The organism is Streptomyces sp. NPDC028928, assembly GCF_055564915.1.
Genome location: NZ_JBVHVI010000009.1, coordinates 173,093 through 229,802, shown reverse-complemented (window position 1 = coordinate 229,802; position 56,710 = coordinate 173,093). Strand labels below are relative to the sequence as shown.

Below are 56,710 nucleotides of genomic sequence, written 5' to 3'. Positions count from 1 at the left end.
ACAGCGTTCACGTTCGGCCCAGGCGCACGGCACTCTTCCCGCTCGGGCCGCTCCCTGATGGTCCGTCCCATCCCAGCGCGCCAGTCACGGCCCGCTCGTCAGATTACCGGGCGCGCCGGACGGCGCAGGTCCCGCGTCCACCATGCGAGCGAGGATATGAAGGGGTTCACCGTCGTTTCCGGTCGTACTCGGGAGAGGCCGTGACCGCTGCAGAAGACCTCATCGCCGCCGCCGACGCGCACTGCGCGCCCACCTACGACCCGCTTCCGGTGGTGATCGCCACGGGTGAGGGGGCGTGGCTGACGGACGTGGCGGGACGGCGGTACCTGGACATGCTGGCCGGTTACTCCGCGCTGAACTTCGGACACGGCAACCGGCGGCTGGCCGAGGCGGCCCGGCGCCAGCTGGACCGGGTCACGCTGACCTCCCGCGCCTTCTACCACGACCGGTTCGCCGCGTTCTGCACCGAGCTGGCCCAGCTGTGCGGGATGGAGATGGTGCTGCCCATGAACACGGGCGCGGAGGCGGTGGAGAGCGCGGTGAAGACGGCCCGGAAGTGGGGGTACCGGGTGAAGGGGGTGCCCGCGGAGATGGCGAAGGTCGTCGTGGCGACCGGCAACTTCCACGGCCGTACGACCACGGTGATCAGCTTCTCGACGGATCCGGAGGCGCGGGCGGACTTCGGTCCGTACACGCCGGGCTTCGAGATCGTGCCGTACGGCGATCTGACGGCGATGCGGTCGGCGCTGACGGAGAACACGGTGGCGGTGCTGCTGGAGCCGATCCAGGGCGAGTCCGGGGTGATCGTGCCGCCCGCCGGTTATCTGGCCGGGGTGCGCGAGCTGACCCGCGAGCGGAACGTCCTCTTCATCGCCGACGAGATCCAGTCGGGGCTGGGCCGCACCGGGCGGACCTTCGCGTGCGAGCACGAGGGGGTCGTACCGGACGTGTACGTGCTGGGCAAGGCGCTGGGCGGCGGGATCGTGCCGGTGTCGGCGGTGGTGTCGAGCGCGGCGGTGCTCGGCGTGTTCCGGCCGGGTGAGCACGGCTCGACGTTCGGCGGGAATCCGCTGGCCTGCGCGGTGGCGCTGGAGGTGATCGCGATGCTGCGGACCGGGGAGTACCAGGAGCGGGCGGCGCGGCTGGGCGAACGGCTGCACGGGGTGCTGGGCGAGCTGCCGGGTACGGGCCGGGTGACGGCGGTACGGGGGCGCGGGCTGTGGGCCGGGGTGGACGTCTCCCGGGCGGTCGGCACCGGGCGGGAGGTCTCCGAGCGGCTGCTGGCCCGCGGGGTCCTGGTCAAGGACACCCACGGGCCGACGATCCGGATCGCGCCGCCGCTGGTGATCGCCGAGGAGGACCTGGACTGGGGGCTGGAGCAGCTGCGGGCGGTGCTGTCCGGGGCATGATCAGCGGAGCGGGATGTCGGTGCCGTGCTGGTCCGCGGGCCGGGGTCCGAAGATGCGCCGGTCGCTCTCGTCGATGGCGACGTCGTTGATGCTCGCCTCCCGGCGGCGCATCAGGCCGTGCTCGTCGAACTCCCACAGTTCGTTGCCGTAGGAGCGCCACCACTGGCCGTCGGTGTCACGGCACTCGTACTGGAAGCGGACGGCGATGCGGTGGTCGTGGAAGCTCCAGAGGCTCTTGCGCAGCGCGTAGTCCCGTTCGCGCTGCCACTTCTCGGTCAGGAAGGCGACGATCTCGTCCCGGCCGGTGACGAACCGGTCCCTGTTCCGCCAGACGGAGTCCGGGGTGTAGGCGAGGGCCACCCGGTGGGGGTCGCGGGTGTTCCAGGCGTCCTCGGCGGCCTGCACCTTCCGGCGGGCGGTTTCCAGGGTGAAGGGCGGGTGGGGCGGGTGGTCTTCGGGCACGGCGGCCTCCTCGGGCCTCAGGTCGAGAACGAGCGTTCTCGACGCGGTGCGCCTAAAATAGAGAACGCACGTTCTCGACGTCAAGGAGCCCGGATGCCCGCCCCCCTCACCGAGGAACAGACCCGCCTGGACCGCGAGACCCTCCTCGACGCCGCGGAGGCCCTCTTCTACGCGCACGGCATCCAGGCGGTCGGGATGGACCGGGTCCGCGAGGCGTCCGGCCTGCCCCTGAAGCGGATCTACCGGCTCTTCGCCACCAAGGAGGACCTCGTGGTCGCCATGCTCCGGCGACGCGACCGGCGCTGGCGCGCGAGCCTGGCCGCGCACGTGGAGAACGTCCCGGACCCCCGCGGGCGGGTGCTGGCGGTCTTCGACTGGCTCGCCGAGTGGTTCGCCGAGCCCGGCTTCCGCGGCTGCGCCTGGATCAACGTCCACGGTGAGCTGGGCGAGTCGTCCGAGCCCGTCCTGGCCGAGGTCCGGTCCCACAAGCAGGCCTTCCACGACCAGTTGGCGACCTGGGTCCGTGCCACGGGCGTGCCGGTGGCGGAGCCGGTGTACCTGCTCACGGAGGGAGCCATCGTCACGGCGGGCATCACCGGGGATCCGGCCGTGGCGGGGCAGGCTCGGGCGGCGGTGGAGAGGCTGCTCGGCGGCTAGAGGATCACATGGGGCAGGAAGCGGGCGTACTCGTCGGTGATCAGGCCTGTGGATTCGCGGATGCCGAGGCCCGCCGGTTCGTCCTGGACGACCCAGGCGCCGAGGACCACGTGGTTGCCGTCGAAGGTGGGGAGGGGGGCCAACTGCTGGTAGCAGCAGGGCTCGTCACGCGGGACGACGGGTGTGCCCGGGGGGTGGACGGTGACGCCCTCGCCCTCTCGGCCGAGGAGGGGCTTGGCAACGTAGCCGGTGGTGCCGGCCAGCTCGCGGGGGCCGTCCAGGTAGGCGGGGAGGAGGTTGGGGTGGTCCGGGTACAGCTCCCAGAGGATGGGCAGCAGGGCCTTGTTGCTCAGGAGCATCTTCCAGGCCGGTTCGATCCACAGGGTGCTGCCGGTGCCACCGCCGTTGTCCAGGGTGTCCAGGACGTGCCCGCCGAAGGCGTCGGTGGTGAGCCACTCCCACGGGTAGAGCTTGAAGATGCCCCGGATGAACCGGAGTCGGTTGTCCACGAAGCGGCCGGAGAGGGTGTCCCAGCCGATCTCCTCCATGGCCAGCCAGTCGGTGGTCAGGCCGGCCTGCTCGGCCGTCTCCTTGAGGTAGGCCACCGTCATCAGGTCCTCGCCGAGTTCGTCGGCGGCGGAGTGCGCGAAGTGCAGCGGGCTGCCGGGCGGGAGGAGCGCGGACTGGGCGCGCCAGGCTTCCACCAGGCGTACGTGCAGGGAGTTCCACTGGTCCGCGCCGGGGAAACGATCCTCCATCCAGAACCACTGCGGGGAGGCGGCCTCGACCAGGGAGGTGGGGGTGTCCGCGTTGTACTCCAGCAGCTTCGCCGGTCCCGTCCCGTCGTAGCGCAGGTCGAAACGGCCGTAGACGGACGGGAGTTCGGCGCGGCGGTGCCAGGCCTCGGTGACCGCCGCGGCCACCCGCGGGTCGGTGATGCCGAGGTCGGCGAGCCGGTCCTCGGCCACGATGTGTCCGGCCGCCGCGAGGCACATGCGGTGCAGTTCCTCGACGGTCTCCTCCAGCGCCTCGACCTCCTCCAGAGAGAAGACGTAGTAGGCGCTCTCGTCCCAGTAGGGGCGCAGCGAGCCGTCGGGGTGGCGGGTGAGCGGGTAGATCAGGCCCTGGGCCTCGACGGTCTGCTGCCAGCCGGGGCGGGGCGTGAGGGTACGGCGTTCCATGGGTGTGTTCCGGTCAGCCGCCGGAGCTGCCCTTGCCGCCGCCGAAGCCACCGCGGTGGACTCCGCCGCTCCCGCTGTGGTGGTCGTCGTCATCGTCGTACGAGCCGCTGCCCGAGCCCCCGCCCGGCTTGGTGAAGGAGCCGCCGTCGACCCAGCCGTCCTCCTCCTCGCCGTCGTAGTACCAGGCGGCGTCGACCTTCTTCTTGAGGCTCTTCTTCTTGCCCGCCGTCTTGCCCGTCGTCTTCAGGGAACCGCTCGTCGTCGTCTTGCAGTCCTTGTCCGAGACGACCTTGTAGCCCTTGGCGAGGTTGTAGCTGTCCCGGTCGACGCAGCGCTCGTCCGGTTCGGACGAGCAGGCGGTCAGCGCGGCGGCCAGCAGGCCCATGCCGCCGAGGACCACCGTGCCGGACCGCCGTGGCCGACGTGTGCGCTCCATGGTTCTTCCCCCCGTCAGATGTCGTGTTCCGGCCGTCAGCCTAGAGATCGGTGTGAGTGCCCTCGGCAGGGGGTCCGGTCCCGGCCACTCCCCTAGAGTCGCTTCGTGCTCTTTGGAATGGTGTGTGCTCTTGGTGCCGCGGTCTGCTTCGGTACGGCGACGGTGTTGCAGGCGGTGGCGGCGCGGACGGCGGCCACCGGGAGCGGTGGGGGCGGGGACGCGGCGCTGCTGCTGCGGGCGCTGCGGCAGTGGCGGTACCTCGCCGGGCTCGGACTGGACGGGCTGGGCTTCCTCCTCCAGGTCGCGGCCCTGCGGTCGGTGCCGATCTACGCGGTGGGCGCGGCCCTTGCCGCGAGCCTCGCGGTGACGGCGGTGGTGGCGGCGCGGCTGCTGCGGGTCCGGCTGAGCGGGCCGGAGTGGGCCGCCGTGGGGGTGGTGTGCGCGGGACTCGCCCTGCTGGGGCTGGCCTCGGGCACCGAGGGCGACCGGGGCGGTCCTGAGTGGCTGCGGTACGCGATGGTGGCGGCCGCGGTGGCCGTGCTGCTGCTCGGCGGGGTCGGCGGGCGCCTGTCCGGCCGGGGGCGGGCGCTGCTGCTGGGGCTCGGCGCCGGGTGCGGATTCGGGGTGGTGGAGGTGACGGTACGGCTGGTCGACTCCCTGCGGCCGGCGGATCTGCTGGCCAACCCGGCGACGTACGCGCTGCTGCTCGGCGGCGCGGCCGCGTTCCTGCTGCTCACCTCGGCCCTTCAGCGGGGGTCGGTGACGACCGCCACGGCCGGGGTGGTCCTCGGTGAGACGGTCGGGCCGGCCGCGGTGGGGGTCATCTGGCTCGGGGACCGCACGAGGGACGGGCTGGCGTGGGTCGCGGCGCTCGGGTTCGCCGTGGCGGTGGTGGGGGCGTTGGCGCTGGCCCGCTTCGGGGAGGCGCCGGCGGAGTAGCGTTCCGTGTGAGACCTCCCGGCTGCCGAAGCAGTCACCAGTTGGGGCCGGCCAGGAGGTAGGCGATGCCCATGAGGACGGCAAGGATCAACGCCGGTACTGCCAGACCCTTCTCGATCGCGGTGAGAGTGTGCGTACCGCTCGCCGCCTGCCTTGAGTAGCGCTCCCTCCGCGCCTCCAGGTCGTGCCGGGCGAGCGCGCCGACGACCAACGCCACCGCGGCGGTGATCAGGGACACGGTGAGCGGGGTGAGCGCTCCGTGCTCGTGGATGTTGTCCTCGACGTTGCCGTATATCCCTTCCGCGCTGCGTTCCGCGACTGCCGCCACCGCCGCCTGGACGGCCAGAACGAAGGTGACGGCCGCGGTGCCGGCGAGGGCGAGCGCGGCACCGGCGAGGGCAGGCGCCCGGTGGCTCCTGGTCCTGGGCGGGCTCAGGGTCGTCTGCCGGCCTTGACGCGAGGAGTCGATGATCGTGATGTCCTGCTCGTGCGAGGACCGCTCGGGCTGCTGCTGCCGGGAGGCGGGGTCGCGCGAGGTCCGGGAGCCGGAATCCGACGAGGACGTGGAATCGTCCGCCGGGACCACCACCGCCTCGACGTGGATCATCTCCTCGTGCGCCACGCCCCTCAGCACGATGTCACCGGACAGGTGGCCCTCGGCGGTCGCGTCGACGCGGACCTTCAGACCGTTCTCGGTCGGATCCACCCGCAGCCATGGCTGCATGGCCTGGGCCACGCAGTGCCGGGCCAGCGGCGGACCGTTCATGGTCACGGACTTCGCCTGCGGGGTGGACCCCTTCGGCACATGCCCGAAGTCCAGGCGGTCCGCGGACGGCGTCAGACGGATGTCGCGCAGAGCGCGGCACGCCTCGTCGGCGATCTGCCGGATGTCGTTGCGCGCGACCTCCTCCAGGGTCTGCCGCGCCCCCTCCGCGATGGGCAGGGACTCGTCGTGCAGACGGTTGCGCAGTTCCAGCACCGCGCCCAGGCGGGTGAGGACGTTGTCGCTGTTCAGGGCCGCCTGCAGGGCGAGCGGCGAGGGAACGGCGACGATCTTTATATAGCCGCGTCGGCTGTGTGCCAGATGCAACTCCCCCTGCATCTCCACCGTCTTGCTCGGGGTCTGGTGCGGATTCTGCTCCTGTACGTGGTCGTAGACGTAGTCGTACAGATCGTCGAGGGAGATCTCGCCGTCCCCGTCGAGGTCGGCCTCACCGGTCCCCAGGCCCTGCACGACCGCGTGCGTGAAGACGGAGGGCCGTGGAGCGGAGTTCTCGGTGAGTTCATCGTCCTCGAAGGCGTACTCCATCGAGTTCGACGCCGTGATGACGGCCCAGCCCCGCCCACCGGCCGGCTTGTCCTTCCGGAAGGAGTCGAGGACGTTGACCTCCCCGGAAGCGCGCACGGCGGACGAGCCACGGGAGAAGGCGCCGCCGTAGCAGCAGTCGAGGAACAGGACGGTGCGTCCGGCCCGGGTGCGGGACATGCACGCGCGGACGAACTGGGCGGGGATGGCCGTGGCGTCCAACAGCCGTGGCTCGGTGTCGCTGGCGGCGAAGTACAGCTCACCGGACTCGCTCTTGAGGCCGTGACAGGAGAAGTGCAGCAGGAGGGTGTCGTCGCGGCGCCGGTCGTTGAAGAATCCCTGGATGCGTCTACGCATGAGGTCGGCCGACGCGTTGCGCACGACCTGCACCTCGAAGTCGCCGATCTGCGGGTCGTGCAGCACCTCGGCGAGGGCCGCGGCGTCCTGGGCAGGCGCCCTGAGCTTCGTCAGTCCCTGGTCGGTGTAATGGTCGTTGGCGATGATCAGCGCGTGTCGGGCATCCGTCATGGCCGGTCCCCAGCCGTGGAATGGCGTTGGCTGAAGATCTTGAGCGCCTCCGCGACCTGTTCGTCGGTCGCCTCGGACATCTCCAGGATGTCGTCACCCATCTGCAGGCGGAAGACGGCCGCGTGTCATGGCACCGGCCCAGCCATGACCGGACCACGCTCACCACCTGGTCCAGGGCTGCCACCGAGCTGCCCAGGCCCACCAGCAGGGTGCCGATCTCACCGACATCCACGGCTCGTGCTCCGGGCGGGAGCTGCCCGGAGGGCATCGCCGTGACGTCGTCCACGTCGAGAGCGAGCAGTTCTTCGCGCAGATAGCCGGTCAGCTCCGCCACACGTTCGGCTTCCGCCCCCTCCTCGGACAGGAAGATCAGCAAGTGCTTGTCCACCGGCTCAGCCCCCTCGGTCGTGCGCTCAGGGGCGGCGCAGAGCGGACGATCCATGGCTCCACGTCCGCTTTCCCAGTCTCCGTCCGCAGCTGTGCACCGGCAAATCAGCCCAGGGTGAGGCCGCTACGGCAGCACCCGGCACAACGCCTCCAGCGCCGCCGACCATGCGCTGTCCGGTGGGGTGCCGTAGCCGACGACCAAGGCGTCCAGGGGGTCGGTGACGGCCTGCGGGTGGCGGTGGAAGGAGAGGCCGTGGAGGGCCAGGCCCTGCCAGGCCGCCGCCTGGACCACCGACTCCTCCGTGCCGGGCGGGAGACGGAGGACCGCGTGCAGGCCGGCGGCGATGCCGGTGACCCGGACGTCCGGTGCGCGCTCGGTCACCGCGGTGGTGAGGGCGTCGCGGCGGTGGCGGTAGCGGAGGCGGGAGGAGCGGACGTGGCGGTCGTACGCGCCGGAGGTGAGGAACTCCGCGAGAGTGAGCTGTTCGAGGACGCCGACGGTGTCCGCCTGGCCCTTGGCCGAGACGGCCTGCGCGGCCAGGTCCGCGGGCAGCACCATCCAGCCCAGCCGCAGTCCGGGTGCGAGCGACTTGCTGGCGGTGCCGAGATAGACGACCCGGTCCGGGGCGAGGCCCTGCAGCGCGCCGACGGGCTGGCGGTCGTAGCGGAACTCGCCGTCGTAGTCGTCCTCCAGGATCAGCCCGCCGGTGCGGCGCGCCCAGGCCACGACGGCGGCCCGGCGGTCGGGGTGCAGGGGCGTGCCCATGGGGAACTGGTGGGCGGGGGTGAGCAGCACCGCGCCCGCCTCGCCCGGCTCGCGGGGGTCCGTGCCCAGGTCGTCGTACGGCAGCGCGGGCGTAGCGAGGCCCGCGCCGCGCAGCAGGGCCCAGTGGACGTCGAGGCCGTACGACTCCACCGCCACCGTCCGCACCCCGCGGGCCCGCAGCACCTTGCCGAGGATGGTCAGGGCGTGCGAGAAGCCGGCGGTGATCACGATCGTGTCGGGGTCGGTGCGGACGCCGCGGGCACGGGCGAGGTAGCCGGCGAGGGCGGTGCGCAGTTCGGGGCGGCCGCGCGGGTCGCCGTAGCCGAGGGCGTGGAAGGGGGCCGTGGCCAGGGCCCGGCGGGTGGCCTTGAGCCACTCGGTGCGCGGGAAGGCGGCGAGGTCGGGGGTGCCGGGGATCAGGTCGTGGCGGGGGCGGGCGGGGGTGCGCCGGGGGGTCGCCGGGGTGGTGCCCGAGGGCGTGGGCACGCCGGTCGCCACCCGGGTGCCGGAGCCCTGGCGGGCGGTGAGCCAGCCCTCCGCGACCAGGTCGGCGTAGGCCTCGGCGACGGTGTTGCGGGCGATGCCGAGGTCGGCGGCGAGGGAGCGGGAAGAGGGCAGCCGGGTGCCGGGGGCCAGGCGTCCGGTGCGGACGGCGTCGCGCAGGGCGTCGGTCAGGCCCCGGCGCAGGCCGCCCGAGCCGCTCGGTTCCAGGTGCAGGTCGACGCCCAAAGTGGCCCAGGATCTCGCCATGGAAATGGACCATACTCCTGGGCTGCCCGGCTCCTAGGGTCGAGGCATGAGCACTGCACAGGAAACCGTCGAGTACGCCGCCGAAGAAGCCCCGCGGCTGCGCTGGGCCGAGCACGCCCCCGAGGTCTACAAGGCGATGATCCGCCTGGACAGCGCGGCCAGGCAGGGCCTGGACCCCACGCTGTACGAGCTGGTGAAGATCCGCGCCTCGCAGCTCAACCACTGCGCGTTCTGCCTCGACATGCACACCAAGGACGCCCTCGCGGCCGGTGAGAGCGTCGAGCGGATCGTGCAGCTGAGCGCGTGGCAGGAGTCGCGGCACTTCTACACCGAGAAGGAGCTGGCGGCGATCGAGCTGACCGAGGCGGTCACCGTCCTCACCGACGGGTTCGTGCCGGACGAGGTGTATGCCAAGGCCGCCAAGCACTTCGAGGAGGAGGAGCTGGCCCGGCTGGTCGCCGCGATCACGGTGATCAACGCCTGGAACCGGTTCGGCGTGACCTTCCGGATGACCCCGGGGCACTACCAGCCCGGGCAGCACAAGTGAGCAAGGCCGAGGCGTTCCGCACGCTGCACCAGGGGCGCGCCCCGGGTGATCCGCTGATTCTGCCGGGGCCCTGGGACGCGGCGAGCGCGCGGGTGTTCGTCGACGCCGGGTTCCCGGCGCTGGCCACGCCGAGCGCGGGGGTGGCCGCCTCGCTCGGGTACGCGGACGGGGCCACCCCGGCCGACGAGATGTTCGCGGCGGTCGCCCGGATCACGCGGGCCGTGGACGTGCCGGTGTCGGCGGACGTCGAGGGAGGGTACGGGCTCGCTCCCAAGGAGCTGGTCGAGCGGCTGCTGGAGGCGGGGGCCGTCGGGTGCAACCTCGAGGACTCCGACGGGGGTGTCCTCAAGGATCCGCACGCGCACGCCGAGTTCCTCGCCGAGGTACGGGCCGCCGCCGGCGACCGGTTGTTCGTCAACGCTCGCGTGGACACCTTCGTGCACGGCGACGGCGATCCCGAACGGGCCGTCGAGCGGGCCGCGTTGTACGTCGCGGCGGGCGCGGACTGCGTCTATCCGATCCTCGCCCCGCCCGCCGTACTGCCCCTGCTGCGGGCCGGGATCCAGGGCCCGCTGAACGCCCTCGCCCGCCTGGACGCGGACGGCCCCGAGCCCGCCGCGCTCGGCGGGCTCGGGGCCACCCGGATCACCTTCGGGCCGGGCCTCCAGCGGCGGGCCGCGGCCGCGCTGCGGGAGATCGCCGACGGGCTCAGCCGGTAGACGGGTTCAGGACAGCCACTTCTTCCACACGTCGGGGTGGCTGTCCACCCACTTCTTCGCCGCCTCCTGCGGGTCCAGCTTCTGCTCGGCGATCATCAGGGAGACCTCGTTCTGGTCCTCCGTCGTCCACCGGAACTTCTTCAGGAAGGCCGCGGCCTTCCCGCCGGACTTCGCGAAGTCGGCGTTGAGGTACTTCTGCAGCGGGGTGTGCGGGTAGGAGCAGGCGACCTTCTCCGGGTCCGCGTCGCAGCCCTCCTTGTACGGCGGCAGCTTCACCTCGGTCATCGGCACCTTCTCGAACAGCCACTGGGGCGAGTACCAGTAGGTCAGGAAGGGCTTCTTCTCCTTCGCGAACTGCTGCATCTGCGTGATCTGGGCCGCCTCGGAACCGGCGAAGACCACCTGGTAGTCCAGCTTCAGGTTCTTCACCAGCGCCTTGTCGTTGGTGACGTAGGACGGGGAGCCGTCCATCAGCTGGCCCTTGCCGCCGCTCTCCGCGGTGCGGAAGAGCGAGGCGTACTTGTTCAGGTTCCGCCAGTCCGTGATGTCCGGGTGCTCCTTGGCGAGGTACGTCGGCACGAACCAGCCGATGTGACCGGTCACCCCGAGGTCGCCGGCGCGCGCGATCGTCTTCTTGTCGGTGACGTACCGCTTCTCCTGGTCCGGGTGGCCCCAGTCCTCCAGGAGGGCGTCGACCCGGCCCTGGCTGAGCGCGTCCCAGGCGGGCACCTCGTCGACCTGGACGGTGTCGACGCGGTAGCCGAGCTTGTGCTCCAGGATGTACTGGGCGACGGCCACGTTGGACTGCGCGCCCACCCAGGACTGCACGGACAGGGTGACGGTCTTCGATCCCTGCGCGTTGGCGAACGGGCTGGCCTGCTTGGTCATGTCGGCGGCGCCGCAGCCGGTGGCCAGGGCCAGTACGGCGACGGCGGCCGGGACGGTGGTACGAAGGCGCATGTCAGGCTCCCTTCCCCGGACGGCGCTCCGTCGGCTGGGTCACCCGGTCCAGCATCAGGCCCAGGCAGACGATGGCGGCACCGGCGACCAGGCCGGTCGCCAGGTCGCCCTGGGCGAGGCCGAAGGCGACGTCGTAGCCGAGGGCGCCGCCGCCGACCAGGCCGCCGATGATGACCACGGCCAGTACCAGGACCACGCCCTGGTTGACGGCGAGCAGCAGCGAGCGCTTGGCCAGCGGGAGCTGGACCTGCCACAGCTGCTGGCGGCCGGTCGCGCCGAGCGAGCGCGCGGACTCCAGCGCGGCCTGGTCGACCTGGCGCAGGCCCTGCGTGGTGATCCGGACGACGGCCGGGAGGGCGTAGACGACGGCCGCGGCGACGGCGGGCGCACGGCCGACGCCGAACAGCGCGACGACCGGGATCAGGTACACGAACTGCGGCATGGTCTGGAAGACGTCCAGGACCGGGCGCAGGGCGCGTTCGACGCGGTCGCTGCGGGCGGCCGCGATGCCCGTCGCGAAGCCCAGGACGAGGGTGACGGCGACGGCGGCGAGCACCTGGGAGAGGGTGTCGAGCGACGGCTCCCACACCCCGAGCACGCCGATCGCGGCCATGGCGAGGACGGCGGTCAGCGCGGTGCGCCAGGTGCCGACGAGCCAGGCCAGGGCGGCGACGAGGAACAGCACCGCCCACCAGGGCAGCCACTGCAGGCCGTCGCGGACGGGGTCCAGGATCCAGGTGGTGAAGTGGCCGGCCCAGTCGGCGGTGCCGCCGACGACCGGGACGCCGGAGTACAGGTGGGCGGTCATCCAGTCGACGGCGCGGTTGACCGGCTCGGCGATGTCCAGGGTGCCGCCGGCCGGCCAGTCGGGGGCGCCGAGGAGGCGGGCGGCGAGGGCGACGGCCACCGTGACGGCGAGGGCATACGGCCAGCCGATCGTGCGGGGGCGCGTCCCACCGTCCCCGGCGGCCGCGGTCACGCGGTCCAGGACCACCGCGAGCAGCACGATCGGGATGCCGGCCGCGAGGGCCGCGCCGACGTCGACCGAGGCGAGGGCCTGGTAGACGCGGTCGCCGAGGCCGCCGGCGCCGATGACGGCGGCGATCACGGCCATCGACAGCGCCATCATGATCGTCTGGTTGAGGCCGAGGAGGAGTTCCTTGCGGGCCAGCGGGATACGGGCGGTCAGCAGCCGCTGGCGGCGGGTGGCGCCGAGCGACTCCACGGCCTCCAGGACTTCGGGGTCGGCCCCGCGCAGGCCGAGCGCGGTGAGGCGGGCCATCGGCGGGGCGGCGTAGACGACGGTGGCGAGGACGGCCGCGGGGACGCCGATGCCGAAGACCAGGACGACGGGGAGGAGGTAGGCGAAGGCCGGGAGCACCTGCATGGTGTCCAGGACGGGGCGCAGGGCGCGGTCGAGGCGGTCGGAGAGGCCGGCGCCGAGACCGAGGAACGCGCCTACGACGACGGAGGCGAGGACCGCCACGACCATCAGCGCGAGGGTCTGCATCGTCGGGACCCACATGCCCAGGGCTCCGCAGGCCAGGAAGGCGATCGCCGTGCCGGCGGCCAGGCGGGGTCCGGCGAAGCGCCAGGCCAGCAGGGCGCCGAGGGTGGTGACGCCTGCCCAGCCCGCGGTGAGGAGGGCGAGGTAGACCACGCGGACGGCCCAGATGACGGCGTTGCTGATGTAGCCGAAGAAGTACAGGAACAGGGGGTGGCTGTCCCGGTTGTCCATGACCCAGTCGCTGGCTGTGGCGAGGGGTTTGTCGACGTGGACGGTGAGGGCGTGCGGCCAGGCGGCGCCGGGCCAGTGACCGGCTGCCCAGGGGCCCAGGACCGCGGCGAAGAGGGCGAGCAGGAGGAGCTTGCCCGCGGCTCGGCTTCTCAGGACGCGGGGAGCCCTGGCTTTGGAGGTCGCGAGGGTGAGCGTTGCCATCAGACGGCCTCCGGGCTGGTGCGGGGGCCGGGAGGGGTGGCGGCACGACTGCCGGCGGCCGGGGCGGAGACACCGGCCACCACGCCGAGCAGTTGCTCGTGGTCGACCACGCCCATGCACTTGCCGTCGTCCATCACCCGCGCGGGCTCTCCCGCCCTTGCCACCGCCTCGATGGCCTCGGCCACCGTGGCCTCCGGGCGGACTGCCGGGCCGGTCTCGGTGTCCTCCGAGGACAGCGGGCGCATGGCCGTGCGGCAGGTCATCACCTGCTCGCGCGGTACGTCCCGGACGAACTCGCGGACGTAGTCGTCGGCCGGGGAGCCGACGATCTCCTCGGGGGTGCCGAGTTGGACCACCTGGCCGTCGCGCATCAGGGCGATGCGGTCGCCGAGCTTGAGGGCCTCGGAGAGGTCGTGGGTGATGAAGACCATCGTGCGGCCCTCTTCGCGGTGCAGGCGGGTCACCTCGTCCTGCATGTCGCGGCGGATCAGCGGGTCGAGAGCGCTGAACGGCTCGTCGAACAACAACACCTCGGGGTCGACCGCCAACGCCCGCGCGAGCCCCACCCGCTGGCGCTGGCCGCCGGAGAGCTGGCCGGGGCGGCGCTTCTCCATGCCTTCGAGGCCGACCTTGGCGATGAACTCGGCGGCCCGCTCGCGGCGTTCGGCCTTGCCGACGCCCTGGATCTCCAGGCCGTAGGCGACGTTGTCGAGGACCGTGCGGTGCGGGAGCAGGCCGAAGTGCTGGAAGACCATCGCGGCCCGGTGCCGGCGCAGCTCGCGCAGGCGGCCCCGGTCCATCGCGCGGACGTCCTCGCCGTCGATGGCGATCGTGCCCGCGGTCGGCTCGATCAGCCGGGTCAGGCAGCGCACGAGGGTGGACTTGCCGGAGCCGGACAGGCCCATGACGACGAAGACCTCGCCCTTGCGGACGTCGAAGGAGACGTCCCGGACGGCGGCCGTGCAGCCGGTGCGGGAGCGCAGTTCGGCGGGCGGGAGCGCGGCCAGCTCCGGGTCGGCGGGGATCCGCTCCGGCTTCGGGCCGAAGACCTTCCACAGGCCGGACACCGAGAAGACGGGCTCGGTGACGGTGGTGGGCGGCTTGCGGGTGGGGACGGTGAGGGTCATCGGGGGTCACCTCCGATCAGGTCGACGGCCTTCTCCCCGACCATGAGCACCCCGATCATCGGGTTCACGGCGGTCATGGTGGGGAAGACGGACGCGTCGGCGATGCGAATGCCGTCGAGGCCGCGGATCCTCAGCTCCGGGTCGACCACGGCGAGTTCGTCGTCGGCGGCGCCCATCTTGCAGGTGCCGGCCGGGTGGTAGACGGTGTGCGCGACCTTGCGGGCGTACTCGCTCAGCTCGGCGTCGCCCAGGACCTCAGGGCCGGGGCACACCTCGCGCTTGAGCCAGCCGGCGAGCGGCTCGGTCTTCGCGATCTCACGGGCGATTCGGATGCCGTCGACCAGGGTCCGGGCGTCGTAGTCGTCCTCGTCAGTGAAGTAGCGGAAGTCGAGGGCCGGCTTGACGGAGGGGTCCGCGCTGGTCAGGTAGAGGCGGCCGCGGCTCTTCGGCTTGGGGATGTTCGGGGTCATGGAGACGCCGAACTCCGGCCGCTGGTAGCCGAGTCGCTCCGGGTTGTCCGTGAACGGGATCTGGTAGAAGTGGAACATCAGGTCCGGGCCCGCGTGTCCGGGGTCGCGGCGGACGAACAGGCCCGCGTCGGAGTCCATCGCGGAGTTCTCCGGGATGGGGCCGTGGGTCTCCCAGACGATGACCGACTCGGGGTGGTCGAGCAGGTTCTCGCCGACGCCGGGCAGGTCGTGCACGACGGGGATGCCGAGCGCTTCGAGGTCCTGGCGCGGGCCGATGCCCGAGTGGAGCAGCAGCCGCGGGGAGTCGACGGCGCCGGCGCACAGCACGACCTCGCCGCGGGCGCGGATCAGCAGTTCCTCGCCGTCCTTGGTGCGCACGTGGACGCCCTCGGCGCGGGTGCCGTCCAGCTCCAGCCGGTACGCCCAGGTCTCCAGCAGGATCGTCAGGTTGGGGCGCTCGTCCATCACCGGGTGCAGGTAGGCCACGGAGGCGGAGGACCGCTTGTTGTTCTCGGGGTGGTAGGCGAGGTCGAAGAAGCCGACGCCCTCGGTGAACGGCTTGCGGTTGAAGCCCTCGACCCGGGGTACCCCGAGTGCCGACCGGGCGGCGTCGACGAAGTCGCGGGCGATGGCGTTCCGGTCCTTCTCGTCGACGGAGACGATGTTGTTCTTCAGGCGGGCGAAGTAGGCCTCCATGGGGACGGCGCCCCAGCCCTTGGCGCCGGCGGCCTCCCACTCGTCCCAGTCGGAGGGCAGGGGCTTGAAGGAGATGAGGGTGTTGTGCGAGGAGCAGCCGCCGAGGACGCGGGCGCGGCTGTGCCGGATGTGGGAGTTGCCGCGGGGCTGCTCGACCGTCGGGTAGTCGTAGTCGAGTTCGCCGCCGAGCAGGCCCATCCAGCGGCGCAGGGTGAGGACGTCGTCGCGGCCGACGTCGCTCGGGCCGCCCTCGATGACGGCGACGGTGACGTCCGGGTCCTCGGTGAGGCGGGAGGCGATGACGGAGCCCGCGGTGCCGCCGCCGATGACGACGTAGTCGTAGACGTGTTCGTCGGGGGTGTGGGACATGGGGGTACTACTCCAGGAAGCTCTTCTGGTGGCGGGGGAGGTCCGGGGGTCAGCCGGCGAACCAGCGGACGGGCCGCGGGGCGAGGTTCTGGTAGACGTGCTTGGTCTCGCGGTACTCGGCGAGCCCGGCCGGGCCCAGCTCGCGGCCCACGCCGCTCTTGCCGAAGCCGCCCCACTCCGCCTGCGGCAGATAGGGGTGGAAGTCGTTGATCCAGACGGTGCCGTGCCGCAGCCGGGCGGCGATCCTGCGGGCCCTGGAGGCGTCGGCGCTCCACACGGCGCCCGCGAGGCCGTACTCGGTGTCGTTGGCCAGCGCGACCGCCTCCTCCTCGGTGCGGAAGGTCTCGACGGTGAGGACGGGGCCGAAGACCTCCTCGCGGACGACCCGCATCTCGCGGTGGCAGGCGTCGAGGACGGTCGGCTCGTAGAAGTAGCCGGACTCCGGTCGTATGTCGGACGGTTCGGGCCGCTTGCCGCCGCAGCGGAGCACGGCACCCTCTTCGAGCGCGGAGGCGACGTACGCCTCGACCCTGGCGCGCTGCTGCTCGGAGACGAGCGGGCCGCACTCGACGCCGTCCTCGGTGCCGCGGCCGAGCCTGATCCGCTGGGCGCGGCGGGCGAGTTCGGTGACGAAGCGGTCCCGGACGGACTCCTCGACGATGAGACGGGCGCCGGCCGAGCAGACCTGGCCGCTGTGGATGAAGGCCGCGTTGAGGGCCTGGTCGACGGCGGTGTCGAAGTCCTCGTCGGTGGCGCAGGCGTCGGCGAAGACGACGTTGGGGTTCTTGCCGCCGAGTTCGAGGGCGACCTTCTTGACGGTGGGCGCGGCGGCCTGGGCCACCTTGGTGCCGCTGACCAGGCCGCCGGTGAAGGAGACCAGGTCGACGTCGGGGTGCTCGGCGAGGCGGGCGCCGACGGTGTGGCCGGGGCCGGTGACGAGGTTGGCCACGCCCGCGGGGAGGCCGGCCTCGGTGAGCAGCTCGATCAGGGCGATCGTCGTCATCGGGGTGATCTCGCTGGGCTTGATCACGCAGGTGTTGCCGGCGGCGAGGGCCGGGGCGATCTTCCAGCTGGCCTGGAGCAGCGGGTAGTTCCAGGGGGTGATCAGCGCGCAGACGCCGACCGGTTCGTGGACGACCACGCTGTGGATGTCGGGCGAGCCCGCGTCGACCACCCGGCCCGGGGCCTCGGCGGCGACCAGGTCGGCGAAGTAGCGGAAGGCGTCGGCGACGCAAGTGATGTCGACGCGGCCCTCCTCGACGGTCTTGCCCGCGTCCCGGCTCTCCAGCAGGCCGAGTTCCTCGCGGTCGCGCACCAGGAGGTCGGCGACGCGGCGCAGCAGGGCGGCGCGTTCGGCGACCGGGGTGCCCGGCCAGGGGCCGTGGTCGAAGGCCTGCCGGGCGGCGGCCACCGCGCGCTCGGCGTCCTTCTCGTCTCCCTCGGCGACCACGGCGAACGGCCGGGCGTCCGCGGGGTCGAGGATGTCCCGGGTCGCGCCGGAGACCGCCGTCAGCCACTCGCCGCCCGCGTGGATGGTCGCCTGGACCTGTCGTTCCGTTCTGTCCGCCATGATCGGTGTTGCCTTCCGTTCCTGTTCCGTGCCCCTGCGTGACGTGGGTGCCTCGGCTGGGGACCGTCGCCGCCTGCCCCGGGCCTTCGCGTTGCATGCGCGATCGGTGGCCGAAAGTGCGCCGCGTCACTGAAAATGCGGGCGAAAACGGACGAAACTACGCTGTAGAGGGGTGCTCGAGGCGATCACGGAGGTGCGGGATGGCCCGAAGATCCCTGATCCGCGCGGGGGTGAGCGCCCTCCTCGTCCTCTCCCCGGTCCTGGTCACGGCGGCCGCGGCCGATGACAGCGGCGACCCGGAGGCCCGTGCACTCGGCCGGGAGGCGGAGCGGAACCTGCGCGACGCCGACTCGCTCCGCCTGACGCTGACGGACCGGACGGCGTCCGGCCACCGCGACGAGGTCGCGTCGATGGACATGACCCTGGACCGCCGCGGCAACTGCGTCGCCACCTTCCGGATGGGCGCGAACGGCGGCAGCTTCGACATCGTCAAGCGCGGCGCCGAAGTGTGGATGAAGGCCGACTGGGAGTACTGGAAGTCCCAGCTCCCGGGCGAGGGGGACGAGACGGCCGACCTCGTCCGCGACCGCTACGTGCACGGCACCACGGACGAGAGGGCCTTCAAGGACTTCGCCGACGCCTGCGATCTGAAGGCCTTCCAGAAGGACATCACCGTGGACGTGACCTCGAAGGACGGACGGACCACGGTCGACGGCACGGACGTGTACCGGCTGCGCGGTGAGGAGGAGGGCATTCCGACCACCGTGTACATCACGGCGGACAGCCCGCACCGGCTGGTCAGGTCCGACCAGAAGGGCGACGGGACCGACAGGACGGCGGGCGTTTCGGACTACGGCAAGCCGGTGCCGTCCGGCACCCCGGGCCCGCATGACTCGGTGGACCTCTCGGACCTGGAGAAGGAGTCAGGGCAGACCGGCTGACCCGTCCCGTATCAGCTCCCGCACGCAGCCGCGCAGCCAGGCGTGGGCCGGGTCGGCGTCGTGGCGCGGATGCCAGGCGAAGCCGAGCCGGACCGTGGGCAGCCGCAGCGGGATCTCGAAGGTGACCAGGCCGAGGGTGTCGGCCAGCGGGCGGCCCCACTGGCTGATCAGCCCGATCAGATCCGTCTCGCGCAGCACGAACAGCGAGGCCGGATAGGTGCCGACGCTGCCCACCACCCGTCGCTCCAGGCCGAGTTCGGCGAGGGCGTCGTCGACCGGCCCGTGCTGCCTGCCACGCCGGGACACGATGAGGTGCCCGGCCGCCCCGGCGAACCGCTCGGGCGTCAACTCACCCTCCAGCAACGGGTGTCCGGCCCGTACGACGCCCAGCATGCGGTCCTCGTGGACCGTCTCCACACGCACCTCGGGCGCGACCGTGTCGATCACCCCGACCTCCAGGTCCGCGGTGCCCTGACGCAGGAACGGCGCGTCCACGTGGCTCTCGCTCAGAAAGCGCAGACGGATGCCGGGGGCCTCGCGGGCGGCGCGGGCGAAGAGGGCGGCGCCGTGGGTGGCGGCGATCGCGTCGTGGCCGAGGATCGTGAAGGTGCGGGTCACATCGCGCACGTCGGTGTCGCGGCCCGGTGCGAACAGGGCGCGGGCCCGCTCCACGACCGCGCTGACCTCGGCGCGCACGGCGAGCGCGTGCGGGGTCGGCACCATCCGGCGGCCGGCGCGGACCAGCACCGGATCGCCGAGCGCCTTGCGGATCCGGCCGAGGGTGCGGCTCATCGCCGGCTCGGACAGATGCAGCCGGCGGGCGGCGCCCTGCACGCTCTCCTCCTCCAGCAGCACGTCCAGCGCGACCAGCAGATTCAGGTCCAGGCCCGTGGATTGCGTCATGTGCAGGTGTTCCTTGCGAAGGTTGCACTGGAAAGCAGGTCAGCGGCGAGCCTACGGTGAGTGCGCATCCCACACCACTTCCAGCTCCGGGGAGGAGCCGTGCCCGCGCACGCCCTGAAACGCTCGACCCTGCTGACCCTGTGCGCCTGCGTGCTGGTCGCGCAGAGCATGGTCGCCGCCATCAACCTGCTGATCCCCCAACTGGGTTCGTCCGGTCTGCACCCCTCGCACACCGAGATCCTGTGGACGGTCGACGCCTATGTCATCGTCTTCGCGGGCCTGCTGATCCCGGCCGGCGCGCTCGGCGACCGGTACGGCCGCAAGGGCGCCCTGCTCACCGGCCTGGCCCTGTTCGCCGCGGGTGCCGCGACCAGCGCGCTCGCCCCCGGCCCTGGGCTGCTGATCACCGGCCGGGGCCTGTCCGGGGCCGGGGCCGCGCTGATCACCCCGGCGACGATGTCGATCCTGGTGCGGCTGGCCGGGCCGGAGCGCCGGGCCCAGGCGATGGCGTCCTGGACGCTCGCCATCGGGCTGGGCGGCATGGCCGGCAACCTGGGCGGCGGCCTGGTCGGCCAGTACCTGTCCTGGCGGGCGCTGTTCGCCGCGATGGTGCCGCTGGCGGCCGTACTCGCCGGCGCGGTCGCGGTGACCACCCCGCGCACCGCCCGCTCCGCGCAGGGCAGCCCGGACCCGGTCGGCACCCTGCTGCTCACCGCGGGCCTGGTCGCCGTGCTGTTCGGCATCATCGAGGGCCCCGGCCACGGCTGGACCTCGGCGCGCATCCTCACCGCGTTCGGGGTGGGCGCGCTGCTGGTGGCGTCCTTCACCGGGCACGCCCTGCGCTCCCCCGCCCCGCTGTTCGACCCGCGCGTCTTCCGTTCCGCCGGGCTGCGCGCGACCACGCTGGGCCTGGCCACCGGCTTCTTCGGCCTGTTCGCGCTGTTCTTCGTCAACTCGCAGTACCTGCAGGAGGTCAAGGGCTTCGGGCCCGCGCTCACGGGGGTCGCGATCGTGCCGCTGATCGTCGGCATGGCCCTGGTGCCGAGGTTCGCGGCCCGCTGGTCGGCGCGTCCGCGTCCGGTCGTCGGCACCGGGCTCGCGCTGATCGGCCTGGGCCTGCTCGCCGCGTCCATGGCGGACGCGCACACGCCGTACCCGCTGTACGCCTGCTGGCTGCTGGTCATCTCGGCGGGCACCGGCCTGGCCATGCCCGCCCTCACCCTCGGCGTGGTGGTCTCGCTCCCGCCACACCGGGCGGGCCTCGGCTCCGGTCTCGGCACCTCGGCCCGCGAGATCGGCGCGGCCCTCGGCGTCGCCGTCGCCGGCACGGCCCTGGCGGGCCACACCGACTTCGCGGGCGGGATGGGCCCGGCGCTGCGGACCGTCGGAGCGGTGGTCCTGCTGGCAACGGCCCTGGTGGTGACCGGTCTCCGCCCGGCCGCCCGCCACCCGTCGCGTACGGCCTCGGGCACGGCCGCCGCCAAGGAGCCGGTGGCCTGAACCTGTCGGCGGGTCCCGGCCGGCGCCACAGAATGCGGACGACGACCGAGAAAGGACCCACCGTGAGCCGTATCCCGACCTGTGTACTGAGCGACGCGGACCCGCCCCGGGTCAGCGGCGGGCACGCGGTGGACCGTTTCGTCGAGATCGGGTCCCTGACGAAGGCGCTCACCGGCACGCTGCTCGCCCGGCTGGCGAAGGCGGGCGTGGTCGGCCTCGACGACCCCGTCGAACGGTGGCTCCCGGCGCCGCCCGGCACCGGCGTCACCCTGCTCGACCTGGCGCGGCACACCTCGGGACTCCCCCGGCTGCCGCCCCGCGTCGGGCGCCGGGACCCGTACGCGGCCTTCGACCGGGCGGAGTTGCTGCGGCTGGTGCGCGGCCTGGACACCCTCGTCGTACGCCCGCCGGGGGACGAGGAGTACTCCAACCTGGGGTACGCCGTCCTCGGTGCGGCCCTGGCCGCGGCGGGCGGGGCCGGTTACGAGGAACTGCTGGACGCGTACGTCCTGCGCCCGCTGGAGGTCACCGAGGTGACGGCCCGTCCGCCGGCCGAACGGCGGCTGACAGCGCCGGGGCTGCTGCCCGGCACGCGCCGCAGGCCCTGGACGATGGACGGGGCGATCCTCCCGGCGGGCGGACTGTGGGCCACGCCCCGCGCCGTCGCCGATCTCGTCGTACGGCTGCTGGTGGAGCGGCGGCTCGGCGATCCTGCCGTGAGCTGGCAGTCGGCGGGTGCGCTGCGCTGGCACAACGGCGCCACCGGTGACGCGTCGGTGTTCGCCGGGGCGATGGCGGACGGGCGCTGGGTGGTGGTCCACCGGCTGGGCGGACGGGCGGAGGACACGGACCGCACCGCCGTACGGCTGATAGCCCCCTGAGGGCCCCCGATACGACGAGGTCCCCTCCCGCAGTCGCGGGAGGGGACCTCGTGTGTGGAGCGCCGGGCAGGCCTTGCACCTGCATCTCCCCGCAGGAAGCGGGGCGTCTTTCCTTGGACCACCAACGCATCACCTGGTGCCGGTTTTCCGGCGGCCGGTGCGTGATCAACTATAGCGCACCGGCGCCGGGTCACACCACGTCAGATCAGATGAGGCCGAGGCCGCGGACCGCCTCGCGCTCCTCCTCCAGCTCCTTGACGGAGGCGTCGATGCGGGCGCGGGAGAACTCGTTGATGTCCAGGCCCTGGACGATCTCGTACTTGCCGTCCTTGCAGGTGACCGGGAAGGAGGAGATCAGGCCCTCCGGGACGCCGTAGGAGCCGTCGGACGGGATGCCCATGGAGGTCCAGTCGCCCTCGGCGGTGCCGTTGACCCAGGTGTGGACGTGGTCGATGGCGGCGTTGGCGGCGGAGGCGGCGGAGGACGCGCCACGGGCCTCGATGATCGCGGCACCGCGCTTGGCGACGGTCGGGATGAAGTCCTCGGCCAGCCACTTCTCGTCGTTCACGACCTCGGCGGCGTTCTTGCCGGCGACCGTGGCGTGGAAGATGTCCGGGTACTGGGTGGCGGAGTGGTTGCCCCAGATGGTGAGCCGCTTGATGTCGGCGACCGTCGAGCCCGTCTTCTTCGCGAGCTGGGTCAGCGCGCGGTTGTGGTCCAGGCGGGTCATCGCGGTGAAGCGCTCGGCCGGGACGTCCGGCGCGGCGGCCTGGGCGATGAGGGCGTTGGTGTTGGCCGGGTTGCCGACGACGAGGACCTTGATGTCGTCCGCGGCGTGGTCGTTGATGGCCTTGCCCTGCGGCTTGAAGATGCCGCCGTTGGCCTCCAGCAGGTCACCGCGCTCCATGCCCTTGGTGCGCGGACGGGCGCCCACCAGCAGGGCTACGTTCGCGCCGTCGAAGGCGACGTTCGGGTCGTCGCTGATGTCGATGCCCTGGAGCAGCGGGAAGGCGCAGTCGTCCAGCTCCATGGCCGTGCCCTCGGCGGCCTTCAGCGCCGGGGTGATCTCCAGCAGGCGCAGCTTGACCGGCACGTCCGCGCCGAGCAGCTGGCCGGAGGCGATGCGGAAGAGCAGGGCGTAACCGATCTGGCCGGCCGCGCCGGTGACGGTGACGTTCACGGGAGTGCGGGTCATGGCGTTCTCCGTATGACAGCTGGCGGTGGGGCGTCCCTGCCCCGGGCGGATGATCGATCTCTTGGCATCAAGAGAGATCAGCGGTCAGGCTATCGCGCATCCGGCAGGTGAGACGTGCGGGGCCGTGTGGCTCACCCCACAAGGGGATCACACGGGACGTATCGCCGCCGGGCCGCTGCGGGAAGGGGCACGAAAGGGCGGCCGCCCGTCCGGGAGAGGAGGGACGGAGACGGCCGCCGGTGGGGGTACCGGCGTACCGGACTCCCGTGGGGGTACGGTTCGCGTGCCCAGGATCCGGCCCGCTATGCGCAGCGCGCGGAATTTCCCCTGCCTCTTTTCATTCCGTGCAGCCCGTCTGTCCCGTGGCGAGCGTGGCACAGGCCCTGGCCCGGGCCGGGTCCCGTACGGCGATCATCGGGGTGTAGCCGATGGTGTCCCCGGCGGCCGTGATGTCACCTGCCTGCCGGGCCTTGCCCACGGTGACCCGCACGGTGTCGCCCGGTGAGCCGCCGGTGATCCGGCCCCAGGCCGTGCCGCACGCCTTGCTGTAGCGGACCTCCAGGGTGGTGGTGCCGACGGTGGCGGTCTTGGCGGTGGTCACCAGCTCGCCGCTGCACCCCATGGCCTCCGCGTCCTTGCCGGTGCAGGCGGAGCCGGTGCACTTCACGCCGGGGGGCGGGCTGGTCCGGGCCGACGCCGACGGAGCGGGCGACTTCTCCCCACCCGCGTTCCTGTGGCCGTCGCCGTCCCGGTGGGTGAAGAGGAGGACACCGGCGATGAGCGCCCCGGCACCGACCAGCCCGGCGAGGAACATCACCACCTGCTGCCGCCCCACCGGCCACCGGTCCGACGGGGCCGGCTGCCGGGCGGGGGGCTTGCCTCCGTGGGGGCCGGGGGTGTCGGCGGGGCGGGGGGTACTGCCGGTGCCCGAGGGGGTGGCGGCGAGGCCCGGCGGAGTGCCGGCGGGGCCGGCCGGGGTGTCGGCGGGGCGGGCCGGGGTGTCGGCGGGGCGGGCCGGGGGCCGGGCTGCCGGGCGGGCGCTCGCCCGGGACGGGCCCCGGTAACCGGCCAGCCCCCAGGAGTTCCTGGGCGGAGCGCCGGCAGCCTCGGAGCCGGTACGGGAGTCACCACCGCCACCGGTCGCCCTGCCGCGCGGCACGCTGTCCTGGATGCCGGTGTCCGAGTCCGTCGGCTGGGCCGGGATCGTCGGCGAGACACCGGCGGGACCGGCGATCCCCGGCACCGCGGCGGCTCCACCGGCCTTGGCCGCCCTCAGGGACGTACCCCCGGCCCCGGCCGCGCCACTCGCCGCCGCAGCCGGCGCGGCCTCCCCCGCGGGTTCCCCCAGGACGCCCAGTGCCGCTCGGGCCTCCGTGATGCGGAGGGCGTCCATCGTGTGGTCGTGGCGCAGCTCCGCCCGGCTCCAGGCGCGTTCGGCCAGCTCCCACAGGGTGGTCAGGTGGCCGGTGTGGGTGCCGGTGGCCTCGGCGAGTGCGATGACCGCGCCCTTGGGCGCGAGCAGCCGGCCGCCCAGGTACCGCTCCCAGGACGTCCTGCTGTAGCCCGTGCGGTCGGCCAGTGCCGCGATGCTCAGGCCGCTGCGGTCCACCAACTCCCGCAACTGGCCGGTGAACTCCTTGATCTGCGGTTCCAGATCCTCCGGCAGGGCTTTCCAGCGAGGCATCGCCTACCCCCTCTTCCCCTTCTTCCCCCGTGTTCCTTGCCGCGCGTTCCGCGCTGACCAAGGATCCCAGTTCCGCAAGGGGTGCCGCACCGGAGCGGGCGGTCAGCCGCCCGGGGTGACCAGTCCCGTCTCGTACGCCAGCACCACCGCCTGCGCCCGGCTGCCCAGGTCGAGCTTGGTCATGGTGCGGTTGAGGTGGGTCTTGACGGTGGCCTCGCTGATGTAGAGGCGGTCGGCGATCTCCAGGTTGGACAGGCCGCGGGCGGTGAGTCTGAGGACCTCCACCTCGCGGGAGGTGAGCACGCCCAGGTCGGGCGGGGGCGCGGTGTCGGCGGGCTCCTGCTGGCGGGCGAAGGCCTCCACCAGGCGCCGGGTGACACTGGGCGCGAACAGCGCGTCGCCGCCGTCGACGGCCGTGACCGCCGCCAGCAGCCGCTCGGGGCCGGAGTCCTTCAGCAGGAAACCGGAGGCGCCCGCGCGCAGGGCCCCGTACACGTACTCGTCCAGGTCGAAGGTGGTCAGCACCAGGACCCGGGGCGGGCGTTCCGCGGCCTGGGCGAGGATCCGTTCGGTGGCCTCTATGCCGTTGACGCCGGGCATCCGGATGTCCATGAGGATCACGTCGGGGCGGGTCTCGGCGGCGAGCCGTACCGCCTCCTCACCGTCCCCCGCCTCGCCCACCACCTCGAAGCCGGGCGCCGCGTCCAGCAGGCCGACGAGTCCGGCGCGGATGAGGAACTGGTCGTCCACGACGAGCACTCTGATCATTACGTACGGTCGTCCCCCTCGGCCGTGCGTCGACCGTTACCGCTCCGCCTCCGGCGTGCCCCCGCGGCCGCGTTCGGCGGCCGTGGTCGGCAGGGTCAGCCGGACCTGGTAGCCGCCCTCGGAGCGTGGGCCGACGCTGATCGTCCCGCCGTAGAGCTTGGCCCGCTCCCGCATGCCAATCAAGCCATGGCCACTGCCTGCCGGCACTCTGGCCGGATCCGCGCCCTCGCCGTCGTCGGTGACGCGGACGGTCAGCTCGTGGGTGCCGTACCGGAGTTCCACGCGCGCGTGTGCGGGACCGGCGTGTTTGAGGGCGTTGGTGAGGGCCTCCTGGACGACGCGGTAGGCGCACAGTTCGACGCCGGGCGGCAGCGGGCGGGCGGTGCCCTCGACAGTGAGGTCCACGGGCAGGCCGCCGGCCCGGACCCGGTCCACGAGTTCGCCGAGCCGGGCCAGGGTGGGCATGGGGGCCCGCTCGGGGGCCTCGGGGTCCTCCTCGCGCAGCACCTGGAGCATGCGGCGCAGCTCCTCCAGGGCCTCGCCGCTGGTGTCCGCTATGGTGCCGAGCGCACCGCGCGCCTTGCCGGGGTCGGAGTCGAAGACGAACCGGGCGAGCCCGGCCTGCACGGAGATGACCGACATGTGGTGGGCGACGACGTCGTGCAGTTCGCGGGCGATCCGGCCGCGTTCCTCGGCGACCGCGCGCCGCGCCCGCTCGGCCTGTTCGGCGCGCAACCGCCGGGTGAGTTCGACGGTACGGCGGGCCAGGTGCCCGAACCAGACGAGCACCGAGCAGTACAGCACGGCCTGCCCGCACACGGACGCCATGGACGGGCTGTGGCTGACCACGCCGGCGTACACCCAGACCGCGGCCATGCAGACGGCGCAGGCCAGGGCGGTGCGCACCGGTCGGACGGAGGCCACCGTGTACAGGGCGAGCATGGCGCCGAAGGTGCACACCACCGGCCAGTAGCCGAGGGTGACGAAGACGACCGCGGCGGCCTCGACGACGGCGAAGACGATCAGGGGGCGGCGGCTGCGCAGGGCGACCGGGAGGTGGGCGAGCGCGACGAGGGCGTAGGCGCGGGCGTCGAGTTCCGGCCATCCCTGTGACCGGGACTCCTGTCCGAGCAGGACGGCCACCACGGTCATGGCCACCGCGATCAGCGCGTCCACGACCAGCGGGCGGGGGGTCCTCAGTCGCATCGCCGCAGGGTAACCCCCACGGCCGTACCCGGGAGTCAACCGGGCGGGGTACCGCGGAAGTTGCAGCGCCCGGCCGGCTACCGCCCACAGTGGTACGACGGTTCAACCCGGGGGCGGAGGCGGTGCGCGGCGGGCGGACGTAGCGTCGAGGAGGGGGATACGGCGGTGGCCCGCGTTCCCGGGGGAGACGCGGGCCACCGGCCGTACGCGGGGCGCTACTTGGTGACCGTGAAGTGCAGGATGTCCTTCAGGAACGGCATCTTCAGCAGCGGATCGGGCTGGATCATCAGTGCGAGCAGGGAGATCACCAGGCCCAGCACGCCGTAGGTGGCGATGTCCGTGAAGCGGGAGCGGACGGCGAGCATGCCGACGCTCGGCAGCATCCAGCGCATGACCGCGCCGGCCAGCAGGGCGGCGCCGATCAGCAGCGTGCCGAAGCGGAGCACGTCGAGCGCGGTCAGCAGCAGGCCGAGGGCGACCGCCGACAGCACGACCAGCACGGGCCACTGGCGGGCGGGCGCCGGGGCGTCACCGGCCGCGGCCCGGCCGCCGCCCTCCGGCCGCGCCGTGTCCCTCGTGAACAGCGGGAAGCGGCGGGTGACGCGGCGCGGACGCCCCTGCGCGTCCGGGGCGCTCACGGCGTCGCGCACGGTCGGTTCCGCCGGCCCGCGGGTGTCCTCAGCCGGCACTGCGCTCCGCCGCCTCGACCACGTTGACCAGCAGCTGCGCCCGGGTCATCGGGCCGACACCGCCGGGGTTCGGGGAGATCCAGCCGGCCACCTCGGTCACGTCCGGGTGGACATCGCCGACGATCTTGCCCTCGGCGTTGCGGGAGACGCCGACGTCCAGGACGGCCGCGCCCGGCTTGACGTCCTCGGCGCGGATCAGGTGCGGGGAGCCGGCCGCCGCGATGATGATGTCGGCCCGCTTCAGGTGGGCGGAGAGGTCACGGGTGCCGGTGTGGCACTGGGTGACGGTGGCGTTCTCGCTGCGCCGGGTGAGCAGCAGCGGCATCGGGCGGCCGATGGTGACACCGCGGCCGACGACCACGACCTCGGCGCCCTTGATCTCCACGCCGTGGCGGCGGAGCAGGGTGAGGATGCCGTTGGGGGTGCAGGGCAGCGGGGCCGGCTCGTTCAGGACCAGGCGGCCGAGGTTCATCGGGTGCAGGCCGTCGGCGTCCTTGGCCGGGTCCATCAGCTCCAGGACGCGGTTCTCGTCGATGCCCTTGGGCAGCGGCAGCTGGACGATGTAGCCGGTGCAGGCCGGGTCCTCGTTCAGCTCGCGGACGACCGCCTCGATCTCCTCCTGGGTGGCCGTGGCCGGCAGCTCACGCTGGATGGAGGCGATGCCCACCTGGGCGCAGTCGCGGTGCTTGCCGGCGACGTACTTCTGGCTGCCGGGGTCGTCCCCGACCAGGATCGTGCCGAGGCCGGGCGTGACGCCCTTCTCCTTCAGCGCCGCCACGCGGGCGGTCAGATCGGACTTGATCTCGGCTGCGGTGGCCTTGCCATCGAGAATCTGGGCGGTCATGGTCCCATCCTCGCGGATGACCCGGCCCCGGTTCCAATCCGGGTGTCCTCTGATGTCACCGCGGACGGCACGACTGATGTCACAGCATGATCAGTGATGTTGCACTTGCACAACACCTGACGTTTCCGGCTGGACAAGTAAGAGCCTGTTAAAGAACGATGAGCACACAGTGCCGCGGGCAGTGCCGGGGGGACGGACCGCATCTGTAGAACATTCCTCCGAACCGTGCTGCGCGTCGTCCCCGCACTTGAGCAAACGGAGGAAGACCGCCATGAGTTTTGGCGACCCGAACAATCCCTACGGCGCGCCGCAGGGCCAGCAGCCCGGCTACCCGCCGCAGCAGCCGCAGGGCCAGCCCGGTTACGGCTACCCCGCCGCCCCGCAGGGTCAGGCCGGTTACGGCTACCCGGCCGCCCCGCCGCTCGGGCAGCCCGGCTACGGCGTCCCGATGGAGATGCCCGGCCTGATGAAGACGGCGCGGGTGCTGCTGTTCGTCCTGGCCGGCTTCCAGCTCCTGTTCGGCCTGCTCGCGGGTGCCCTCATCGGCGCTGCCCAGGACGTGTCCAACGGGGTCGGCTCCGGCGACAGCACCGACGGCCTGGCCGGCCTCGGGTTCCTCATCGCGGGCCTGCTGCTGGCGCTGGGCGCGCTGTCGATCTTCCTGGGCGTGAAGTTCAAGAACGGCGGCAGCGGCATCCGCGTCACCACGATCGTCTACGCGGCGCTGATGATCCTCGGCGGCATCAGCAACATGGTGAGCGGCGGGAACGGTTCCGCCACCTTCGGCGGGCTGATCTCGCTGGCGATCGCCGGCATCATCCTCGCGTCGATGGTCACCAGCTCGGCCTCCGCCTGGTTCAACCGCCCGCGGTACTGAGCCTGCAGGGCGCCCGAACACTCCAGGGCCGCGTTCCGTCCGTCCGGACGGGGTGCGGCCCGGCGTGTTTTCCGGGCCGGCCCGGGTGTGTCACTGGTCCAGGTGGGCGAGGACGGCCAGCACCCGCCGGTTGTCGGTGTCGGCGGGGTGCAGGCCGAGCTTCATGAAGATGTTGCCGATGTGCTTGGCGACGGCCTTCTCGGTGACGCACAGGGCCTGGGCGATACCCGCGTTGGAGCGTCCCTGGGCGACGAGTTCGAGGACCTCGCGCTCCCGTGGCGAGAGGCTGCCGACGGACGCGTCCCGCTCCTTGCGGGCCAGCAGCCGGGAGACGACCTCGGGGTCCAGGGCGGTGCCGCCCGCGGCCACCCGCTCGATGGCGTCCAGGAACTGGGCGCCGTTGGTGACCCGGTCCTTGAGCAGGTAGCCGACGCCCCGGCCGCCGGTGGCGAGCAACTCGCGGGCGTAGAGCGGTTCCACGTACTGGGAGAGCAGCAGCACCGGCAGTTCCGGGTTCTCGGCGCGGGCGGCGAGGACGGCCCGCAGCCCCTCGTCCGTGAAGTCCGGCGGGAGCCGGACGTCGACGACCGCGACGTCCGGCTGCTCCCGGCCCAGTACGTCCAGCAGCTCGGTGCCGTTGTCGACGGCGGCCACCACCTCGTGGCCGTAGGCCCCGAGCAGGCGGATCAGCCCGTCCCTCAGCAGGAAGTGGTCTTCGGCGAGGACAATACGCACGGGATCTCCATCGTCACGATCGTCGGTCCGCCCGCCGGGCTGCTCACGGCCAGCACGCCGTCGAAGGTGGCGAGCCGCCGTTCGATGCCCCGCAGGCCGGTGCCGCGGGCGGTGTCGGCGCCGCCGTGGCCGTCGTCGGTCACGGTGATGCGGAGCGCCCCGCCCTCGTGACGCAGCTCGATCCAGGCCCGCTCGGCCCCCGCGTGCTTGCCGACGTTGGCGAGGATCTCCGACACGGCGAAGTAGGCGGCGGACTCGACGGGCATCTCCGGGCGGCCCGGCAGGTCGGCCCGGACCTCGGTGCGGACCGGGCAGACCATGGCCAACGCCCGTACGGCGTCGGTCAGTCCGCGGTCGGCGAGGACCGGCGGGTGGATGCCGCGGACCAGGTCGCGCAGTTCCTCCAGCGCCGCCGAGGAGGACTGCCGGGCCTCGGCCAGCAGGTCGCGTACGGCCTCGGGGTCGGTCTCCAGCAGCCGCTCGGCCGCGTCCAGGGTCATGCCCATGGCCACGAGCCGGGCCTGGGCGCCGTCGTGCAGGTCGCGCTCGATCCGGCGGATCTCCGCCATCTGCGTGTCCACGGCGGCGGAGCGGGTGGCGGCCAGATGCCGGATCCGGCCGGCCATCAGCTCGCTCTCCCCCGGTGCCAGCATCGCCCTGGTGTACAGGCCGTGCCGGCGGACGACGCGCGGGGCCGCCCACAGGGCGAGCGGCAGCTGGAGCAGGCCCAGGACGCCGGCGAGCACCGCCGTGGCCCGGCCCTCGACCGGGACGAACCCGTACCACAGGCCGTCCCACGCGGCGGACAGCCGCACCCCGAAGAAGGCCAGAAAGACGCCCCACAGGCCGCTGAGGACCAGCGCGAGCGGGAGGAAGGCCAGGAGTCCGCCGGCGACCGGGTCCGTGAGCACCCAGACGTACTCCCGCCGGGTCTGCGGGTCGCTCAGGATCCAGCGGTAGCGGGCCACGACCCCGGAGCCGCCCTCGGGTGCGGGCGGCAGCGGCCCGGGCGGGCCCGGGATCTCCACCCCCGCCCAGCGCCGGACGAGTTCCCGCTGCCGCGCGGCGAGCCGGCGCACCCCCTCCATGGCCCGTGGCAGCAGGCCGAGGCCCGGGCCCATCAGGCTGATCGCGCCGCACACGGCGAGCGAACGGCCGAAGGCCGCGATCGACATCCCGTGCAGCGTCACCGCCCTGCGCAGGCCCGTCAGTCCCGCGGACACCGAGAACCCTTTGACCGGCTCCGGCGGGCGGAACCCGCCGAGCTGCGTCATACGGTCGTCCATACGCCCCGCTCCCTCCCCTTGCTCCTGCTCCGGCTCCTCATTGTGGTGGCCGGGGAGCGGCGAAGTCGGTGGGAAAAACTCCCCTCTTGGGCAGGGAACGGGTCGCTCGGTGGGCGATCAGTGGAAGAAGTGACGCGTGCCCGTGAAGTACATGGTCACGCCCGCCTTCTTGGCGGCCTCCACGACCTGCTCGTCCCGGATCGAACCGCCCGGCTGGACGATCGCCCGGACACCGGCGCCGATCAGGATCTCCGGGCCGTCGGGGAAGGGGAAGAAGGCGTCGGAGGCCGCGTAGGCGCCCCGGGCCCGCTCCTCGCCGGCCCGCTCCACGGCCAGCTTGCAGGAGTCGACGCGGTTGACCTGGCCCATGCCGACGCCGACGGAGGCGCCGTCCTTGGCGAGCAGGATCGCGTTGGACTTCACCGCACGGCAGGCCTTCCAGGCGAAGGCGAGCTGCTGGAGCTCGTCCTCGCCCAGCGCCTCACCGCTGGCCAGCGTCCAGTTGGCCGGGTCGTCGCCCGCGGCCTGGAGCCGGTCGGCGACCTGGAGCAGCGCACCGCCGTCGATCGGCTTGACCTCGACCGGCTGGGCCGGGGCGTCGGGGCAGCGCAGCACGCGGATGTTCTTCTTCTTGGTGAGGGCCTCCAGCGCGCCCTCCTCGTAGTCCGGGGCCACGATGACCTCGGTGAAGATCTCGGCGACCTGCTCGGCCATCTCCTTGCTGACCGGCCGGTTCACGGCGATCACACCGCCGTACGCGGAGACCGGGTCGCAGGCGTGCGCCTTGCGGTGCGCCTCGGCGACGTCCGCGCCGATCGCGATGCCGCAGGGGTTGGCGTGCTTGATGATCGCGACACAGGGCTCGTCGTGGTCGTACGCGGCACGGCGGGCGGCGTCCGTGTCCGTGTAGTTGTTGTACGACATCTCCTTGCCGTGCAGCTGCTCGGCGGCCGCGAGCCCGCCCTCGCCGGAGGTGTAGAGGGCGGCGGGCTGGTGCGGGTTCTCGCCGTAGCGCAGAGTGTGCGCGCGCTCCAGGGTGGTGCCGAGGAAGTCGGGGAACCGGGAGTCGTCCGCGGGGGCGTAGGAGGAGGCGAACCAGGAGGCGACGGCGATGTCGTACTCGGCCGTGTGCCGGAACGCCTGGGCGGCGAACCGCTTGCGCTGCTCCAGCGTGAACCCGCCCTCCTCGACCGCCCGGAGGACCGCCGGGTAGGCGCCGGGGTCGGTGACGACGGCGACCGAGGGGTGGTTCTTGGCGGCGGCGCGGACCATCGAGGGGCCGCCGATGTCGATCTGCTCGACGCAGTCGTCGGGCGAGGCGCCGGAGGCGACGGTCTCCCGGAACGGGTAGAGGTTGACGACGACCAGGTCGAACGGCTCCACGCCCAGCTCGGCGAGCTGCTCGCGGTGGCTGTCCAGGCGCAGGTCGGCGAGGATGCCCGCGTGCACCTTCGGGTGCAGCGTCTTCACCCGGCCGTCCAGGCACTCGGGGAAGCCGGTCAGCTCCTCGACCTTGGTGACGGGGACGCCGGCGGCGGCGATCCGGCCGGCCGTGGACCCGGTGGAGACCAGCTCCACACCGGCCTCGTGCAGCCCGCGGGCCAGCTCCTCGAGCCCGGTCTTGTCGTAGACGCTGACGAGTGCGCGACGGATGGCCCGCTTGTTGCTCTCGGCGGTCACTGGATAACTACCTTTCGTCCCTCAATGCGATAGCCGTTGCGGGCGAGCCGCCCCACGACCTCTACGAGCAGCCTTCGCTCGACTTCCTTGATGCGCTCGTGCAGCGCGCTCTCGTCGTCCTCGTCCCGGACCTCGACCACGCCCTGCGCGATGATCGGGCCGGTGTCGACGCCGTCGTCAACGAAGTGGACGGTGCAGCCGGTGACCTTGGCGCCGTACGCGAGCGCGTCACGGACGCCGTGGGCGCCGGGAAAACTGGGGAGCAGGGCGGGGTGGGTGTTGACGAAGCGTCCGCCGAAGCGGGCCAGGAACTCCTTGCCCACGATCTTCATGAAGCCGGCGGAGACGACCAGGTCGGGCTGGTGGGCGGCCACGGCCTCGGCGAGCGCCGCGTCCCACTCCTCGCGGGAGCTGTAGTCCTTCACCTTCCGCACGAAGGTGGTGATCCCGGCGCGCTCGGCGCGGGCCAGCCCCTCGATGCCGTCGCGGTCCGCACCCACGGCCACGACCTGAGCGCCGTACGCCTCGGCGCCGACGGCGGCGATCTCGTCCAGGAGCGCCTGCAGGTTGGTGCCGGATCCGGAGACCAGCACGACGAGGCGCTTGACCGCGGGGCCAGGGGTGGTGGCGGCCACGATGGGGCCCTTTCTCGGGTTGCGATCCGTGCACGGCCGTCGACCGGCCGGGCGGTTTGTACAGTCGTACGAATGCTTCGCGCCCCGTTATACGGGGAAGTCTACGAAGCGGCCGACCGCCAGCAACGATACCGGCACTCGGGAAGGGCCCCTCGGGACGGGTGGCCGGCCGGACGGTAGCGTTCGCAAGGAGTCACGAAGGAGCAGCCTCGGGAACGCGGTGGTCGTGCGGTGCGTTCACGGGGTGGAAGCTCACGACGGACTGCCGTAGTCACCTAGGGGAAGACGCTCTTTTGATGCCCGATCGCAGCCTGCGACTCCTCACGTTCCCGCCGCGCCCGGCCCAGGGGGGCGAGGGCGGCGCAGCCCTGCTGCGGGAACGCCCGACCTCACCGCCGACGGAGTCCCCCCGGGACGGCTCGGGGCACGGCGGTGCCGGGCAGGGTGGCTCGGGCGGTCCTGGCTGGGGCGGCTCCGGGAGCGGTGGTGAGCGGCAGGACGACAATCCGTTCGCGCCGCCGCCGGAGGGTGCTCCGGACCGGCCGTGGCAGCCGCGTCATCCCGGGGGTGCGTCCGGCGGCGCGGGTCAGGGGCATGGCGCGGGCTCGGGTCCGGGGTACGGCTCGGGGCCGGGATACGGCACTGGTCCGGGGCAGTGGCAGGGGCAGTGGCACGGGCAGGGACAGGGGAACGGACAAGGGCAGGGTCACGGCCAGGGGCAGGGCCACGGTCCGGGTCCCGGGGGCGGTCAGTGGCCCGGCGGCGATCAGGGGTCGGGCAACGGTCAGGGACCGGGCGGCGGTCAGGGACCGGGCGGTGGCTCTCCCTGGGGGAGTCAGTGGAGTGACCGGCAGCCCGGGCGCTCCCCCGGCGGCTTCGGTGAGCGGCCGGGCGGTGGTCCGCAGGGCCCCGGCGGACCGGCCGGCCCCGGCATGCGCTGGGACCCGACGGACCCGGCCCAGCGCCGCGCGCGGTACGCCCTGCTCTCCGGCATGTGGGCGGTCTTCTTCGCCCTGTTCAGCTGGCCGTACGTAGCGCTGCTGCTGGGTGCGCTGGCCCTGTACTGGGGAAGCAGCGCGCTGCGCGCCAAGCCGCGCCGGCCGGCCCCGGACACCCCGGCGGCCCCGTCCGGCAAGCCCCAGACGACGGCGGCCGTCAGCGGTCTGGTCACGGCGTCCCTGGCCCTGGTCCTGGTGGCGTCGACCTTCACCGTCCAGCTCGTCTACCGCGACTACTACACCTGCGTGAACGACGCCCTCACCCACGAGGCCAAGCAGTCCTGCGAGACCCTGCTGCCCCAAGAGCTGCGCGGCATCCTGGGCGTCGAGAACGACTGAGGTCTCTCACTCGCCGGAGTCCGGGCGCGAATCGGGACGGGGATCGGGACGGGGGCCCGGGCTCGGGGCGGCGTCGGGCTGCGGCTCGACGGCCGCGGCCTCCTTCAGGGCCGCCCAGCGGGAGGCCCGGGCGACGTCGTCGTGCCAGCCCGCGGGGAACGGCTCGGTGAAGGAGGTCGGGAAGGGCGCCGGGAACGAGGACGGGAACGTGTCCTCGCCGGGGAGGATCTCGTACGGCTCCTCCTCGGCCGCGTCCGCCGTACCGGCCGCGGCACCCGTCCGAGCGGGCGTGCCCCCCTTGCCGGCGCCCCTGCTCCTGCCCCACAGCCTGAACCCGGACGCGCCCCCGCCGTCCCCCGTGTCCGCGTCCGGCGCCGGGGCCGCCCCCGCTCCAGCGCCTTCCGCTTCTCCGGCCCCGCCCTTCTCCCCAGCCGCCGTACCGCCAGCCGCTGGCTCCCCGGCCGCCGTACCGCCAGCCGCCGTACCGCCAGCCGCCGTACCGCCAGCCGCTGTCTCCCCGGCCGCCGTCGCCGCTTCCGCCGTCGCCGCCGTCGGCTGTACGGCCGCCTTTCCGCCCTGCGCCGCCTTTCCGCCCTGCGCCGCCTTCGCGGCCGTACCCGCCGTCTCCGTGCCCTGTGCCGGGATGCCGCCGGTGTGCCGGCGACGGCCGCGCAGCCGCCAGACGCGTGCGCTCAGTGCCGTCGGCAGCGCGAACACCAGCGTCCAGGCCCCGGCCGCACCCCCGGTCCGCCACCACAGCGGGCCGAGGCGGGCCAGCGCGGCCACACCCAGCGGGCCGCCCGCCAGTTCGGCGAGCAGGGCGAGGGCCGAGGCGCAGAACAGCGCCGTCAGCAGCACCACCCCGGCGGTCCGGCCGGCCGACCAGCGGGCCCGCGCCGGCGCACCGGACTCCCGCCGCACGGCCGCCCGCGCCACGAACCACCCCGCCGTCATCCCGGCCACCGCCGGAACCACGCCCGCCGCCCAGTTCTGCGGCGTACCGGCGCCCGGGTCCGGCACCGCGGCCAGCAGCGGGAACGGCGGCAGCAGCGGCGCGGGGTCGGAGGCGAGCGGGTGGACCAGGTGTCCGGTGCCGAGGAGGAAGCCGGGGCCGAGCGCGTAGGACGCGGCCCAGACCGCCGCGTTGGGGACCAGGGCGATGCCGAGCAGCAGCACCGCGAACCGTCCCGTCCAGCCCTCCGTGAGCTGCAGGAACGACGCCCGCGCCGGCTCGCCGTGCCACACCAGGGACACCCCGACGAGCAGCGCGCCGCCCCCGAAGAGCACCGCCGTGGCGGCACCGGCGGCGCGTACGGCCGCGCCCAGCCGTGCCCGCGCGTCCGTGCCGAACACCAGCCGCCGCACCGGCCCGGGCAGCACCATCAGCACGCGACGCAGGGGCTGGTGCGGATGGCCGTACGCCGACCAGGCCCCGGCGCCGGCCGCGCTCGCCGTGACGAGCGGCAGGCACACCGTCACCCAGGTCCACTCGGGACGCAGTTCGCCGCCGGCGCAGTACAGCGCCGCGGCGGCGCCCACCCCCAGATAGCCGAGGACCACGCCCGTCCACGCGGTACGCGCCCGTACCGGCGGGGGGCCGTCCGGCTCGGCGGACGCCTCGGTGGCGTCCCGCGCCGCCCGGTACACCAGCCACAGCGGCAGGGCGAGCAGCAGCAGCGGGGTGATGCCGACGGGCATCGGCGCGCCGGTGAGCGTGTCGGTGCGGACCAGTTCCACGCCGTGCGCCAGCAGCCACAGGGCGGCGGCGATGTGCAGCGCCCCGTCCGGTCCGCTGTCCGGGTACGGCGAGCTGACCCACAGCATCATCACGAGCACCGCGGACGAACCGAGGCCCAGTCCGGCCGCGACGGCACCGCCCAGCAGGCTCGCGCCGAAACCGGGCGAGCGGTCGCGCATCCGGGAGAGCAGGGGCGAGGACGACGAGCGACGAGCGGTCATCTGGGTCACGCACGCCATGCTCCCAACGACACGCGCTTTCCCGTCGTAACAGGCGAACCTCCGATGTGTCGCTCAATATACGTTTATGTTCTTTTTCGTACGGAAGGGTGCATGGTGACGACGACACAGAGCCCCGAGCCGACGGCCCCTCAGGAACCCTCGGCACTGGTGAGCCTGACGCCCGCTCAGGCCTTCGACGCGCTGTACGCGTTCTGCGCCCCCGCCCTCGTACGGCAGACCTATCTGCTCACCGGGCGCCGGGAGCTGGCCCGCGAGTCCGTGGAGCAGGCCTTCCAGCTGGCCTGGCAGCGCTGGCCCGAGGTGGCCCGGGACCGGGACCCGGCCGGCTGGGTACGGGCGGTGGCGTACGACTGCGCCCTCTCCCCCTGGCACCGCTTCCGCCCCCGCTACCGGTCGCCGGAACCCCCGCCCGCCGACCCGGCCCACCGGGAACTGCTGCACACCCTGCTCGGGCTGCCGGCGCCGTACCGGCGCACGCTCGTCCTGTACGACGGTGTGGGGCTCGACCTTCCGGAGACGGCGGCGGAGACGGAGGCGAGCACCCCGGCCGCCGCCAACCGGCTGACCCACGCGCGCGAGGCCGTGGCCGCGCGGCTGCCGGAACTGGCCGACCCCGCCGAGCTGCACCGCCGACTGCGCGAACTGGCCTCGGCGGAGCACCTGCGCGCGGCCGGGCCGACGCTGGTGCGGACCGGGTGCGAACGCCGCAACGTCTTCTGGACCCGGGCCGCCATCGCCTTCACGGTCACGATCATCGGCGCCACGGCCCTCACGCTGCGGACGGCACCGACCCGCTACGAGGCGCCGGTGGCCCCGGCCCAGGCGGTACAGGGAGTCCCGCCACCGGCCGGCCTGGGGCCGCTGTCCCGGGAGGAACTGGCCCTGCGGGCCAAGCTGCACCGCTCGGAGTCGAGCGGCCCGGAGCGGGTGTTCCCGCAGGCGCGGTGAGCCTGCGGGCGCGGTGAGCCTGCGGGCGCGGTGAGCCTGCGGGCGCGGTGAGCCTGCGGGCGCGGGAACGCCGGTAGGCCCGCCCCGGCGAAGGGGACGGGCCTACCCGGGCAGGCCTGGCCTGCCGACGGCGAGCCGGGAAGCTCAGGCGCTCAGGATCTCGCGAGCGAGCTTGGCCGTCTCGGTCGGGGTCTTGCCGACCTTGACGCCCGCGGCCTCCAGGGCCTCCTTCTTGGCCTGTGCGGTGCCGGAAGAGCCGGAGACGATGGCGCCGGCGTGACCCATGGTCTTGCCCTCGGGCGCGGTGAAGCCCGCGACGTAACCGACGACCGGCTTGGTCACGTTCTCCTTGATGAACGCGGCCGCGCGCTCCTCGGCGTCGCCACCGATCTCACCGATCATCACGATGAGGTCGGTGTCGGGGTCCTCCTGGAACGCGGCGAGCGCGTCGATGTGCGTGGTGCCGATGATCGGGTCACCACCGATACCGACGGCGGTGGAGAAGCCGATGTCCCGCAGCTCGTACATCATCTGGTACGTCAGCGTGCCGGACTTCGACACCAGACCGATGCGGCCCGGCTTGGTGATGTCGCCCGGGATGATGCCGACGTTCGACTGGCCCGGGGTGATGATGCCGGGGCAGTTCGGGCCGATGATGCGGGTCTTGTTGCCCTTCTTGCCGGCGTACGCCCAGAAGGCGGCCGTGTCGTGCACGGCGATGCCCTCGGTGATCACGACGGCCAGCGGGATCTCGGCGTCGATGGCCTCGACGACCGCGTCCTTGGTGAACTTCTCCGGCACGAAGATGACGGAGACGTTGGCGCCGGTCTTCTCGATGGCCTCCTTGACGGTCCCGAAGACGGGTACCTCGGTGCCGTCGAAGTCCACGGTCTGACCCGCCTTGCGCGGGTTCACGCCGCCCACGACGTTCGTGCCGTCACCGAGCATGAGCTTGGTGTGCTTCATGCCCGTGGCGCCGGTCATGCCCTGGACGATGACCTTGCTGTCCTTGTTGAGCCAGATAGCCATGGTGTGTTGTGTCCTCGTCCTGAGTGCTTACTTGGCGGCGTGGGCCAGCTCGGCGGCCTTGTCGGCCGCGCCGTCCATGGTGTCGACGCGCTGCACCAGCGGGTGGTTGGCGTCGGTGAGGATCTTCCGGCCCAGCTCGGCGTTGTTGCCGTCGAGGCGGACGACGAGCGGCTTCTCGACCTTCTCGCCCCGGTCCTCCAGGAGCTTCAGGGCCTGGACGATGCCGTTGGCGACCTCGTCACAGGCGGTGATGCCACCGAAGACGTTGACGAAGACGGACTTGACGTCCGGGTCGCCCAGGATGATCTCCAGGCCGTTCGCCATCACCTGGGCCGAGGCGCCACCGCCGATGTCCAGGAAGTTGGCGGGCTTGACGCCACCGTGCTGCTCACCGGCGTACGCGACGACGTCCAGGGTGCTCATGACGAGACCCGCGCCGTTGCCGATGATGCCGACCTCGCCGTCGAGCTTGACGTAGTTGAGGCCCTTCTCCTTGGCAGCGGCCTCGAGCGGGTTGGCCGCGGCCTTGTCGTGGAGCTCCTCGTACTCGGGGTGACGGAACTCGGCGTTGTCGTCCAGCGACACCTTGCCGTCGAGGGCGAGGACGTCACCGGAGGCGACCTTCGCGAGCGGGTTGACCTCGACCAGGAGGGCGTCCGACTTGATGAAGGTGTCCCACAGCTTGATCAGGACGTTGACGACCTTGTCCGCGACCTCGGCCGGGAACTTGGCGGCCTCCACGATCTCGCGGGCCTTGGCCTCGTCCACACCGTCGATCGGGTCGATCGCGATCTTGGCGACGGCCTCCGGACGGGTGGCCGCCACCTCCTCGATCTCCATGCCGCCCTCGACGGAGGCGATGGAGAGGAACGTGCGGTTGGCACGGTCGAGGAGGAAGGAGACGTAGTACTCCTCGATGATCTCCGGAGCGGTCTCGGCGATCATGACCTTGTGGACCGTGTGGCCCTTGATGTCCATGCCGAGGATGTCCGTCGCGCGGGCGACGGCCTCGTCCGGGGTGGCGGCCAGCTTGACACCGCCAGCCTTGCCGCGGCCACCGACCTTCACCTGCGCCTTGACGACGGACTTGCCGCCCAGACGCTCCGTGATCGCGCGCGCCGCCTCAGGCGTGTCGATGACTTCACCGGCCAGCACCGGTACATCGTGCTTGGCGAAGAGGTCCCTCGCCTGGTACTCGAACAGGTCCACGCGCTTCCGTCCCTATCAGTGATCTCGCGGTTCGTTGGATGCGTGGGCGTGCCGCGAAGGGCAACGTGACGTCCGCTGTCACAAGGGAAGCGCACACGGTGTCCGAGCGCGCGGCATGTCCGTCTCGCAGGTTATCGCTGCTTGCGGGGGCCCTCTAAATCGCGGGTCACACCTGAGCGGTGATACCTGTCACATGATGCCGGGTTCCCTGGCACAGAGTGCCGTCTATGAATCCGGTACGGGCGTTGTGCGAGGCCTCACCGGGCTGGGGTTGACCCGGTGAGACCCCCTGGCGGCCCCGGTCGACCGGGGCCCGGGGGCGCTTGATCCCCACCCCAATGGGGACCACCCACCCCCTCCGCGCGGCTCCGCCCGGACGGGCCGACGGCTTTCGACCGCCCGGACCGGTCACCCCGCGGAGCTGTTCCGGGCACTGCGCCCGGCTGTCCACCGGGTGCCCGCGCGAGGCCGGTTCCACTCACGCCGGGTCGGGTATCGGCAGGGGCCGCTTCTCCAGCGCGGCGGCCATCACCTCGGGGAACAGGTCGGGCGTGCAGGCGAAGGCCGGTGCGCCGAGCGCGGCGAGCGCCGCCGCGTGGTCGCGGTCGTAGGCGGGTGCCCCCTCGTCCGACAGCGCCAGCAGCGCCACGAACTGCACCCCGGACGCCTTCATCGCCGCGACCCGCTTCAACATCTCGTTGCGGATGCCGCCCTCGTAGAGGTCGCTGATCAGTACGACGACGGTCTCGGCCGGCCGGGTGATCTGCGCCTGGCAGTAGGCGAGCGCCCGGTTGATGTCCGTGCCGCCGCCGAGCTGGGTGCCGAAGAGCACGTCGACGGGGTCGTCCAGCTGGTCGGTGAGGTCGACGACCGCCGTGTCGAAGACGACCAGCCGGGTGCTGATCGACCGCATCGAGGCGAGGACCGCGCCGAACACGGACGCGTACACCACGGATGCCGCCATCGACCCGGACTGGTCGATGCAGAGCACGACCTCCTTCTTCACCGACTGCGCCGCCCGCCCGTAGCCGACGAGCCGTTCCGGTACGACCGTGCGGTACTCGGGGAGGTAGTGCTTGAGGTTGGCCGCGATGGTGCGGTTCCAGTCGATGTCGTGGTGGCGCGGACGGGTGACGCGGGCGCTGCGGTCCAGGGCGCCGGTGAGGGTGGCCCGGGTGCGGGTGGCGAGCCGCTTCTCCAGGTCCTCGACCACCTCGCGCACGACCGCGCGGGCCGTCTCCCTCGTCGTCTCCGGCATCGCCTTGTGCAGCGAGAGCAGCGTGCCGACCAGGTGCACGTCGGCCTCCACCGCCTCCAGCATCTCCGGCTCCAGCAGCAGGGAGGCGAGACCGAGCCGGTCGATGGCGTCGCGCTGCATGACCTGGACGACGGAGGACGGGAAGTAGCTGCGGATGTCGCCGAGCCAGCGCGCCACGGACGGCGCCGAGGCACCGAGCCCCGCCGACCGGTCCCGGCCCGACTGCGGTTTGTCGCTCCTGCCGTAGAGCGCGGCCAGCGTGCCGTCCATCGCCGCGTCCCGGCCGGACAGCGCGCATCCGGTGCCGTCGGCCTGATCTCCGCCCAGCACCAGCCGCCATCGCCGGAGGCGCTCCCGGGCGGGGTCCGTGGTGCCGGTGGCGTCCATGGTGTCCGTTGCATCCCTTACCGGCGTTGTGTGCGTCATGTGCCCACCCCCGCGAGGCAGTCGCCCCGTGTCCTGTCGTGTGTCGTCTCGTGGTCCGCGTCCAGGCCGAGCAGCAGCCGCAGCACCGGCAGGACGGCGTCGGCGCGTCCGGTGTCCGGTTCGGCGGCGAAGCCGGGCACCGAGGCTCCCTGGGCGGCGGCCCCGCCGGGCCGGTTCCCGGGCCCGCGCCGGATCAGCTCGCCGAGGGTTCTGCGCACCCCCGGCTCGTACGCCGCGAAGGTGCGCCGCAGCAGCGGCAGCACGTCCGTGAAGGCCTCCGCCGGCACCCCGGTCAGCCAGCTGTCGAGCAGACCGAGCAGCCGCTCGTCGTGCACCAGCAGCAGTCCGCCCCCGCCCCCGGCGAAGCCCTCGACCCAGGCGGCGGCAGCGGCGGGCGGCGTGCCCGGCGAGAGCACCAGCCCCATCAGCCGGGCGACCTCCTCGGACGGCAGCGCCCCCTCGTCCAGCAACAGCCGCACGGCCCGCCCCCGGATCACCCCGGGCGTGTTCTCCCGCACAGCCAGCACCCGCAACACCCCCCGCCAACGCTCCCGCAGCCCACCCCGACCGGCGGCATGCGGACGGTGCCCGTCGCGAGCCTCGGCGCCACCATCGGCCCCGGTTCCCGCTGCGTGGGCGCCGACGTCGCCCTCACCCCCGTCCGCGGAGAGACAAGCGTCCCCCTCCCCGCCCCGGGCCCCCTCGACGGACGCACCGGAGCCGCCCCCGGCACCCCCGGCTGGCCCCTCAACACCGACCGGTCCTGCCACCGACCCACGGGCACCCTCACCACCGCCGACCGCGGGGACGCCGGCAACGTCCCCGCCACGCCCCACCGACGCACCGGCGGCAGCCCCCTCGCCGGTCACCGGCCCACCGGCAGCCTCCCCGACACCACCCTCGATACGCGCGGCTGCCTCATCGGCGCCGACCGGTCCCGCCGCCGCCGACGCACGGCTGCCATCACCACCGCCCACCGCAGACGCACCGGCGGCAGCCGCGGCAGCCCCCTCGCGTCCCACCGGGGCCCCCGCCAAGCTCTCCGTGAGCAGCCCGACCGCCGTGTGTACGGCGTCCACATGGCCGCGCATCTCCTCCGCCGCGTCCGCGTCGAGTGCGGTGCAGGCGGGGGGCAGGCCGACGAAGACGCGTTCGGCGAGGCCTGCCGCTACCTCGGCCAGCGCGCGGGTGTCGGTGCCGCGCACGTCGCCGTAGCGCAGTGAGCGGACCAGGGCGGGCAGGGCCTGGGCGAGGTGGCCGACGTCGGTGTCCAGGGCCGCCCGGTCGGCGAGCACCCGCATGACGACGGGCAGCGCGTCCGTCAGACCGGCCAGCAGGCACTGCTCGGCGAGCGCGGTGACGTCGGCCAGGGCGCGCGCCGCCGCCGCGTCCGCCTCCGCCTTGGCCTGTGCCGCCGCCTGTACGGTCGTCCCCCACACGCCCGCCTCGGCGACCCGCACGGACAGTTCGGGTTCCCAGCGCAGCCGCCAGGTCTCCCGGAAGGTGCCCGTGCTCCCCCGCGACCGGGCCGGCTCCCCCCAGCCGACGCCGAGCAGCCGGAGCCGGTGCAGCAGCCTGCTGCGGCCGGCGTCGGTGTCCCCGCGCAGGTCCAGTTCCAGCTCGCGCTCCAGTGCCTCGGGCTTGAGCCGGAGCGAGCGCTGCTGCCGGGCCAGGTCGCGCTGGAGCGGCACCGCGGGCGCCGACTCCGGGACCTCGCCGAGGACGTCGCCGACCACCAGCCGGTCGTGCACCAGCGCCAGCGGCACGTCCGAGCCCTCGCACAGCACCGCGCGCACCGCGTCCGTGGTCTCGCCGAGGCCGGGCAGCGGGCGGCCCCGCAGCGCCGCCAGGGTCTCCGCGAGCCGGACGGCCTCGATGACGTGCGCGGAGGACACGATCCGGTCCTCCTCGCGCAACAGCCTGGCGACCTTGGTCAGCCAGCGCTCGACCGGCCGGTCCGGGGCCCGGAACAGATGCCCGTACCAGCCCGGCGAGTCGATGCCCGCGCCGTATCCGCCGGCCCGGGCCAGCCTGCGGTGCGTCCACGGCACCCAGGTCAGGTCGGTCCTGACCTTGGGCAGGCCCCGCAGCAGCGCCCGGTCGGCGGTGACTTTCGTCTTCTCGCGCAGCGCGGGCACGTGCCAGGCCCCGCACACCACGGCCACGGCGTCCCCGAACTCCTTGCGCGCGTCGCGCAGCCGGAGCCGCATGTACGCCTCGCGGACCAGGTCGCGGTCGCGTCCGCCGACGCCGTAGCGCTCGCGCAGCGCACCCATCGCGTCCGCCACCGCCGCGAACGGCGCGAAGGGATCCCCCGCGCCCGGCCCCCGGTGCTCGACGACGTCCTCCCACCAGCGCTCGGGGTCGTCGTACCCGGCGGCCTCGGCCAGTGCGGCGAGGGGGTCGACACGGACCGCCTCGTCCCCGTCCCCGTCGGACCCGTCCGCGTCGGCCCCGTCCCCGTCCCGCTCCCACGCGAGCGTGTGCGTGGCCGGCAGGTCGATGAAGCGGGCCGGGACACCGTGTTCCAGGGCCCAGCGGATGGCCACCCACTCGGGGCTGAACTCGGCGAACGGCCAGAAGGCCGAGCGGCCGGGCTCGTCCACGGCGTGGGCGAGCAGGGCGACCGGGGGCCGCAGGCCCGGGTCGGCGGCCAGCGGGATCAGCGCGTCGGCCTCGGGCGGGCCCTCGATCAGCACGGCGGCCGGACACGCGGCGTCCAGCGCGGCCCGCACCGCGCGCGAGGAGCCGGGCCCGTGGTGCCGCACCCCGAGCAGCAGCGGCCCGGAGGCGAACACCGTGCTCCCGCCGGTGCCGGTCATGCGCTCACCTCGCGGCAGGCGCGGTAGAAGTCGGTCCAGCCCTCGCGCTCGCGGACGACGGTTTCCAGGTACTCCTGCCAGACGACCCGGTCGGCCGCCGGGTCCCGGACGACGGCGCCGAGGATGCCGGCGGCGACGTCTCCCGGCCGCAGCACGCCGTCGCCGAAGTGGGTGGCGAGCGCGAGGCCCCCCGTGACGACGGAGATCGCCTCCGCCGTGGACAGCGTGCCGCTGGGCGACTTCAGCTTCGTACGGCCGTCGGCGGTGACGCCGTCGCGCAGCTCGCGGAAGACGGTGACGACCCGGCGGATCTCCTCGATGCCGTCGGGCGCGGCCGGCAGGTCGAGGGAGCGGCCGAGCTGCTCGACCCGGCGGGTGACGATGTCGACCTCGGCGTCGGCGCTCTCCGGCAGGGGCAGCACCACGGTGTTGAAGCGGCGGCGCAGCGCGCTGGAGAGGTCGTTGACCCCGCGGTCGCGGTCGTTGGCGGTGGCGATGAGGTTGAACCCGCGGACCGCCTGGACCTCCTCGCCCAGCTCGGGGACGGGCAGGGTCTTCTCGGACAGGATCGTGATCAGCGTGTCCTGCACGTCGGCCGGGATACGGGTCAGCTCCTCCACCCGCGCCGTCATGCCCTCGGCCATGGCGCGCATGACGGGACTGGGCACCAGGGCGTCGCGGCTCGGGCCGTGGGCGAGGAGCTGCGCGTAGTTCCAGCCGTACCGGATCGCCTCCTCCGGGGTGCCGGCCGTGCCCTGCACCAGCAGGGTCGAGTCGCCGCTGACGGCGGCGGCCAGGTGTTCCGACACCCAGGTCTTGGCGGTGCCGGGCACGCCGAGCAGGAGCAGGGCGCGGTCGGTGGCCAGCGTGGTGACGGCGACCTCGACGATGCGGCGCGGGCCCACGTACTTGGGTGTGATCACCGTGCCGTCCGGCAGGGTGCCGCCGAGCAGGTACGTCGCCACCGCCCACGGCGACAGCTTCCAGCGGGCGGGGCGCGGGCGGTCGTCCTGCGCGGCGAGCGCGGCGAGTTCGTCCGCGAAGGCGTGCTCGGCGTGCGGTCGCAACGCCTGCGCGGTCTCGTCGCGGTCGGGTGCGGCGGTCGTCGGTTCCACGGACACAGACATGGCTGAGGCCCCCTCCAGCTCGGCCGGTTCGGATCTGGCATCCACCGTGCACCACGCCACTGACAATCGCTCTGACCTGCACAAACGCGTTCGCCGGGCCGATTGTCAGTGGCGGGACCTACCGTCGGTGGCATGACTGAGCAGGGGGTGCGCTGGACCGCGGACCAGGTGCTGGCACTGGCGCCTGACGCCGCGTCACGCAAAGCGGGGAGCAGACTCGGCGCGGCCGGGCCGTGGTCCGGGACCGGGAGCGGAGAGGGGGCGGTGTGGGGGCTGTGCAAGGGCAGTGGCAGCAGGCCGTACCAGACGGTGGTGGACCTGGCCGGCGCGGCCGGGCCGGCGTACAAGTGCAGTTGTCCGAGCCGTAAGTTCCCGTGCAAGCACGCGCTCGGGCTGCTCCTGCTGTGGGCGGGGGACGAGGGCGCGGTGCCGGCCGCCGCGCAGCCGCCGGACTGGGCCGGGCAGTGGCTCGCGGGCCGGCGCGGACGCGCCGAGGCGAAGAAGGCGTCGGCCGAGGGGGGTTCGGGCGGCGCGCCCGCCGATCCGGAGGCGGCCCGGCGGCGGGCCGAGCGCCGGGCCGAGCGCGTCACGGCGGGCGCGAGCGAGCTGGAGCAGCGCCTTGCGGACCTGCTGCGCGGCGGCCTGGCCGCGGCCGAACAGGCGGGCTACGGCCTGTGGGACGAGACGGCGGCCCGCATGGTCGACGCCCAGGCGCCGGGACTGGCCGCGCGTGTCCGGGAGCTGGGGGCGATCCCGGGCTCCGGCGCGGGCTGGCCGGCGCGGCTGCTGGAGGAGTGCGCGCTGCTGCATCTGCTCGACCAGGGCTGGCTGCACCGGGACCGGCTGCCCGAGGCCCTCGCGGCCACGGTCCGCTCCCGGCTCGGCCTGCCCGCCGCACCGGACGGCCCGCCGGTGCGCGACCGCTGGCTGGTCCTCGCCCAGTACGACGCGGTGGATTCGAAACTGACGACGCGCCGGATATGGCTGCACGGCGCCGAGTCCGGCGGGACCCGGCTGCTGCTGTCCTACGGTGCGGCGGGCCGGGCGCCGGAGCTGTCGCTTCCGGTCGGCCTGGCCGTGGACGCGGAACTGACGGCGTATCCGGGCTCCGGCCAGTCCCGGGCGGCCCTGGGCGAACGGTTCGCCCCGCCGGCCCCGGCCGGGTTCCGCCCGCCGGGCGTGACCATCGCGCAGGCGGCGGCACGGTACGGCGAAGCCCTGCGGGAGGACCCGTGGCTGGACGCGGTCCCGGTCGCCCTGGACCGGGTGATACCGGTCCCGGACGGCGACACGTGGCAGCTGGCCGACGCGGACACGGACACGGCCCTGCCACTGAGCCGGGCCGCCCGCTCCCGGCCCGGCCTGTGGCGGCTGGTCGCCCTGTCCGGCGGCGCGCCCGTCACGGTCTTCGGCGAGTGCGGCCACCGCGGTTTCACCCCGCTCACGGCCTGGCCGGAGGGGGCGGGCGAGGCGGTGCCGCTGTGCTGACCGGCCGTACGGACAGTGCCGTACACACATCCAGGCGCACTGAAGGAAAGGGGAAGGGATGAACGGGGCACCGACCGGCGGGGACACCACGGCACCGGACAGCTCCTGGGAGGAGCTGGTCACCACCGCGCTCCTCGGCACCGACCGGCGCGCCCCGGCGCACACCGCGCCCGGCCGCGCGGCGCCGGTGGCGCTGCTCGACGCCGCTGCCGTGGCGACCGTACGGCGCCGGGCCGGACTGCGGCCCGCGCGGGTGGCACAGCGGCCCGACCGGGCGCCCGCCGACCCCCGCCCGCCCCTGCCCGCACGGGCGGCGCACCGGCTCAACACCCTGCTGGCCGACCGCTCCGGTGGCGGGTCCGGCGGCCGGCGGGGCAGCTCCCCCGACCTCATGGAACTGCTCCCGCAGTGGCTTGCGGCGGCCAACGCGCACGGGTACGCGGCGCCCCCGCAGGCGCTGCCCGCGCTGCTGGACGCGGCCCGGGGGCGTACCGATCTGCGCCCGGCGGCGCTGGCGTTCGGGGGCCCGCGGGCGCTGTGGCTGGCCCGGCTGAACCCGGACTGGCGGTTCGCCCTGCGCGCCGCGCCCGGCGGCGGCGCCACGCTGCCCGATCCGGAGGACGCCGAGGCGGTGCGCCGGCTGTGGCAGGAGGGGCTGTTCGCCGAACGGGCCGCGCTGCTGGGCGCGCTGCGCGCCCGTACGCCCGCGCTGGGCCGCGAGCTGCTGACGTCGACGTGGACGACGGAGCGGGCAGAGGACCGGCTGATGTTCCTCGACTCGCTGCGCGCGGGCCTGTCCCAGGCCGACGAGCCCTTCCTGGAACAGGCGTTGGGCGACCACAGCCGCAACGTCCGGGCGACGGCGGCGGAACTGCTGTCGGCGCTGCCGGACTCGGCGCTCGCCGCGCGGATGGCCGTACGGGCCACGGCGTGCGTGGCCCTGGACCGTACCGGGGACGCGCCGGTGATCGCGGTGGAGGCGCCGCTCGAATGCGATCCCGGCATGGAGCGGGACGGCGTGGTGGCCGCGCCCCCCGCGGGCCGCGGGGAACGGTCGTGGTGGCTGGGTCAGTTGGTGGAGGCCGCCCCGCTCGGCACCTGGCCGGAGCGGCTCGGCGGGCGGACGGCCGAGGAGATCGTGGCGCTGCCGGTGGCGGACGGCTGGCAGGGCGAACTGCACGCGGCCTGGTGCCGGGCGGCGGTACGGCAGCGGGACGCCGCGTGGTCACGGGCGCTGCTCGGCTCGCCGTCGGCGCCGGAGGCCGGCGGTCCGGGCGCGGTGTCCCTGGCGGAGCGGGCGAAGCTGCTGGCCGCGCTGGATCCGGCCGAACGGGCCGCGTGGGTCGCCGGGTTCATCGCGACGCACGGCCTGTCGGAGGCGTTCCAGCTGCTCGGGGTGTGCGCGGTCCCGTGGGCTCCCGCGCTGGGCCAGGCGGTCGTGGACGCCCTCAACATCGCCCGGGACGCGGGTAGTTACCCGTGGAGCTTCAGCGGGGTGATGGGACTGGCCGAGCGCTGTCTGGACCCGGCGGACGCCGTACGGCTGGAGGCACTGCTGGCGATACCCGACGAGCGGGAGGACGCCGCTCCGGGGGCCGGCGGGTACTGGGCGGAGGCGTTCCAGCGACTGGTGACGACGCTGCGGCTGCGGGCGGCGATGACGCGGGAACTCGCCCCGTCCGCACCGCCCGCCGAGCAGGCGGAGGCAGCCGCTCAGCCGCCGGACGCGGCCGGCTGACGGACGTTCTCCCGGACCCAGTCCACGATCGACGCGGTGGTCGCCCCCGGGGTGAAGATCTCCGCGACGCCCTTCTCCTTCAGCGGCGGGATGTCCTCCTCCGGGATGATGCCGCCGCCGAAGACGAGGATGTCCTCGGCCTCGCGCTCCTTGAGCAGGTCGATGACCGCGGCGAACAGCGTGTTGTGGGCGCCGGAGAGGATGGACAGGCCGATCGCGTCGGCGTCCTCCTGGATGGCGGTGTCGACGATTTGTTCCGGGGTCTGGTGGAGCCCGGTGTAGATGACCTCCATACCGGCGTCGCGCAGGGCACGCGCGATCACCTTGGCCCCACGATCGTGGCCGTCGAGCCCCGGCTTGGCGACCACCACGCGGATCGGACCGGCTGCCACACCCATCACTGCCTCCATCAAGCGACCACGGAAGCGATCGGCTTCCGTCCGTAACGACAAGTACCGCACTTTTGGCGCGTTCCGCCACCGTCGCGAAGTGAACGAACGTTATCTCCAGCATCCCGCAACCGGCAGTTTTACGGGGCGCGGCGAGGGGGAAATCACATGGTGGGACATGAAGGCACACGGGGGACCGAGCCGTCCTCCGCGTGCCGACGGGAGGTCGGCCATGAAGGTCACCGGAGTATTGCCGCTCTTTCTCCCGCTCTGCCGCCGCATGTGGCCCGGCAGACTGGCCGGACTGTCGATGACGCTGCTCAGGGCGACGGCTCTGGAGGCCGCGATCCTGGCCGGTCATCTCCTGCTGTATCCGACCGGCCTGATCCAGGAGCGCCGCTGCGGCGGCTCCGACGGGGGCGGCGCCGCCCGGCTGCCGGTCCGCCCGGGACCGCCGGTCGTCCTGCTGCACGGTTTCATCGACAACCGTTCGGTGTTCGTCCTGCTCCGCCGCGCGCTGGCCCAGCACGGCAGGCACCGCGTGGAGTCGCTGAACTACTCTCCGCTGACCTGCGACATACGCACCGCCGCCGAGCTGCTCGGCCGGCACATCGAGGAGATCTGCGAGCGCACCGGCAGTGCCCGGGTCGACATCGTCGGGCACAGCCTCGGCGGTCTGATAGCGCGCTACTACGTTCAGTGCCTGGGCGGTGACCTGCGGGTACGCACGCTGGTCACGCTCGGCACCCCGCACTCCGGGACGCGCGTGGCGCCGCTGGCGGACGCGCATCCCATCGTTCGGCAGATGCGGCCGGGATCAGTGGTGATCGAGGAACTGTCCCGGCCCGCGCCCGGCTGCCGGACCCGCTTCGTGAGCTTCTGGAGCGACCTGGACTCCCTGATGGACCCGCTGGAGACGGCCTGCCTGGACCATCCCGACCTCGACGCGCAGAACGTCCGGGTGACCGGCATCGGCCATCTCGCTCTTCCCGTGCATCCCGCCGTGGCGGCGGGGATACGCGAGGCCCTCGACGTCCCGCACCCCGGGGACCGGTCCGCCGGCGGCCTGACGGTGGCCTGAGACCGGCCGGGCCGCGCGACGGCCGGCCTCCGAGGAGCCCACAGCGTCGCCATGGGGGCCACACAGTGGGCACATCGCCGCTCGACATCGAACATTCTTCGAACGCAAAGCCAAGGTACGGTGCGTGGTCCGCCGAAACACGGCCGAATGCCCGTTTCCGGCCCGCGCGAAACCGGCCGAAGATTGTCGCGCCCAGGTACCGCCGGGTACAGTCGCCGCACTGCTCTGGCAGCCCCTGTTGTCGAGGCGAAAGAGAAGTTGGTGAACGACCGTCACCCGTCGGGGAGCACGACCACCCCGGCCCCGGCTTCCGACGCCTCCACCGCGCACTACGCGCCGTACGGGGCACAGGAAGCCCCTTACGACGACCTCACCACGTACGGCGGTTACGACGCCACTGGTTTTACCGGTGGTTCCACAGGCACCACGGCCTTCCACACCGACCCGCTCTTCGGCAGCCTTCCGGGCAGCGAGCAGACCACCGGCGCCTACGACACCACGCAGTGGCAGACCGGAACCGTCCAGACCCCGGCCTACGACCCGTACGCGGCCCAGCACCACGCCGCTTACGACTCCGGCGCCTACGACAGCACCGCCTGGACCGTCCCCGCGCAGTCCACCGGGAACGACGTCAGCGGCCAGTGGGACGCGAACTCCTGGCTGCAACCCGACCAGTCCGGCGGTGCCGACGCCACCCAGCAGTGGGAGTGGGGCACCCAGGCCTTCGACACGGGCGCGTACGACGCGACGCAGTGGAACTCCGCCGGGCAGGCCGTGCCGGCCGAGCCCGAGCAGGGTGGCGAACCGTTCGATCAGCAGGCCACCGGGACGTTCGAGGCGGTCGGCGACCCGCAGGCGGCCGCGTCCTTCGAGCAGCTGCCGTACGAGGACGCCGCCTTCGGCGAACACCCCGCCGACGAGGGCGAGCCGGACTCCACCGGGGAACTGCCCGCCGTGACGGGTCTGCTGGACGGCCAGGAGGAGATCAGCCCGGCGCCGGCGACCCGCGCGGGCTCGCGCAACGGGGCGCGCTCCCGGCGTCGTACGCCCGCCAAGCGCTCCGCGCTGCTGACCGTCGCCGTACCGTCGGCCTGTGTGATGGGGGTCGCCGGGATCGCCGCCGCCTCGGTCGGCGCGCTCGCCGACGAGTCCAAGGACACCTCCACCAGTGCGGCGGACGCGCAGCCGGTCAAGCCGTCGGTCGCCAACAGCAAGCTGGACAGCCAGCTCAAGACGCTCTCCGCCGGGGCCACCGACTTCGCCGACCGGGCGAGCCGCACCCAGGAGCGGATCGACCTCAAGGCGCAGCAGGAGCTGGAGAAGAAGAAGGCGGCCGCGGAGGCCGCGCTCAAGGAGCGGCTGCGCCCCAAGTTCGCGCTGCCGGTCGCGCAGCACGGGCTCAGCGCCTACTACGGCCAGGCGGGCATCAACTGGATGTCGGTGCACACCGGCATCGACTTCCCGGTCTCCTACGGCACCACGGTGATGGCCGCCACCGACGGCACCGTCACCACCAAGTGGAACAGCGCCTACGGCAACATGATGATCGTGACCGCCAAGGACGGCACGGAGACCTGGTACTGCCACCTCTCCAGCTACCGCGTCGCCTCCGGTACGACCGTCAAGGCGGGCCAGCCGATCGCCTACTCCGGCAACTCCGGCAACTCCACCGGCCCGCACCTGCATTTCGAGGTACGGCCGGCGGGCGGGTCGGCGATAGACCCGCTGCCGTGGCTGCGGAGCCACGGACTGGATCCCACCTAGACCCCGGGGCCCCGCTCTTCAGCGGGGCCCTTCCGGTCGGCTACAGCTTCTCCACCGGCGCGTACCGCAGCAGCAGCCGCTTCGGCTTGGCGTCGCCGAAGTCGATCGTCGCCTCCGCGTTGGCGCCCGTGCCCTTCACCGCGACGACGGTGCCGAGCCCGAACTGGTCGTGGGTGACCCGGTCGCCGACGGCGAGCCCGACCACCGGCTTCTCCGCCGTGCGCCGCGTGGCGAACCCGGACGCGCCCGACGCCGAGGAGCGCGAACGCGTCGAGGACAGCGAGGCCGCGATCCCGGACGCCGGACCGGAGGACACCGGCGCCGCCGCCCCCGTCCGCTTCCATTCGACATGGGCGGGCGGGATCTCCTCCAGGAAGCGGGAGGGCGGGTTGTACGACGGCTGGCCCCAGGCGCTGCGCATCGCCGAGCGCGTGAGATACAGCCGCTCCCGCGCGCGCGTGATGCCGACGTACGCCAGGCGCCGCTCCTCCTCCAGCTCCTTGGTCTGGCCCAGGGCGCGCATGTGCGGGAAGACGCCGTCCTCCATGCCGGTCAGGAACACGACCGGGAACTCCAGGCCCTTCGCGGTGTGCAGGGTCATCAGGGTGATGACGCCGTCGCCGTCCTCCTCGTCGGGGATCTGGTCGGAGTCGGCGACCAGGGCGACCTGCTCCAGGAAGTCGGCGAGCGTGCCGGCCTCGCCCTCGCCGCGCTCCTGCTCGAACTCCAGGGCGACCGCAGCGAGTTCCTGGAGGTTCTCGATGCGGGTCTCGTCCTGGGGGTCGGTGGAGGCCTGCAACTCCGCCAGGTAGCCGGTGCGTTCGAGGACCGCTTCCAGGACGGTCGCCGGGCCCGCGCCGGACTCCACGATGGTGCGCAGGTCCTCCATCAGCGTGTTGAACCGCTTGACCGCGTTGGTGGAGCGCGCGGCCATGCCGTACGCCTCGTCCACCCGCTTCAGGGCCTGCGGGAAGCTGATCTTCTCGCGCTGGGAGAGGGCGTCGATCATCGCCTCCGCGCGCTCGCCGATGCCCCGCTTGGGCACGTTGAGGATGCGGCGCAGCGGCACCGAGTCCTCGGGGTTGGCGAGGACGCGCAGGTAGGCCAGGACGTCCCGGACCTCCTTGCGCTCGTAGAAGCGGACCCCGCCGACGACCTTGTAGGGCAGGCCGACGCGGATGAAGACCTCTTCGAAGACACGGGACTGGGCGTTGGTGCGGTAGAAGACGGCGACGTCTCCCGCGCGCGCGTCGCCCGCGTCGACCAGGCGGTCTATCTCGTCGGCGACGAACTGGGCCTCGTCGTGCTCGGTGTCGGCGACGTACCCGACGATGCGGGCGCCCTGGCCGGCGTTGGTCCACAGGTTCTTCGGGCGGCGGGACTCGTTGCGCTCGATGACCGCGTTGGCGGCGGACAGGATGGTCTGCGTGGAGCGGTAGTTCTGCTCCAGCAGGATCGTCGTCGCTTCCGGGTAGTCCTCCTCGAACTGGAGGATGTTGCGGATCGTCGCGCCCCGGAAGGCGTAGATCGACTGGTCCGCGTCGCCCACGACGCAGAGTTCGGCGGGCGGGACGTCGTACTCACCGGGCGGGGTGTCCTCGTCGCGTTCGCCGGTGCCGACGAGTTCCCGCACGAGCGCGTACTGAGCGTGGTTCGTGTCCTGGTACTCGTCCACCAGGACGTGCCGGAAGCGCCGGCGGTAGTGCTCGGCGACGTCCGGGAAGGCGCGCAGCAGGTTGACCGTCGTCATGATCAGGTCGTCGAAGTCCAGCGCGTTCGCCTCGCGCAGCCGCGACTGGTACAGGGCGTAGGCCTGCGCCAGGGTCTTCTCGAAGCCGTCCGCGGCCTGGGCGGCGAAGTCCTCCTCGTCGATCAGCTCGTTCTTCAGGTTGCTGATCTTGGCGCTGAAGGACTTGGGCGGGAAGCGCTTGGGGTCGAGGTCCAGGTCGCGGCAGACGAGGGCCATCAGGCGCTTGCTGTCGGCGGCGTCGTAGATCGAGAACGACGAGGTGAAGCCGAGCTTCTTGCTCTCCCGGCGCAGGATGCGCACGCACGCGCTGTGGAAGGTCATCACCCACATCGCGTTCGCGCGCGGGCCGACGAGCTGCTCCACGCGCTCCTTCATCTCGCCCGCGGCCTTGTTGGTGAAGGTGATCGCGAGGATCTGGCCCGGGTGGACGCCCCGCTCGCCGAGCAGGTACGCGATGCGGTGGGTCAGCACGCGGGTCTTGCCGGAGCCGGCGCCGGCGACGATGAGCAGCGGGGAGCCGGCGTGCACGACCGCGGCGCGCTGGTTCTCGTTCAGCCCCTGAAGGAGTGCCGCCGAGTCGAGCGCGGGGCGCGGGGCGCCGTCGCGGTAGTACGCGTCCCGATCCGGTGGCACGTCGAACTTCCCGCCGAACAGATCGTCCGGAAGCGGCTCCGGAGCGTGATCGTCCTCGGGCGGCGGCGGGGGCTCCTCCTCGCGCCCGCGAGGGGCCTGGAGGTCCGCCAGGAAGCTGTCGTCAAAGAGGCTGCTCATCGCTCTCCGAGTCTAGGGCGCCCCACCGACAACCGGTCACCGTCCCCGGAACCCGGCACCCTCGACGGCGAGTTGATCTTCGTGCGCCCAACGCCTTTCCCCTGGTCACGCACTGGAAGCGTCCGGTCACGCGGACGTGAATCCGCCCCAAGGTCACGGAAATGTATCGGACATACCGCACACCAACCTTCACAGAAGACACACGAGTTGGCTAGGTTGCCGTCAGGCCGCACGACCCCACTCCGGCGAACGTCGCCGGGCCGCGCGGCCTCCGCCGAGTCCGGCGCGCCCCGCACGGTGCCCGGAGCCGGGGACCCACCGATCCTGGGGTGAATCGGCCGACTCCCGCCCGGGACGACGCCGTAGGGCAACCCTTCCAAGCACCCGCCCGAACCCTCCCCCAGAGCCCTGAAGGCCTGGGGGTACCCCCACCGCTGACCCGGTAGGCGGCAGCACGGAAGGAGTCGCCTCCCTTGGCGTCGCACCGCAAGCCGCGCCCCGGCGGGCCCCAGGGAGCGGGTATCCGCACCCCCGCCCTCGCGGGCCCCGCCCTCGCCACCGCCGCCCTCACCTCCGTGGCCGTTCTCTCCCAGACCGCCGAAGCCGCGCCGGCGGCCGGTGACGGCAGGCCGAGCCTGGAGGAGGTCGAGCGCAAGATCGACGACCTGTACCGCCGAGCGGAGTCAGCTGCCGAGGCGTCCGCCGCGAGCCGGGAATGGGGCGGGCGGTCCGACCGGGGGAACGGGCGGGCGGAGCGCGGGGTCGGGCCGGGTGAGCGCGGGAGCGACCGGGCCGAGCGCCGGGCCGGGCGGGGCGAATGGGCGAGCGGACGGGGCGAGCGGGGCGCGGAGAGCGCCGGAGCCGCGGCGACCGAGGTCCCGCGGCGGGGCGCGGACAGCCTCCAGCGGCTCCGGGACGAGGTCGCCCGCCGCGCCCAGAACCGCGCGCTTCCCAGCCTGCGCGGCATGATCCCGGCGCAGCGAGGAACCGGCCGGGGCGAGGGCGGTCCCGCTACGGCCGGGGGCGCCACGCGCGCTGCGGGCGCCACGCCCGCTGGGGGTACCACGCCCGCTGTGGGCGCCACGCCCGCTGTGGATACCACGCTCGCCGGGAGCACCTCGGTCGCCGGGAGCACCGGGGGTGCGCACCTCACGCCGCCTGCAGTCGCGCCCGCCGGAGCCGGCGGCCGCGCCACCGCCCCCGACTCCCCGGACGCCCCCACCTCGGCCGTAGCCGTCACGGGAACCACGCACAGCACGACCCTCCCGCCGACCGCACAGCACGCCGCCGCCGGCCCCAAGGCGGCCAAGTCCGCCGTGCAGAAAAAGCTCGCCCACGCGCGCGTGCTGCTGTCCGAGCGGGTCGCCCAGGCCGCCGCCGCGCCCTCCGGCACGTACGCGACCAAGGCCAGGAAGGCCATCGCGTTCGCCCGTGCCCAGCTCGGCAAGCCGTGTGTGTGGGGCGCCGCGGGTCCCGACTCCTACGACTGCTCGGGCCTCACCCAGGCCGCCTGGAAGTCGGCCGGCGTCACCCTGCCGCGCACGGTACGCGAGCAGGCCGACGCCGGCACCCCGGTCGCGCCGGCCGACGCCCGCCCCGGTGACCTCGTCTTCTTCCACGACGACGCCGGCCATGTCGGGCTCTGCACGGGCGACGGCATGATGATCCACGCTCCCAGACCGGGTGCGTACGTCCGCGAGGAGCCGGTGTCCGGCACCGGCGGACCGGCCGTCCACAGCGTGGTGCGGCCGGGCTGACGCGGGGGCGCGTCGAGGGTCAGGTCCAGAGGACGGCGATGAAGATGTTGGCCGTGGTGAGCAGGCCGACCAGCCCGAAGAGGCCCTTGTCGATCCGTTCCTCGTCGCGCTTCACGTAGACCAGGCCGAGGATCACGATCAGCAGGGCCAGCTTCACGCCGATCTTGATGTTGTTGACGTGATGGCCGTCGGCCTGGTCGAGGCCCACCAGGGCCACGCCCGTGACCAGCATGGTCAGCGCGCCGTGCAGCATCCCGGGCACGAACCGGGCCGTGCCCTGGCCCATCGCCTTCATCTGGGTGAGGAAACCGCCGAGCAGCGCGGCGATGCCGATGATGTGCAGGCCGACGAAGAGATGGATGAGTACGTCCATGGAGCCGGAGCCTAACCCTGAGCTACCGGCCCTCCCCCACCGGGCCGGAATCTTGCAATATCCGCCCCATAGCACTCCACAGCCCACGCCAGTCCCACTTTCCGCGCTTCGGTCACCACGCTCTGTAAAGGCGACGACTCCGGTCCGCCTGTGCGGTCACATACGGTCACTTCCCGGTCCGTCGGAAGCAGTTCCGCACAGTGCGTTACCAAGTCGTCACCGTCCGGCCTAGCGTCCTCCCCCAGGTGACCGGCTCCCCACCGCCGCCCGGACCAGGGGCGGCAGTCGGCCACCACCGCCGAGAAAGGCCCGGCGGGGGGCCCCCCCCCCCCCGCGGGGCGACACGGGGGGGGCCGCCCGCTCGGTCGTACACGGCGTACGGGAGGAAGGGGCAGTCCCGGTGGTAGCCCCCAACAAGCCC

General features: G+C 73.1%; 45 protein-coding genes, 1 pseudogene and 1 riboswitch. Of the genes and pseudogenes, 16 read left to right on the top strand and 30 right to left on the bottom strand.

Annotated features, from left to right (window positions below; all coding sequences use genetic code 11):
* Positions 1–9 precede the first annotated feature (9 nt).
* Positions 10–98, bottom strand: a riboswitch (ZMP/ZTP riboswitch).
* Between the two features lie 102 nt (positions 99–200).
* A complete protein-coding gene (gene rocD / locus ACZ4U1_RS22895; protein ID WP_467905514.1) occupies positions 201–1,409 on the top strand; it encodes an ornithine--oxo-acid transaminase in 1,209 nt (402 codons plus the stop codon).
* Here the strand turns inward: rocD and ACZ4U1_RS22890 are convergent, their stop codons facing one another.
* Complete coding sequence (locus tag ACZ4U1_RS22890; RefSeq protein ID WP_467905513.1) at positions 1,410–1,871, bottom strand: nuclear transport factor 2 family protein; 462 nt, start codon at positions 1,869–1,871, stop codon at positions 1,410–1,412.
* 93 nt (positions 1,872–1,964) lie between these two features.
* Here ACZ4U1_RS22890 and ACZ4U1_RS22885 point away from each other — a divergent pair, with 93 nt between their 5' ends.
* Positions 1,965–2,528 carry a TetR/AcrR family transcriptional regulator gene (locus ACZ4U1_RS22885; protein WP_467905512.1) on the top strand — a complete coding sequence of 188 codons (564 nt, stop codon included), beginning with the start codon at positions 1,965–1,967 and terminating at the stop codon, positions 2,526–2,528.
* Here the strand turns inward: ACZ4U1_RS22885 and ACZ4U1_RS22880 are convergent.
* A complete protein-coding gene (locus tag ACZ4U1_RS22880; protein ID WP_467905511.1) occupies positions 2,525–3,709 on the bottom strand; it encodes a glutathionylspermidine synthase family protein in 1,185 nt (394 codons plus the stop codon). The genes ACZ4U1_RS22885 and ACZ4U1_RS22880 overlap by 4 nt on opposite strands.
* A gap of 13 nt (positions 3,710–3,722) precedes the next feature.
* Positions 3,723–4,145, bottom strand: a complete 423-nt coding sequence (locus tag ACZ4U1_RS22875) for a hypothetical protein (protein ID WP_467905510.1) — start codon at positions 4,143–4,145, stop codon at positions 3,723–3,725.
* Positions 4,146–4,262: 117 nt separating this feature from the next.
* Between ACZ4U1_RS22875 and ACZ4U1_RS22870 the strand changes: the two genes are divergently transcribed.
* A complete protein-coding gene (locus ACZ4U1_RS22870; protein WP_467905717.1) occupies positions 4,263–5,084 on the top strand; it encodes a hypothetical protein in 822 nt (273 codons plus the stop codon).
* Between the two features lie 34 nt (positions 5,085–5,118).
* Here the strand turns inward: ACZ4U1_RS22870 and ACZ4U1_RS22865 are convergent, their stop codons facing one another.
* Together ACZ4U1_RS22865 and pdxR are read right to left on the bottom strand one after the other, a co-directional pair.
* A complete protein-coding gene (locus ACZ4U1_RS22865) occupies positions 5,119–6,918 on the bottom strand; it encodes a caspase family protein (protein ID WP_467905509.1) in 1,800 nt (599 codons plus the stop codon).
* 511 nt (positions 6,919–7,429) lie between these two features.
* Complete coding sequence (pdxR, locus tag ACZ4U1_RS22860; RefSeq protein ID WP_467905508.1) at positions 7,430–8,821, bottom strand: MocR-like pyridoxine biosynthesis transcription factor PdxR; 1,392 nt, start codon at positions 8,819–8,821, stop codon at positions 7,430–7,432.
* 46 nt (positions 8,822–8,867) lie between these two features.
* Here pdxR and ACZ4U1_RS22855 point away from each other — a divergent pair, with 46 nt between their 5' ends.
* The gene (locus ACZ4U1_RS22855; protein WP_467905507.1) at positions 8,868–9,368 is read left to right on the top strand and encodes a carboxymuconolactone decarboxylase family protein; all 501 of its coding nucleotides are present in this window, start codon (positions 8,868–8,870) and stop codon (positions 9,366–9,368) included.
* On the top strand, positions 9,365–10,087 hold the full coding sequence (locus ACZ4U1_RS22850; RefSeq protein ID WP_467905505.1) for an isocitrate lyase/PEP mutase family protein: 723 nt from the start codon (positions 9,365–9,367) through the stop codon (positions 10,085–10,087). The genes ACZ4U1_RS22855 and ACZ4U1_RS22850 overlap by 4 nt, the downstream gene beginning before the upstream one ends.
* Before the next feature lie 6 nt (positions 10,088–10,093).
* Here ACZ4U1_RS22850 and ACZ4U1_RS22845 read toward each other — a convergent pair whose 3' ends face one another.
* Genes ACZ4U1_RS22845 through ACZ4U1_RS22825 form a run of 5 tightly spaced genes read right to left on the bottom strand, consistent with a single transcriptional unit; the run spans position 10,094 to position 17,218 of the window.
* Complete coding sequence (locus ACZ4U1_RS22845; RefSeq protein ID WP_467905504.1) at positions 10,094–11,047, bottom strand: ABC transporter substrate-binding protein; 954 nt, start codon at positions 11,045–11,047, stop codon at positions 10,094–10,096.
* Between the two features lies 1 nt (position 11,048).
* Positions 11,049–12,986: an ABC transporter permease gene (locus tag ACZ4U1_RS22840; protein WP_467905502.1), complete on the bottom strand. Its 1,938-nt coding sequence runs from the start codon at positions 12,984–12,986 to the stop codon at positions 11,049–11,051.
* The gene (locus ACZ4U1_RS22835) at positions 12,986–14,113 is read right to left on the bottom strand and encodes a quaternary amine ABC transporter ATP-binding protein (RefSeq protein ID WP_467905501.1); all 1,128 of its coding nucleotides are present in this window, start codon (positions 14,111–14,113) and stop codon (positions 12,986–12,988) included. The genes ACZ4U1_RS22840 and ACZ4U1_RS22835 overlap by 1 nt, the downstream gene beginning before the upstream one ends.
* Positions 14,110–15,648, bottom strand: coding sequence for a GMC family oxidoreductase (locus ACZ4U1_RS22830; RefSeq protein ID WP_467905500.1), 1,539 nt, complete (start codon positions 15,646–15,648; stop codon positions 14,110–14,112). Before ACZ4U1_RS22830 ends, ACZ4U1_RS22835 begins: the two co-directional genes overlap by 4 nt.
* 49 nt (positions 15,649–15,697) lie before the next feature.
* A complete protein-coding gene (locus ACZ4U1_RS22825) occupies positions 15,698–17,218 on the bottom strand; it encodes an aldehyde dehydrogenase family protein (protein WP_467905498.1) in 1,521 nt (506 codons plus the stop codon).
* 200 nt (positions 17,219–17,418) lie between these two features.
* Here ACZ4U1_RS22825 and ACZ4U1_RS22820 point away from each other — a divergent pair, with 200 nt between their 5' ends.
* The gene (locus ACZ4U1_RS22820) at positions 17,419–18,159 is read left to right on the top strand and encodes a LolA-like protein (RefSeq protein ID WP_467905497.1); all 741 of its coding nucleotides are present in this window, start codon (positions 17,419–17,421) and stop codon (positions 18,157–18,159) included.
* Here ACZ4U1_RS22820 and ACZ4U1_RS22815 read toward each other — a convergent pair.
* Positions 18,142–19,062, bottom strand: a complete 921-nt coding sequence (locus ACZ4U1_RS22815) for a LysR family transcriptional regulator (protein ID WP_467905496.1) — start codon at positions 19,060–19,062, stop codon at positions 18,142–18,144. The two genes, ACZ4U1_RS22820 and ACZ4U1_RS22815, sit on opposite strands and share 18 nt — an antisense overlap.
* 99 nt (positions 19,063–19,161) lie before the next feature.
* Between ACZ4U1_RS22815 and ACZ4U1_RS22810 the strand changes: the two genes are divergently transcribed.
* Positions 19,162–20,562, top strand: coding sequence for an MFS transporter (locus ACZ4U1_RS22810; RefSeq protein WP_467905494.1), 1,401 nt, complete (start codon positions 19,162–19,164; stop codon positions 20,560–20,562).
* Between the two features lie 62 nt (positions 20,563–20,624).
* The gene (locus ACZ4U1_RS22805; protein WP_467905493.1) at positions 20,625–21,443 is read left to right on the top strand and encodes a serine hydrolase domain-containing protein; all 819 of its coding nucleotides are present in this window, start codon (positions 20,625–20,627) and stop codon (positions 21,441–21,443) included.
* Between the two features lie 205 nt (positions 21,444–21,648).
* Here ACZ4U1_RS22805 and ACZ4U1_RS22800 read toward each other — a convergent pair whose 3' ends face one another.
* The 6 genes from ACZ4U1_RS22800 to ACZ4U1_RS22775 form a co-directional block, all read right to left on the bottom strand.
* Positions 21,649–22,638, bottom strand: a complete 990-nt coding sequence (locus tag ACZ4U1_RS22800; RefSeq protein ID WP_467905492.1) for a malate dehydrogenase — start codon at positions 22,636–22,638, stop codon at positions 21,649–21,651.
* Between the two features lie 337 nt (positions 22,639–22,975).
* Positions 22,976–24,322, bottom strand: a complete 1,347-nt coding sequence (locus tag ACZ4U1_RS22795; RefSeq protein ID WP_467905491.1) for a DUF2690 domain-containing protein — start codon at positions 24,320–24,322, stop codon at positions 22,976–22,978.
* A 102-nt stretch (positions 24,323–24,424) separates the two neighbouring features.
* Positions 24,425–25,090, bottom strand: a complete 666-nt coding sequence (locus ACZ4U1_RS22790; protein ID WP_467905490.1) for a response regulator — start codon at positions 25,088–25,090, stop codon at positions 24,425–24,427.
* A gap of 36 nt (positions 25,091–25,126) precedes the next feature.
* Positions 25,127–26,296 (bottom strand): sensor histidine kinase, encoded by a 1,170-nt coding sequence (locus ACZ4U1_RS22785; protein ID WP_467905489.1) that lies wholly within the window; start codon positions 26,294–26,296, stop codon positions 25,127–25,129.
* Between the two features lie 215 nt (positions 26,297–26,511).
* Positions 26,512–26,985, bottom strand: a complete 474-nt coding sequence (locus tag ACZ4U1_RS22780) for a DUF3017 domain-containing protein (RefSeq protein ID WP_467905488.1) — start codon at positions 26,983–26,985, stop codon at positions 26,512–26,514.
* Positions 26,975–27,829, bottom strand: coding sequence for a bifunctional methylenetetrahydrofolate dehydrogenase/methenyltetrahydrofolate cyclohydrolase (locus ACZ4U1_RS22775; RefSeq protein ID WP_467905487.1), 855 nt, complete (start codon positions 27,827–27,829; stop codon positions 26,975–26,977). The genes ACZ4U1_RS22780 and ACZ4U1_RS22775 overlap by 11 nt, the downstream gene beginning before the upstream one ends.
* A 271-nt stretch (positions 27,830–28,100) precedes the next feature.
* Between ACZ4U1_RS22775 and ACZ4U1_RS22770 the strand changes: the two genes are divergently transcribed.
* Positions 28,101–28,706: a hypothetical protein gene (locus ACZ4U1_RS22770; protein ID WP_467905486.1), complete on the top strand. Its 606-nt coding sequence runs from the start codon at positions 28,101–28,103 to the stop codon at positions 28,704–28,706.
* Between the two features lie 90 nt (positions 28,707–28,796).
* On the opposite strand, the gene ACZ4U1_RS22765 is transcribed toward ACZ4U1_RS22770, so the two are convergent.
* The 4 genes from ACZ4U1_RS22765 to purN all read right to left on the bottom strand — a co-directional run bounded on the left by ACZ4U1_RS22765 (position 28,797) and on the right by purN (position 33,042).
* Positions 28,797–29,441 (bottom strand): LuxR C-terminal-related transcriptional regulator, encoded by a 645-nt coding sequence (locus ACZ4U1_RS22765; protein WP_467905485.1) that lies wholly within the window; start codon positions 29,439–29,441, stop codon positions 28,797–28,799.
* Positions 29,405–30,727: a sensor histidine kinase gene (locus ACZ4U1_RS22760; protein ID WP_467905484.1), complete on the bottom strand. Its 1,323-nt coding sequence runs from the start codon at positions 30,725–30,727 to the stop codon at positions 29,405–29,407. Before ACZ4U1_RS22760 ends, ACZ4U1_RS22765 begins: the two co-directional genes overlap by 37 nt.
* Positions 30,728–30,844: 117 nt before the next feature.
* Positions 30,845–32,407, bottom strand: coding sequence for a bifunctional phosphoribosylaminoimidazolecarboxamide formyltransferase/IMP cyclohydrolase (purH, locus tag ACZ4U1_RS22755; RefSeq protein ID WP_467905483.1), 1,563 nt, complete (start codon positions 32,405–32,407; stop codon positions 30,845–30,847).
* Positions 32,404–33,042 carry a phosphoribosylglycinamide formyltransferase gene (gene purN / locus ACZ4U1_RS22750; protein ID WP_467905482.1) on the bottom strand — a complete coding sequence of 213 codons (639 nt, stop codon included), beginning with the start codon at positions 33,040–33,042 and terminating at the stop codon, positions 32,404–32,406. The genes purH and purN overlap by 4 nt, the downstream gene beginning before the upstream one ends.
* A 770-nt stretch (positions 33,043–33,812) precedes the next feature.
* On the opposite strand from purN, the pseudogene ACZ4U1_RS22745 reads away from it, so the two are divergent.
* A pseudogene (locus ACZ4U1_RS22745) lies at positions 33,813–34,379 on the top strand (hypothetical protein); the annotation flags it as partial.
* A 6-nt stretch (positions 34,380–34,385) separates the two neighbouring features.
* Here ACZ4U1_RS22745 and ACZ4U1_RS22740 read toward each other — a convergent pair.
* On the bottom strand, positions 34,386–36,356 hold the full coding sequence (locus ACZ4U1_RS22740) for a cell division protein PerM (protein ID WP_467905481.1): 1,971 nt from the start codon (positions 36,354–36,356) through the stop codon (positions 34,386–34,388).
* On the opposite strand from ACZ4U1_RS22740, the gene ACZ4U1_RS22735 reads away from it, so the two are divergent.
* Positions 36,339–37,307: a SigE family RNA polymerase sigma factor gene (locus ACZ4U1_RS22735; protein ID WP_467905715.1), complete on the top strand. Its 969-nt coding sequence runs from the start codon at positions 36,339–36,341 to the stop codon at positions 37,305–37,307. The two genes, ACZ4U1_RS22740 and ACZ4U1_RS22735, sit on opposite strands and share 18 nt — an antisense overlap.
* 144 nt (positions 37,308–37,451) lie before the next feature.
* Here the strand turns inward: ACZ4U1_RS22735 and sucD are convergent, their stop codons facing one another.
* From sucD to ACZ4U1_RS22710, 5 genes are all read right to left on the bottom strand, one after another.
* Positions 37,452–38,336, bottom strand: a complete 885-nt coding sequence (gene sucD, locus ACZ4U1_RS22730; RefSeq protein WP_189298329.1) for a succinate--CoA ligase subunit alpha — start codon at positions 38,334–38,336, stop codon at positions 37,452–37,454.
* Positions 38,337–38,363: 27 nt separating this feature from the next.
* Complete coding sequence (gene sucC / locus ACZ4U1_RS22725; RefSeq protein ID WP_467905480.1) at positions 38,364–39,545, bottom strand: ADP-forming succinate--CoA ligase subunit beta; 1,182 nt, start codon at positions 39,543–39,545, stop codon at positions 38,364–38,366.
* A gap of 478 nt (positions 39,546–40,023) precedes the next feature.
* Positions 40,024–41,190, bottom strand: coding sequence for a VWA domain-containing protein (locus tag ACZ4U1_RS22720; protein ID WP_467905479.1), 1,167 nt, complete (start codon positions 41,188–41,190; stop codon positions 40,024–40,026).
* A gap of 35 nt (positions 41,191–41,225) precedes the next feature.
* Positions 41,226–44,051, bottom strand: a complete 2,826-nt coding sequence (locus ACZ4U1_RS22715; protein WP_467905478.1) for a DUF5682 family protein — start codon at positions 44,049–44,051, stop codon at positions 41,226–41,228.
* Complete coding sequence (locus ACZ4U1_RS22710) at positions 44,048–45,178, bottom strand: ATP-binding protein (RefSeq protein ID WP_467905477.1); 1,131 nt, start codon at positions 45,176–45,178, stop codon at positions 44,048–44,050. The genes ACZ4U1_RS22715 and ACZ4U1_RS22710 overlap by 4 nt, the downstream gene beginning before the upstream one ends.
* Before the next feature lie 132 nt (positions 45,179–45,310).
* On the opposite strand from ACZ4U1_RS22710, the gene ACZ4U1_RS22705 reads away from it, so the two are divergent.
* Entirely contained in the window at positions 45,311–46,666 is a 1,356-nt protein-coding gene (locus ACZ4U1_RS22705) for an SWIM zinc finger family protein (RefSeq protein ID WP_467905476.1), read from the top strand.
* A gap of 58 nt (positions 46,667–46,724) precedes the next feature.
* A complete protein-coding gene (locus tag ACZ4U1_RS22700; RefSeq protein WP_467905475.1) occupies positions 46,725–48,404 on the top strand; it encodes a DUF5691 domain-containing protein in 1,680 nt (559 codons plus the stop codon).
* Here ACZ4U1_RS22700 and ACZ4U1_RS22695 read toward each other — a convergent pair.
* Positions 48,380–48,802, bottom strand: a complete 423-nt coding sequence (locus tag ACZ4U1_RS22695; RefSeq protein ID WP_189298315.1) for a cobalamin B12-binding domain-containing protein — start codon at positions 48,800–48,802, stop codon at positions 48,380–48,382. The genes ACZ4U1_RS22700 and ACZ4U1_RS22695 overlap by 25 nt on opposite strands.
* Positions 48,803–49,025: 223 nt before the next feature.
* Here ACZ4U1_RS22695 and ACZ4U1_RS22690 point away from each other — a divergent pair, with 223 nt between their 5' ends.
* A complete protein-coding gene (locus tag ACZ4U1_RS22690) occupies positions 49,026–49,874 on the top strand; it encodes an esterase/lipase family protein (protein WP_467905474.1) in 849 nt (282 codons plus the stop codon).
* Positions 49,875–50,135: 261 nt separating this feature from the next.
* Positions 50,136–51,638: a M23 family metallopeptidase gene (locus ACZ4U1_RS22685; protein ID WP_467905473.1), complete on the top strand. Its 1,503-nt coding sequence runs from the start codon at positions 50,136–50,138 to the stop codon at positions 51,636–51,638.
* Between the two features lie 40 nt (positions 51,639–51,678).
* On the opposite strand, the gene pcrA is transcribed toward ACZ4U1_RS22685, so the two are convergent.
* Positions 51,679–54,159, bottom strand: coding sequence for a DNA helicase PcrA (gene pcrA, locus ACZ4U1_RS22680; protein WP_467905472.1), 2,481 nt, complete (start codon positions 54,157–54,159; stop codon positions 51,679–51,681).
* A 473-nt stretch (positions 54,160–54,632) separates the two neighbouring features.
* Here pcrA and ACZ4U1_RS22675 point away from each other — a divergent pair, with 473 nt between their 5' ends.
* Positions 54,633–55,916 carry a C40 family peptidase gene (locus ACZ4U1_RS22675; protein WP_467905471.1) on the top strand — a complete coding sequence of 428 codons (1,284 nt, stop codon included), beginning with the start codon at positions 54,633–54,635 and terminating at the stop codon, positions 55,914–55,916.
* A 19-nt stretch (positions 55,917–55,935) separates the two neighbouring features.
* On the opposite strand, the gene ACZ4U1_RS22670 is transcribed toward ACZ4U1_RS22675, so the two are convergent.
* A complete protein-coding gene (locus tag ACZ4U1_RS22670) occupies positions 55,936–56,289 on the bottom strand; it encodes a hypothetical protein (protein WP_467905469.1) in 354 nt (117 codons plus the stop codon).
* Positions 56,290–56,710: the final 421 nt, after the last annotated feature.

What these genes read in the sequence shown, in the direction of transcription:
- ACZ4U1_RS22885 (WP_467905512.1), top strand. Translation starts at nt 1,965, where the DNA reads ATGCCCGCCCCCCTCACCGAGGAACAGACCCGCCTGGACCGCGAGACC.
- ACZ4U1_RS22880 (WP_467905511.1), bottom strand. Translation starts at nt 3,709, where the DNA reads ATGGAACGCCGTACCCTCACGCCCCGCCCCGGCTGGCAGCAGACCGTC.
- ACZ4U1_RS22875 (WP_467905510.1), bottom strand. Translation starts at nt 4,145, where the DNA reads ATGGAGCGCACACGTCGGCCACGGCGGTCCGGCACGGTGGTCCTCGGC.
- ACZ4U1_RS22870 (WP_467905717.1), top strand. Translation starts at nt 4,263, where the DNA reads ATGGTGTGTGCTCTTGGTGCCGCGGTCTGCTTCGGTACGGCGACGGTG.
- ACZ4U1_RS22865 (WP_467905509.1), bottom strand. Translation starts at nt 6,918, where the DNA reads ATGACGGATGCCCGACACGCGCTGATCATCGCCAACGACCATTACACC.
- pdxR (WP_467905508.1), bottom strand. Translation starts at nt 8,821, where the DNA reads ATGGCGAGATCCTGGGCCACTTTGGGCGTCGACCTGCACCTGGAACCG.
- ACZ4U1_RS22855 (WP_467905507.1), top strand. Translation starts at nt 8,868, where the DNA reads ATGAGCACTGCACAGGAAACCGTCGAGTACGCCGCCGAAGAAGCCCCG.
- ACZ4U1_RS22845 (WP_467905504.1), bottom strand. Translation starts at nt 11,047, where the DNA reads ATGCGCCTTCGTACCACCGTCCCGGCCGCCGTCGCCGTACTGGCCCTG.
- ACZ4U1_RS22840 (WP_467905502.1), bottom strand. Translation starts at nt 12,986, where the DNA reads ATGGCAACGCTCACCCTCGCGACCTCCAAAGCCAGGGCTCCCCGCGTC.
- ACZ4U1_RS22835 (WP_467905501.1), bottom strand. Translation starts at nt 14,113, where the DNA reads ATGACCCTCACCGTCCCCACCCGCAAGCCGCCCACCACCGTCACCGAG.
- ACZ4U1_RS22830 (WP_467905500.1), bottom strand. Translation starts at nt 15,648, where the DNA reads ATGTCCCACACCCCCGACGAACACGTCTACGACTACGTCGTCATCGGC.
- ACZ4U1_RS22825 (WP_467905498.1), bottom strand. Translation starts at nt 17,218, where the DNA reads ATGGCGGACAGAACGGAACGACAGGTCCAGGCGACCATCCACGCGGGC.
- ACZ4U1_RS22820 (WP_467905497.1), top strand. Translation starts at nt 17,419, where the DNA reads ATGGCCCGAAGATCCCTGATCCGCGCGGGGGTGAGCGCCCTCCTCGTC.
- ACZ4U1_RS22815 (WP_467905496.1), bottom strand. Translation starts at nt 19,062, where the DNA reads ATGACGCAATCCACGGGCCTGGACCTGAATCTGCTGGTCGCGCTGGAC.
- ACZ4U1_RS22800 (WP_467905492.1), bottom strand. Translation starts at nt 22,638, where the DNA reads ATGACCCGCACTCCCGTGAACGTCACCGTCACCGGCGCGGCCGGCCAG.
- ACZ4U1_RS22795 (WP_467905491.1), bottom strand. Translation starts at nt 24,322, where the DNA reads ATGCCTCGCTGGAAAGCCCTGCCGGAGGATCTGGAACCGCAGATCAAG.
- ACZ4U1_RS22790 (WP_467905490.1), bottom strand. Translation starts at nt 25,090, where the DNA reads ATGATCAGAGTGCTCGTCGTGGACGACCAGTTCCTCATCCGCGCCGGA.
- ACZ4U1_RS22785 (WP_467905489.1), bottom strand. Translation starts at nt 26,296, where the DNA reads ATGCGACTGAGGACCCCCCGCCCGCTGGTCGTGGACGCGCTGATCGCG.
- ACZ4U1_RS22775 (WP_467905487.1), bottom strand. Translation starts at nt 27,829, where the DNA reads ATGACCGCCCAGATTCTCGATGGCAAGGCCACCGCAGCCGAGATCAAG.
- ACZ4U1_RS22770 (WP_467905486.1), top strand. Translation starts at nt 28,101, where the DNA reads ATGAGTTTTGGCGACCCGAACAATCCCTACGGCGCGCCGCAGGGCCAG.
- ACZ4U1_RS22760 (WP_467905484.1), bottom strand. Translation starts at nt 30,727, where the DNA reads ATGGACGACCGTATGACGCAGCTCGGCGGGTTCCGCCCGCCGGAGCCG.
- ACZ4U1_RS22740 (WP_467905481.1), bottom strand. Translation starts at nt 36,356, where the DNA reads ATGGCGTGCGTGACCCAGATGACCGCTCGTCGCTCGTCGTCCTCGCCC.
- sucD (WP_189298329.1), bottom strand. Translation starts at nt 38,336, where the DNA reads ATGGCTATCTGGCTCAACAAGGACAGCAAGGTCATCGTCCAGGGCATG.
- ACZ4U1_RS22720 (WP_467905479.1), bottom strand. Translation starts at nt 41,190, where the DNA reads ATGGACGCCACCGGCACCACGGACCCCGCCCGGGAGCGCCTCCGGCGA.
- ACZ4U1_RS22715 (WP_467905478.1), bottom strand. Translation starts at nt 44,051, where the DNA reads ATGACCGGCACCGGCGGGAGCACGGTGTTCGCCTCCGGGCCGCTGCTG.
- ACZ4U1_RS22710 (WP_467905477.1), bottom strand. Translation starts at nt 45,178, where the DNA reads ATGTCTGTGTCCGTGGAACCGACGACCGCCGCACCCGACCGCGACGAG.
- ACZ4U1_RS22705 (WP_467905476.1), top strand. Translation starts at nt 45,311, where the DNA reads ATGACTGAGCAGGGGGTGCGCTGGACCGCGGACCAGGTGCTGGCACTG.
- ACZ4U1_RS22700 (WP_467905475.1), top strand. Translation starts at nt 46,725, where the DNA reads ATGAACGGGGCACCGACCGGCGGGGACACCACGGCACCGGACAGCTCC.
- ACZ4U1_RS22695 (WP_189298315.1), bottom strand. Translation starts at nt 48,802, where the DNA reads ATGGGTGTGGCAGCCGGTCCGATCCGCGTGGTGGTCGCCAAGCCGGGG.
- ACZ4U1_RS22690 (WP_467905474.1), top strand. Translation starts at nt 49,026, where the DNA reads ATGAAGGTCACCGGAGTATTGCCGCTCTTTCTCCCGCTCTGCCGCCGC.
- pcrA (WP_467905472.1), bottom strand. Translation starts at nt 54,159, where the DNA reads ATGAGCAGCCTCTTTGACGACAGCTTCCTGGCGGACCTCCAGGCCCCT.
- ACZ4U1_RS22670 (WP_467905469.1), bottom strand. Translation starts at nt 56,289, where the DNA reads ATGGACGTACTCATCCATCTCTTCGTCGGCCTGCACATCATCGGCATC.